General features: G+C 44.5%; 50 protein-coding genes (2 of these 50 only partly in view). 29 read left to right on the top strand and 21 right to left on the bottom strand.

Features of this window, described 5'->3' with window-relative positions; genetic code table 11:
* Positions 1 to 1,567, top strand: the 3' portion of a protein-coding gene (locus NDI42_RS01370) for a chloride channel protein (RefSeq protein WP_190454390.1). The gene continues 380 nt to the left of window position 1, outside the view; 1,567 of the gene's 1,947 nt are visible here — the last part of the coding sequence; the start codon falls outside the window, past its left edge; the stop codon is at positions 1,565 to 1,567.
* 177 nt (positions 1,568 to 1,744) lie between these two features.
* Here the strand turns inward: NDI42_RS01370 and NDI42_RS01365 are convergent, their stop codons facing one another.
* Positions 1,745 to 2,158: an AbrB family transcriptional regulator gene (locus tag NDI42_RS01365; RefSeq protein WP_190418925.1), complete on the bottom strand. Its 414-nt coding sequence runs from the start codon at positions 2,156 to 2,158 to the stop codon at positions 1,745 to 1,747.
* Positions 2,159 to 2,537: 379 nt separating this feature from the next.
* On the opposite strand from NDI42_RS01365, the gene NDI42_RS01360 reads away from it, so the two are divergent.
* From NDI42_RS01360 to NDI42_RS01330, 7 genes are all read left to right on the top strand, one after another.
* A complete protein-coding gene (locus NDI42_RS01360) occupies positions 2,538 to 2,981 on the top strand; it encodes an Rrf2 family transcriptional regulator (RefSeq protein WP_190443665.1) in 444 nt (147 codons plus the stop codon).
* Positions 2,982 to 3,034: 53 nt separating this feature from the next.
* The gene (gene cbiB / locus NDI42_RS01355; RefSeq protein ID WP_190454388.1) at positions 3,035 to 4,012 is read left to right on the top strand and encodes an adenosylcobinamide-phosphate synthase CbiB; all 978 of its coding nucleotides are present in this window, start codon (positions 3,035 to 3,037) and stop codon (positions 4,010 to 4,012) included.
* A 234-nt stretch (positions 4,013 to 4,246) separates the two neighbouring features.
* On the top strand, positions 4,247 to 4,864 hold the full coding sequence (locus NDI42_RS01350; RefSeq protein WP_190418931.1) for a peptidoglycan-binding domain-containing protein: 618 nt from the start codon (positions 4,247 to 4,249) through the stop codon (positions 4,862 to 4,864).
* 146 nt (positions 4,865 to 5,010) lie between these two features.
* Complete coding sequence (gene pyrR / locus NDI42_RS01345; RefSeq protein WP_190418933.1) at positions 5,011 to 5,547, top strand: bifunctional pyr operon transcriptional regulator/uracil phosphoribosyltransferase PyrR; 537 nt, start codon at positions 5,011 to 5,013, stop codon at positions 5,545 to 5,547.
* Between the two features lie 78 nt (positions 5,548 to 5,625).
* Entirely contained in the window at positions 5,626 to 6,654 is a 1,029-nt protein-coding gene (fni, locus tag NDI42_RS01340; RefSeq protein WP_190454385.1) for a type 2 isopentenyl-diphosphate Delta-isomerase, read from the top strand.
* A 163-nt stretch (positions 6,655 to 6,817) separates the two neighbouring features.
* The gene (sppA, locus tag NDI42_RS01335) at positions 6,818 to 8,632 is read left to right on the top strand and encodes a signal peptide peptidase SppA (RefSeq protein ID WP_190454439.1); all 1,815 of its coding nucleotides are present in this window, start codon (positions 6,818 to 6,820) and stop codon (positions 8,630 to 8,632) included.
* 261 nt (positions 8,633 to 8,893) lie between these two features.
* Positions 8,894 to 9,130 (top strand): hypothetical protein, encoded by a 237-nt coding sequence (locus NDI42_RS01330; protein WP_190418939.1) that lies wholly within the window; start codon positions 8,894 to 8,896, stop codon positions 9,128 to 9,130.
* A gap of 31 nt (positions 9,131 to 9,161) precedes the next feature.
* Here NDI42_RS01330 and NDI42_RS01325 read toward each other — a convergent pair whose 3' ends face one another.
* Both NDI42_RS01325 and NDI42_RS01320 read right to left on the bottom strand, forming a co-directional pair.
* Complete coding sequence (locus NDI42_RS01325; protein WP_190418941.1) at positions 9,162 to 9,854, bottom strand: GDYXXLXY domain-containing protein; 693 nt, start codon at positions 9,852 to 9,854, stop codon at positions 9,162 to 9,164.
* Positions 9,855 to 9,937: 83 nt separating this feature from the next.
* Entirely contained in the window at positions 9,938 to 11,395 is a 1,458-nt protein-coding gene (locus tag NDI42_RS01320; protein WP_190448152.1) for a DUF2157 domain-containing protein, read from the bottom strand.
* Between the two features lie 150 nt (positions 11,396 to 11,545).
* On the opposite strand from NDI42_RS01320, the gene NDI42_RS01315 reads away from it, so the two are divergent.
* Positions 11,546 to 12,490: an RsmB/NOP family class I SAM-dependent RNA methyltransferase gene (locus NDI42_RS01315; RefSeq protein ID WP_190454382.1), complete on the top strand. Its 945-nt coding sequence runs from the start codon at positions 11,546 to 11,548 to the stop codon at positions 12,488 to 12,490.
* 170 nt (positions 12,491 to 12,660) lie between these two features.
* Here the strand turns inward: NDI42_RS01315 and NDI42_RS01310 are convergent, their stop codons facing one another.
* On the bottom strand, positions 12,661 to 13,071 hold the full coding sequence (locus NDI42_RS01310; protein ID WP_190454380.1) for a PPC domain-containing DNA-binding protein: 411 nt from the start codon (positions 13,069 to 13,071) through the stop codon (positions 12,661 to 12,663).
* A gap of 123 nt (positions 13,072 to 13,194) precedes the next feature.
* Between NDI42_RS01310 and NDI42_RS01305 the strand changes: the two genes are divergently transcribed.
* Positions 13,195 to 15,651: a dynamin family protein gene (locus tag NDI42_RS01305; RefSeq protein ID WP_190454375.1), complete on the top strand. Its 2,457-nt coding sequence runs from the start codon at positions 13,195 to 13,197 to the stop codon at positions 15,649 to 15,651.
* Between the two features lie 151 nt (positions 15,652 to 15,802).
* Positions 15,803 to 16,195 (top strand): KGK domain-containing protein, encoded by a 393-nt coding sequence (locus NDI42_RS01300; RefSeq protein WP_190454372.1) that lies wholly within the window; start codon positions 15,803 to 15,805, stop codon positions 16,193 to 16,195.
* Between the two features lie 68 nt (positions 16,196 to 16,263).
* On the opposite strand, the gene NDI42_RS01295 is transcribed toward NDI42_RS01300, so the two are convergent.
* A complete protein-coding gene (locus tag NDI42_RS01295) occupies positions 16,264 to 16,545 on the bottom strand; it encodes a small RNA NsiR4-regulated ssr1528 family protein (RefSeq protein WP_190454366.1) in 282 nt (93 codons plus the stop codon).
* 33 nt (positions 16,546 to 16,578) lie between these two features.
* Between NDI42_RS01295 and NDI42_RS01290 the strand changes: the two genes are divergently transcribed.
* Positions 16,579 to 16,824, top strand: a complete 246-nt coding sequence (locus NDI42_RS01290) for an HNH endonuclease (protein WP_190454363.1) — start codon at positions 16,579 to 16,581, stop codon at positions 16,822 to 16,824.
* Between the two features lie 126 nt (positions 16,825 to 16,950).
* On the opposite strand, the gene NDI42_RS01285 is transcribed toward NDI42_RS01290, so the two are convergent.
* From NDI42_RS01285 to NDI42_RS01275, 3 genes are all read right to left on the bottom strand, one after another.
* Positions 16,951 to 17,916, bottom strand: coding sequence for an Npun_F2552 family protein (locus NDI42_RS01285; RefSeq protein WP_190454360.1), 966 nt, complete (start codon positions 17,914 to 17,916; stop codon positions 16,951 to 16,953).
* Positions 17,917 to 18,049: 133 nt separating this feature from the next.
* Positions 18,050 to 18,349 (bottom strand): hypothetical protein, encoded by a 300-nt coding sequence (locus tag NDI42_RS01280; RefSeq protein ID WP_190448141.1) that lies wholly within the window; start codon positions 18,347 to 18,349, stop codon positions 18,050 to 18,052.
* 79 nt (positions 18,350 to 18,428) lie between these two features.
* Positions 18,429 to 19,850 (bottom strand): aspartate ammonia-lyase, encoded by a 1,422-nt coding sequence (locus tag NDI42_RS01275; protein WP_190443679.1) that lies wholly within the window; start codon positions 19,848 to 19,850, stop codon positions 18,429 to 18,431.
* Between the two features lie 257 nt (positions 19,851 to 20,107).
* Between NDI42_RS01275 and NDI42_RS01270 the strand changes: the two genes are divergently transcribed.
* The 4 genes from NDI42_RS01270 to NDI42_RS01255 all read left to right on the top strand — a co-directional run bounded on the left by NDI42_RS01270 (position 20,108) and on the right by NDI42_RS01255 (position 25,814).
* Complete coding sequence (locus tag NDI42_RS01270; protein WP_190454357.1) at positions 20,108 to 21,049, top strand: tetratricopeptide repeat protein; 942 nt, start codon at positions 20,108 to 20,110, stop codon at positions 21,047 to 21,049.
* A 296-nt stretch (positions 21,050 to 21,345) separates the two neighbouring features.
* Positions 21,346 to 22,326 (top strand): protein-methionine-sulfoxide reductase catalytic subunit MsrP, encoded by a 981-nt coding sequence (msrP, locus tag NDI42_RS01265; RefSeq protein ID WP_190454354.1) that lies wholly within the window; start codon positions 21,346 to 21,348, stop codon positions 22,324 to 22,326.
* Positions 22,327 to 22,697: 371 nt separating this feature from the next.
* Positions 22,698 to 23,825, top strand: coding sequence for a tetratricopeptide repeat protein (locus NDI42_RS01260; RefSeq protein WP_190454351.1), 1,128 nt, complete (start codon positions 22,698 to 22,700; stop codon positions 23,823 to 23,825).
* A 471-nt stretch (positions 23,826 to 24,296) separates the two neighbouring features.
* A complete protein-coding gene (locus tag NDI42_RS01255) occupies positions 24,297 to 25,814 on the top strand; it encodes a carboxypeptidase M32 (protein WP_190454348.1) in 1,518 nt (505 codons plus the stop codon).
* A 163-nt stretch (positions 25,815 to 25,977) separates the two neighbouring features.
* Here NDI42_RS01255 and NDI42_RS01250 read toward each other — a convergent pair whose 3' ends face one another.
* On the bottom strand, positions 25,978 to 28,731 hold the full coding sequence (locus NDI42_RS01250) for a cation-translocating P-type ATPase (RefSeq protein WP_190454345.1): 2,754 nt from the start codon (positions 28,729 to 28,731) through the stop codon (positions 25,978 to 25,980).
* Between the two features lie 447 nt (positions 28,732 to 29,178).
* Here NDI42_RS01250 and NDI42_RS01245 point away from each other — a divergent pair, with 447 nt between their 5' ends.
* From NDI42_RS01245 to NDI42_RS01235, 3 genes are all read left to right on the top strand, one after another.
* Complete coding sequence (locus NDI42_RS01245; RefSeq protein ID WP_190454343.1) at positions 29,179 to 31,248, top strand: cation:proton antiporter domain-containing protein; 2,070 nt, start codon at positions 29,179 to 29,181, stop codon at positions 31,246 to 31,248.
* Positions 31,249 to 31,406: 158 nt separating this feature from the next.
* On the top strand, positions 31,407 to 32,006 hold the full coding sequence (locus NDI42_RS01240; RefSeq protein WP_190454339.1) for a CAP domain-containing protein: 600 nt from the start codon (positions 31,407 to 31,409) through the stop codon (positions 32,004 to 32,006).
* Between the two features lie 151 nt (positions 32,007 to 32,157).
* Positions 32,158 to 32,979, top strand: coding sequence for an SDR family NAD(P)-dependent oxidoreductase (locus NDI42_RS01235; protein ID WP_190454336.1), 822 nt, complete (start codon positions 32,158 to 32,160; stop codon positions 32,977 to 32,979).
* A gap of 117 nt (positions 32,980 to 33,096) precedes the next feature.
* Here the strand turns inward: NDI42_RS01235 and NDI42_RS01230 are convergent, their stop codons facing one another.
* Both NDI42_RS01230 and NDI42_RS01225 read right to left on the bottom strand, forming a co-directional pair.
* Positions 33,097 to 33,438, bottom strand: a complete 342-nt coding sequence (locus NDI42_RS01230) for a hypothetical protein (protein ID WP_190454333.1) — start codon at positions 33,436 to 33,438, stop codon at positions 33,097 to 33,099.
* A 578-nt stretch (positions 33,439 to 34,016) separates the two neighbouring features.
* Positions 34,017 to 34,238: a hypothetical protein gene (locus NDI42_RS01225; protein WP_190454329.1), complete on the bottom strand. Its 222-nt coding sequence runs from the start codon at positions 34,236 to 34,238 to the stop codon at positions 34,017 to 34,019.
* A 438-nt stretch (positions 34,239 to 34,676) separates the two neighbouring features.
* Between NDI42_RS01225 and NDI42_RS01220 the strand changes: the two genes are divergently transcribed.
* Together NDI42_RS01220 and NDI42_RS01215 are read left to right on the top strand one after the other, a co-directional pair.
* Positions 34,677 to 36,056: a glycoside hydrolase 100 family protein gene (locus NDI42_RS01220; RefSeq protein WP_190454325.1), complete on the top strand. Its 1,380-nt coding sequence runs from the start codon at positions 34,677 to 34,679 to the stop codon at positions 36,054 to 36,056.
* Positions 36,053 to 37,465, top strand: a complete 1,413-nt coding sequence (locus NDI42_RS01215) for a hypothetical protein (RefSeq protein WP_190454322.1) — start codon at positions 36,053 to 36,055, stop codon at positions 37,463 to 37,465. Before NDI42_RS01220 ends, NDI42_RS01215 begins: the two co-directional genes overlap by 4 nt.
* Before the next feature lie 226 nt (positions 37,466 to 37,691).
* Here the strand turns inward: NDI42_RS01215 and NDI42_RS01210 are convergent, their stop codons facing one another.
* On the bottom strand, positions 37,692 to 38,081 hold the full coding sequence (locus NDI42_RS01210; RefSeq protein WP_190454319.1) for a hypothetical protein: 390 nt from the start codon (positions 38,079 to 38,081) through the stop codon (positions 37,692 to 37,694).
* Positions 38,082 to 38,268: 187 nt separating this feature from the next.
* Between NDI42_RS01210 and rppA the strand changes: the two genes are divergently transcribed.
* Positions 38,269 to 38,952, top strand: a complete 684-nt coding sequence (rppA, locus tag NDI42_RS01205; protein ID WP_190454315.1) for a two-component system response regulator RppA — start codon at positions 38,269 to 38,271, stop codon at positions 38,950 to 38,952.
* A gap of 89 nt (positions 38,953 to 39,041) precedes the next feature.
* Here rppA and NDI42_RS01200 read toward each other — a convergent pair whose 3' ends face one another.
* Positions 39,042 to 39,188: a hypothetical protein gene (locus NDI42_RS01200; protein ID WP_190454313.1), complete on the bottom strand. Its 147-nt coding sequence runs from the start codon at positions 39,186 to 39,188 to the stop codon at positions 39,042 to 39,044.
* On the opposite strand from NDI42_RS01200, the gene NDI42_RS01195 reads away from it, so the two are divergent.
* From NDI42_RS01195 to NDI42_RS01180, 4 genes are all read left to right on the top strand, one after another.
* A complete protein-coding gene (locus tag NDI42_RS01195) occupies positions 39,187 to 40,470 on the top strand; it encodes a sensor histidine kinase (RefSeq protein WP_190454311.1) in 1,284 nt (427 codons plus the stop codon). The two genes, NDI42_RS01200 and NDI42_RS01195, sit on opposite strands and share 2 nt — an antisense overlap.
* Before the next feature lie 176 nt (positions 40,471 to 40,646).
* Positions 40,647 to 41,537, top strand: a complete 891-nt coding sequence (locus NDI42_RS01190; RefSeq protein ID WP_190454309.1) for a hypothetical protein — start codon at positions 40,647 to 40,649, stop codon at positions 41,535 to 41,537.
* Positions 41,538 to 41,589: 52 nt separating this feature from the next.
* Positions 41,590 to 42,948: an APC family permease gene (locus NDI42_RS01185; protein WP_190454308.1), complete on the top strand. Its 1,359-nt coding sequence runs from the start codon at positions 41,590 to 41,592 to the stop codon at positions 42,946 to 42,948.
* Between the two features lie 162 nt (positions 42,949 to 43,110).
* Positions 43,111 to 43,773 (top strand): class I SAM-dependent methyltransferase, encoded by a 663-nt coding sequence (locus NDI42_RS01180; RefSeq protein ID WP_190454306.1) that lies wholly within the window; start codon positions 43,111 to 43,113, stop codon positions 43,771 to 43,773.
* A gap of 167 nt (positions 43,774 to 43,940) precedes the next feature.
* On the opposite strand, the gene NDI42_RS01175 is transcribed toward NDI42_RS01180, so the two are convergent.
* The gene (locus NDI42_RS01175; RefSeq protein ID WP_190454304.1) at positions 43,941 to 44,711 is read right to left on the bottom strand and encodes an amino acid ABC transporter ATP-binding protein; all 771 of its coding nucleotides are present in this window, start codon (positions 44,709 to 44,711) and stop codon (positions 43,941 to 43,943) included.
* A gap of 114 nt (positions 44,712 to 44,825) precedes the next feature.
* Here NDI42_RS01175 and NDI42_RS01170 point away from each other — a divergent pair, with 114 nt between their 5' ends.
* A complete protein-coding gene (locus NDI42_RS01170; protein WP_190454301.1) occupies positions 44,826 to 46,328 on the top strand; it encodes an ABC transporter permease subunit in 1,503 nt (500 codons plus the stop codon).
* 904 nt (positions 46,329 to 47,232) lie between these two features.
* The gene (locus NDI42_RS01165) at positions 47,233 to 49,653 is read left to right on the top strand and encodes a sucrose synthase (protein ID WP_190454298.1); all 2,421 of its coding nucleotides are present in this window, start codon (positions 47,233 to 47,235) and stop codon (positions 49,651 to 49,653) included.
* Between the two features lie 181 nt (positions 49,654 to 49,834).
* Here the strand turns inward: NDI42_RS01165 and NDI42_RS01160 are convergent, their stop codons facing one another.
* The 4 genes from NDI42_RS01160 to NDI42_RS01145 all read right to left on the bottom strand — a co-directional run bounded on the left by NDI42_RS01160 (position 49,835) and on the right by NDI42_RS01145 (position 52,947).
* Positions 49,835 to 50,881: a WD40 repeat domain-containing protein gene (locus tag NDI42_RS01160; protein WP_190454296.1), complete on the bottom strand. Its 1,047-nt coding sequence runs from the start codon at positions 50,879 to 50,881 to the stop codon at positions 49,835 to 49,837.
* An 81-nt stretch (positions 50,882 to 50,962) separates the two neighbouring features.
* The gene (locus tag NDI42_RS01155; protein ID WP_190454293.1) at positions 50,963 to 51,163 is read right to left on the bottom strand and encodes a hypothetical protein; all 201 of its coding nucleotides are present in this window, start codon (positions 51,161 to 51,163) and stop codon (positions 50,963 to 50,965) included.
* A 16-nt stretch (positions 51,164 to 51,179) separates the two neighbouring features.
* A complete protein-coding gene (locus tag NDI42_RS01150) occupies positions 51,180 to 51,653 on the bottom strand; it encodes a peptidoglycan-binding domain-containing protein (protein ID WP_199311109.1) in 474 nt (157 codons plus the stop codon).
* A 424-nt stretch (positions 51,654 to 52,077) separates the two neighbouring features.
* Positions 52,078 to 52,947, bottom strand: coding sequence for a TIGR01548 family HAD-type hydrolase (locus NDI42_RS01145; RefSeq protein ID WP_190454289.1), 870 nt, complete (start codon positions 52,945 to 52,947; stop codon positions 52,078 to 52,080).
* 102 nt (positions 52,948 to 53,049) lie between these two features.
* Between NDI42_RS01145 and NDI42_RS01140 the strand changes: the two genes are divergently transcribed.
* A complete protein-coding gene (locus NDI42_RS01140; protein ID WP_190419009.1) occupies positions 53,050 to 53,349 on the top strand; it encodes a 30S ribosomal protein PSRP-3 in 300 nt (99 codons plus the stop codon).
* Positions 53,350 to 53,506: 157 nt separating this feature from the next.
* Here the strand turns inward: NDI42_RS01140 and NDI42_RS01135 are convergent, their stop codons facing one another.
* The 3 genes from NDI42_RS01135 to NDI42_RS01125 form a co-directional block, all read right to left on the bottom strand.
* Positions 53,507 to 56,809: a GAF domain-containing sensor histidine kinase gene (locus NDI42_RS01135; RefSeq protein WP_190454286.1), complete on the bottom strand. Its 3,303-nt coding sequence runs from the start codon at positions 56,807 to 56,809 to the stop codon at positions 53,507 to 53,509.
* A gap of 291 nt (positions 56,810 to 57,100) precedes the next feature.
* Positions 57,101 to 57,550 carry a riboflavin biosynthesis intermediates N-glycosidase gene (gene ybiA, locus NDI42_RS01130; RefSeq protein WP_190454283.1) on the bottom strand — a complete coding sequence of 150 codons (450 nt, stop codon included), beginning with the start codon at positions 57,548 to 57,550 and terminating at the stop codon, positions 57,101 to 57,103.
* A 113-nt stretch (positions 57,551 to 57,663) separates the two neighbouring features.
* Positions 57,664 to 57,671, bottom strand: the 3' end of a protein-coding gene (locus NDI42_RS01125) for a tetratricopeptide repeat protein (RefSeq protein WP_242017611.1). The gene runs 796 nt beyond the window's last position; only the last 8 of its 804 coding nucleotides appear in the window; the start codon falls outside the window, past its right edge — the gene reads right to left on this strand; its stop codon occupies positions 57,664 to 57,666.

The following is a 57,671-nucleotide window of genomic DNA, read 5'->3' as shown; positions in this document are numbered from 1 at the left end:
AGTTACGAAGATGGTCGCAGCTGCTGTTTCCTTGGGTACGGGAGCCTCGTTGGGGCCGGAAGGGCCTAGCGCGGAGATTGGTGCTAATTTTGGGATGCTGTTGGGTCAAGTGCTGCAAGTTTCCAGAGAGAGGCAGCAGTTACTCTTGGGTGCAGGGGCAGCTGCTGGTGTTGCGGCTGGATTTAATGCACCGATTGCTGGGGTATTTTTTGCCTTAGAAGTGGTGCTGGGAACGACTTTCGCCACTTCAGCAGTCAGCGTGGTGTTGCTAGCAGCAGTTGTGTCATCTTTGATTGCTCAGATTGGATTGGGCGGTCAAGCAGCTTTCACTTTGCCAGTATATGAAGTCCGCAGTCCCCTAGAATTACCTCTTTATATGGGACTGGGTATATTAGCGAGTTTGGTATCGCTAGCTTACACCCAGTCAATTCAACTGTCGCGGCGTTTCTTTCGCGGGCAAATTGTCGGTTTTGAATGGATGCAAAGGGTGCCGCGATCGCTTTGTCCGGTAATTGGCGGTGCAAGTCTCGGCTTAGTGGCTTTACATCTACCGCAAATTCTCGGCATCGGCTATGAAACCATTGCCGCCATGCTTCAGGATGTTGATTTTTCTTTGGGGTTACTGCTTACTCTGCTGGTATTTAAGCTAGTGCTGACAGCGATTAGCGTGGGTAGTGGTTTGGTGGGCGGCATCTTTGCCCCGGCGATGTTCCTGGGTGCCTCGGTGGGGGCAGCTTACGGCAAAATTTTGGCAGCAGTGTTAGCGCCTGCATCCGCCCACATTGCCGCCCCACCTGCTTATGCAATGGTGGGGATGGCAGCAGTCCTTGCAGGCAGTGTCAGAGCGCCCCTGACATCGATTCTGCTACTGTTTGAGCTAACGCGGGACTACCGGATTGTTTTGCCGCTGATGGCAGCAGTCGGCTTAAGTGTCTGGTTGGTGGATCGACTCAAGCCAGCGCCAACCAAAGGTCAAAACATCCAGCAGCTGGATATTAATGTGGAAAAAGACCTTTATCAACAGGAAATCTTAACTTCATTGCCAGTTGCAGAAGCAATGCAAACACCCTGTTTGATGCTGGCTGCTTCTTCTTCAGTTTTAGAGGCAGGTTTGGCTTTAACTAATAGTCGTTCTCGTAGTGCTTTAGTGATTGACGACACCCAGCAGTTAATTGGTATTGTCACTTTACAGGATATTAATCGAGCGATGTCTGTAGCGCGATCGCCTGTAATTTCCTCAGCTCAAACCAGCGTTTTAAGCAGCGTCTCTACCAATTTGACCGACGATTTGGCTTATCAGTCGATTGTTGATATCTGCACAACTGAAATTCTCTATGCAACTCCTGATGAACCTGTGGCTGATGCCTTAGACCGGATGGCGGCGCGGGGACTCCACCAGTTACCAGTTGTTGACCCGGATAATCCTCATCATGTATTAGGTGTCTTGGAAAAAGATGGAATTGCTTTGGCGTGCAGTGTCGCCGCTACTCGCAAAACATTGCGTCGCTATCTCCCTGTGACACTGCCGAAAGAGTTAAATTTACCGCCGCTCAAGAAAACTGCTTAAGTTAATTATTAGTCATGAAGTTGCGACTGATAACGAATAACTAGCTTTTGCAGGCCGCTCCCACCGCATCTCCTGCAAAAGCCAATTTACATATTGCCTTAACCGGGTATAGAGACGTTGCATACAACGTCTCTACATTCGTCAGGCGTTTTTACTAATGACTAACGACTCCGTGAATCAGGATGCCTCTTCTAATTCTTCGTCTAAGTCTCCTTCTTCCCGGTCAAGTTGTCGCAGATGAATATGTTTCCGTCCCAGAGATATTTCAAACTCATCCCCAGATTGGAGACCCATCTGTTTAGTGTAAGCAGAGCCTATCAGCAAATTACCGTTAGACTGGACGCTGATTCTATAGCTGGCACTGCGGCCTCCTCGTCCATTGCCGTTTTGTTTGCCGTCTAACTCAATCCCTTCCGCATCAATGAGGGCATTCAAGAACTTCATCATATTTACTCGCTCTACGCCGCTTTTTGTAACGGTGTAGTAGCCGCAGGCTCTTGCCTTTTCTTCTTTGCTGAGGTTTTCTAACTCTTTAACTTTCTTGACTAGCGTCTCACCAGTTAGAGTTTCGATTTTTTTCTTTTTATTCATCAACTTGCAACGAGAAGTAAGTAATAGAGGGCGGGCATGGTGCTTTAGCTTGACAGTAGCTAAGAATAAAAAACCTTAGCTTTATATCAGCTCATAAAACTATATCATACAGATATCGCTTTATTAATTCAATATATTTGTATTCCTTAAAGGAGAACTTTTTTTATCAGACTGTTGAATAAGTATAAATATCTGTACCTTGTGAACAACTCAGGTAAGTCCATGATGGTTGTTCCTTTGAAAGCATCAATGTGAAAAAAGATTAAAGAGTGTAGGATGTAGGGGAACCGGGAATGGGGGACGGGGAATGGGGAATGGCAAGTGTTAATTTCCAAGTCATTATCCCCAATCATTTTTTCCCAATACCCTTTTTACCAGTATGAAGCTGACAACTCGCGGACACTACAGTGTAAAGGCACTGCTGGATTTAAGTTTACAACCAGGGTATAGACCGACTTCAGTAAAAGCGATCGCGCATCGGCAAGACCTCCCCGCACCCTATCTGGAAAAATTGTTGATAGAATTGCGACGAGCTGGTTTAGTCAACTCAGTTCGAGGCGCTCATGGGGGATATCAACTGTCCCGCGAACCTGCAAAAATTTCTCTCGGACAAATATTAGAAGCAGTAGGCGAAACAATTGAACCGCTACCTCGTCACACTCCAGACGCAGAGCTTGCGGAAGATTGGGTAACATTTACTCTTTGGCACAGATTGCACCAAAAACTTAAAGAAGCGTTGTACAGTATTACATTGGCAGACTTATACTATGACGCTCGTAGCTGGCAAGCAGCCCAAGGGGAAGAAACCAGTTTTGTTGTTTAGTCATTAGTCATTAGTCATTCTTAAATAAATTGGAGACTAGAAACTAGGAACCAATGACTGCTGACCCATCGCTGTTTGTTGTTTTAGCGATCGCTGCCAGTATTGATTACATCATCGGCGATCCTTGGGGATGGCCTCATCCAGTACGAGTCATGGGCTGGATAATTTCTCGCTATACCCAAATAGTCTTCAAAATATGGCAGCATCCCCTCGCACTGCGATGGGCGGGAATTATTCTCGCAATCGGGCTAAATTTAGGCAGCTACTTTGTAGGGTGGTTAATTGTTCAAGCCGCGCACTCGCTACATCTTTTTATCGGAATTGCTCTAGAGAGTATTTTACTTGCCAGTTGTTTCGCTGGTCGCAGTTTGCGAGCCGCAGCTGAAGATGTATTGCAACCTCTAAATTCAGGCGATATTATCACTGCGCGTTCCAAATTGAGTCAATATGTAGGACGCGATACTGAAAATTTATCAGAATCAGAAATCCTCCGCGCTGTTTTGGAAACCATAACAGAAAACGCCACCGATGGAGTAATGGCACCACTTTTTTATGCCATTGTCGGAGCATTTTTACCCCATGTGGAAGCTGTTCCCCTGGCCCTTGCCTACAAAGCTGCCAGTACCCTTGATTCTATGGTTGGTTACAAGGAAGCACCCTACACAGATTTGGGCTGGTTTAGTGCCAAATTAGAAGATATTCTTACTTGGTTGCCTTGCCGATTAACTGTAATTACTTTAGCTTTAATATCCCGAAAGCCGGGGTATGTTTGGAGCGTGTGCCAGAGGGATGCTATTAAAGATCCTAGTCCTAATTCTGGTTGGAGTGAGTGCGCCTATGCCGCAGTTTTGGGAGTCCAAGTAGGAGGAACAAACTGGTATCGCGGCGTTGCTAAACACAAACCCCTACTGGGAGATGGGATTAACCCGATTACTTCAGTAGAAATTCATCGAGCATTGCAGCTAACGCGGTATTGCTTTCTGATTTGGCTAGGAATAGCGATCGCTACCCTAATAATACTGTCCGTATAAATCACCAGGCATCATCATTATTTTTATGCGATCGCCCGTTTGGGTGAATCCATCGGGCGATGGTACTTAAGTAGTCAACAGCATAGATTGGATATAGTTTCAAGCCCTGATATGGATTTAGATCGCCTTCCAGGTTCGTAAACCTAGAATTCCTTCTAGGGAAATGGAGCCTATTCAAAATCCAACTGGGTGTATTTACTTTTTAACTTTCTGTAAAAATTTTGCACTAAAACTATGGAAACTCTTGCATACCTTCATCTATCCACCGCCTACGAATATTCTCAATCACATCCTGCTGAAGTTAAATTATTCCCAGGACTGAATTGGAAAAACTTCCCTAAAAAAGCAAGTTTTCGCTTGCTATCCCTTGCCCTCACCTTAGCCGTTGTGGGTACAGCTGGTAATGCGCTGGCACTTGGGAGAGGCAATAGCGGCTCTCAAGTAGCCACCCTGCAAAGAAATCTCCAAATCGCAGGCTATTATAATGGCCCAGTCACTGGATATTATGGCGATCTGACTAAGGCAGCTGTGATAAGATTTCAGCGATCCAATGGACTAATAGCAGATGGCATAGCTGGCTCTAGAACTTTAGCCGCACTAGAAGGTCGTGGTGGTGAAAGTCCTATAACTGGTGGTGGTTTTGGTCGCAGCACCTTACGACGTGGAAGCAACGGTTCTGGTGTAACTACGCTTCAGCAAGTTTTGAGAAGCAGAGGCTACTACAACGGGCCGATTACTGGCTACTTTGGTTCGTTAACAGAATCCTCTGTGAAAAGATTTCAACAAGCCAATGGGCTATATGCTGACGGAGTGGTAGGACAGAGTACCAAATCAGCGCTTGCAGCTGACTAATTCTTCTGCTGTGCGGCGACCGCCGCACAGCTAGTTTTAAGAAAACGAGGCGACCGCTTCTAAACAAATAAGTTTAATAGAACGGCTTTTTCAATTAAACTACAACGATTATGATTCAGATGCCCTACTAAATCCGTAGATTTAATATGTCTTCCGAAGTTGTAGAAATTCTCTCTTGCGACGAAATCCGTCGTACCCTTAACCGCGTAGCCTCTCAGGTGGTGGAAAAGTCACGAGACTTGTCTGAGCTAGTGCTAGTAGGCATTTACACTAAAGGCGTAGCATTAGCCCAGATGTTGGCGCGTCAGATAGAAGCACTCGAACAAGTTGAAGTTCCGGTGGGGGCTTTGGATATTACGTTCTATCGGGATGACTTGGATCAAATTGGCATCCGAACGCCTGCGAAAACTGACATTCCTTTCGATCTATCGGGTAAGACGGTGGTGCTGGTAGATGATGTCATATATAAGGGGCGCACCGTCCGCGCTGCTTTGAATGCGGTTAATGATTATGGTAGACCAGCGGCGATTTGGTTAGCGGTTCTGGTGGATAGGGGACATCGGGAGTTGCCGATTCATCCGGATTTTACTGGTAAGAAACTGCCAACGTCAAAGGAAGAACAGGTTAAGGTTTACCTGCAAGATAGTGATGGACGGGATGCTGTGGAGTTAATAAAGTTTTGAGAGGTGTTTTGGGTGAGCGATCGCGTCGGTGCGACAATCGAGATTGTCGATAAACCTGCCAGTATAGATTTTTGAGCTATGAGAGAAACCCAGACGCGAAAGGCAGACCACCTGCGGATTTGTCTGGATGAAGATGTGCAATTTCATCAGACTAAAAATGGGCTTGAGGGCTACCGCTTCACCCATTGTTGTTTGCCAGAACTAGACCGCAGTGAAGTTGATCTATCAACTACGTTTCTGGGAAAACATCTGGGTGCGCCATTGCTGATTTCTTCAATGACTGGAGGAACCCAACAGGCAAGGACAATTAATTATCGTCTTGCTGAGGCGGCGCAACGCTACAAACTAGCGATGGGGGTGGGTTCCCAGCGGGTGGCGGTGGAGAATCCCCAAGTTGCCGATACTTTTGCGGTGCGATCGCTTGCTCCTGATATTCTCTTATTTGCTAACTTGGGCGCAGTACAACTTAACTATAAATATGGCATTGATGAATGTCTGCGCGTAGTTGACTTGCTCGAAGCCGACGCGCTGATTTTGCATCTCAATCCCCTGCAAGAGTGCATTCAACCCAGAGGCGATACTAATTTTCGCGGTTTACTTGACAGAATAGCTGGTTTATGCAGTAAATTATCTGTGCCAGTGATAGCAAAAGAGGTGGGCAATGGAATTTCAGCAGCAATGGCTGTGAAGTTAATCGAGGCGGGTGTGAGCGCCATTGACGTTGCTGGGGCTGGTGGGACATCATGGGCAAAGGTGGAGAGTGAACGAGCGGAAAATGCCCAGCAGCGACGGTTGGGATTAACATTTGCTGATTGGGGGTTGCCAACAGCAGAATGTATTACAAATATTCGAGCAGTTGCCCCCGATATTCCCTTAATTGCCTCCGGAGGATTGCGGACGGGTTTGGAAGTCGCCAAAGCGATCGCGCTGGGAGCAGATTTAGCTGGTCTAGCATGGCCTTTCCTACAAGCAGCCGTTGAATCCGAAGATGCCCTCGACGCTTTAGTTGAGGTGTTGTTCGCTGAAATCACCACTGTATTATTCTGCACTGGTAACGCCACCCTGCCCGATCTGAAACATTCAAATTCTCTACAACCATTACGATGAAATTGGGGATGGGAATTGGGAATTGGGAATTGGGAATTGGGAATTGGGAATTGGGAATTGGGAATTGGTAATCCCACTTTCCCCCAGCCCCCAGCCCCTAGCCCTCAGTCCCCAGTCCCCAGTCTCCAGTCCCCAGCCCCCATTCCCCCTTCCCCCTTCCCCAATGCGTAATTTTCTAAAACAAACCTTTGCCAGCACACTCGGAAGCCTATTTGGACTCCTCCTATTTTTTGGTTTGGGGACAACTGGGCTAATATTTTTGTTGGTTGCAGTTGCATCTAGAGATACAGGGCCGCAAGTTGATAATAAATCGGTGCTGGTTATTGACCAGTCTATAAATATTACCGATAGCGAACCGAGTTCCAGCACCTCAGAAGCTCTCAGCGAAGCGCTATCAGGTGATAGTCCTGACACACTAACTCTGCGAACAGTTTTGGATGCTATAGATCAGGCAACCAAGGATAAGCGAATTGTCGGCTTGTATTTAGATGGTAGCGAGTCGTCTAGTTCTGGAACCGGGTTGGCGACGCTCAAGGAAGTGCGTTCGGCGTTGGAAAAATTCCGAGCATCTGGCAAAAAGATTGTTGCCTACAACATGGATTTGGGTAAAAAGGAGTATTACTTAAGCTCCGTAGCAGACACCATTGTACTTAACCCATTGGGGATGATGGAAATGAACGGTCTGCGCTCGGAATCTATGTTCCTGACGGGAGCTTTTCAAAAGTACGGCGTTGGCGTTCAGGTCGTGCGAGTAGGAAAGTTTAAGTCAGCGGTAGAGCCGTATGTGTTAACAAAATTAAGTGCGGAAAATCGACTACAAACTCAAAATTTGCTGGGTGATTTGTGGGGAGAATTTCTGACGACGGTGAGCAAAAGCCGTAAATTAAACCCGAAACAGCTACAAGCGATCGCAGATACTCAAGGAGTTTTAGCAGCACCGGAAGCTAAAAAACGCGGCTTTGTCGATCGGGTTGCCTATCTGGATCAGGTGGTTGCAGAGCTGAAAAAGCTAAGTGGCAGTGATAAAGATGATAAATCGTTTCGGCAAATTAGCCTCAGTACCTACGCCAAGGTTGCCAAAAGAGAGGCAAAGGAGCGCGTTTCTGAGAATAAAGTTGCTGTAATTTATGCCGAAGGTGAGATAGTTGATGGGGAAGGCAGTTCTAGACAAGTTGGTGGCGATCGCTTCGCCAGACAATTGCGACGTTTGCGACTCGACAAAGATGTGAAAGCGGTAGTGCTGCGGGTGAATAGTCCCGGCGGTAGCGCTTCGGCATCAGAAGTGATTCAGCGGGAAGTGCGGCTCATTCGTCAGGTGAAACCAATTGTCGTCTCTATGGGCGATATGGCGGCATCCGGCGGCTACTGGATTGCTACCTATGCCAACCGAATTTATGCCCAGCCGAATACTATCACGGGTTCGATTGGTGTCTTTGGGTTGCTGCTAAATGTGCAAAAGCTTGCCAATAACAACGGCATCACCTGGGATGTGGTAAAAACCTCCAACCTGGCCGATTCTCAAACCATTTCTCGCCCGAAAACGCCGCAAGAACTGGCAATTTACCAGAAATTTGTGAACCAAATTTACGGTCAGTTTGTTACCAAAGTGGCAGAGTCCCGCAAGATACCAAGAACCAAAGTAGCAGAAATTGCCCAAGGACGGGTTTGGTCAGGTCAAGATGCCAAGCAGTTAGGTTTGGTTGATGATATTGGTGGTGTGGATAAAGCTATTGAGTATGCTGCTAAGCAAGCTAAGTTGGGGAATGATTGGCAACTGGAAGAGTATCCCAAAGCTCGCAGTTTTGAACAAAGGCTTCTCAAGCAGCTTGGTGGTGACGAAAGCACTCAAGCTAAGAAAGCGCCCGATCCGCTGACAGCAGAATTCCTAAAGTTACAAGAGGAGTTGGCGACTTTCAAGGCGATGAACGACCCCAGAGGCATTTATGCCCGTTTGCCCTATAGCCTGCGGATTGATTAAACTTTCTGCTTTCGGCTTGAGTGAATTCTCGTTCCCAGTCAGAGACTGGGAATGCCTATTGATGAGGCGACCGCCTTAGCCTGCTTTCGGCTATTCTTAAGGCGGTCGCCTCCCAGAGATATTTCTTAGGCTGAGCCTAAAAGGGAAAATTTTCCGGAGTACGGAAAAAAGATTCAGAATTGTGGAATTTACTGTAACACTCTGCCTAAGAGTAGAGTAGACTGAACAGTTAGTTCCTTACAAAAATTAAAACATCTATCTATGGTTATAAAAACCAACCGCTTTACCGTGCTGATTGTTTCCTGTAGTGCTGCTGGGGTACTGGTGGGAGGCGTCTCGAACTGGATAGAAAGTCATCAGTGTTTGCAAGCTAAAACACCTACCACAGAGTGCCTATTGCAAGATCCCACTCTTAAAACTATTCAGGGCATGAGTATGGGTTTGATAGCAGGAGCGGGAGCGGCGCTGGGTGCCACTTTCCAACTGAAGCGGCAATAATATTAAGGCAATTATACAGCATTTAGCTGTCTTAAAATCTATAGTTGCGATCGCTCACCCAGAAACTAATCGGTACGGCACGCCCAAGGGTATCCACCTTCACTTCCATTACTATAGGTTGTCGTTGTTTGCCCCCACGAGCTTGACTAATATCGTTGTTAATCTCATCCCGTCGATTCTCTGGCATATAGTACGTTTCTAAGCCGTACTCGATAGAGTTTCCTGTGGACTTGCCTTTTAAGGCTATCTGATTATCAGGTAAATACGCAGGGCGATCGCTACTTACTCTCACAGGTTTCCAAGGCTTGGGGGAGCTAGATTTATTGGAAGCAGGCGCTTCTAAAATTACATAGAAGCGAGTCCCGGAAACTAAATATTCTGATGAAGGCGCAGGCGGCGGCACATTTATCGACTTTCCACCTGCTTGTTGCTTAAGTAACTGTTTCCAGCCCGGAAGACGGCGCAGGGTGTCTAGACTGGAAATGTCATAACTCAAGGTCTGCGAGTATCCGCGTAGGAAGTCGTAAGGATCTACTGGCACAGTCTGTAAAACTATGGATTTACCAGTCATTACAGTATAAAATGGCACCGCAGGAGCTGCAAGAATTACGCTTGTCTGGAACAGCAGGGGAACCCAGAGTCTCCAAGATGGTATGCGTCCAGATAGCGATCGCTGTCCTACAAATGTAGGATTGGTTGATGAGGATTGAGAACTTTGTGTCATGTCGATTTTGGATTATGGATTCAAAGGCATTACATAATAATCACTAGCTTTGGTAAGCATTGCCCGCCGTACTACTGACATTTTCAATGTTTAATTGACAGAGTGCGGACATAACGCTCAAACCAAAGCCCGACAGCAATTACAACCACGCCGCATAAAATAAATAGCAGGGACTTTAAGACTAATCCCGTCTCAATTAGCACAAACCAAGTGACAATTCGCAGGGTTACTAACACCATACCACCCCAAAAAGGTTGGCGTTCTCCTTGTGCTAATCCTGCACGCATCAAGCCACCTGCAAAGAGAAACAACAGCACGTTAAAAATCAAGGTTGCCAGTTCGGGAATTGGGGTAAAGCTCAGATGCCAGATCGGTATCGCAGCTACTAAACTGATGAAGATTCCAATGGCGATTGTGGTGATAAGACTATCGGAGCGATCGCGTATTCTTCTGGAAAGCCATGCTAGACGCAACCACTCAAAGATGGCTAAGCCGCTTAAAATTAACGCATCCACTAGGGGAAGCCAGTTTAAATTCCTTGGTTGATCTCCAGAGTAGTCTGTGGATAAAATTCTCCAGAAGAAAAATGAGGACAAGAGATAAAGCACCACGCCCAAAAATGCCAGCGATAAACTGCGGGAGAGGGGCTGAAATGACCCTGTAGTTGCTAAGGGTTGGGGTTGTCGGTTTGAAGAGTAGAAGTCACCGTAAACCCACAATGAGTCATCATAAGCCCATAATAAAGCTGGTGGCAGGGCGAAGGCGATCGCCAACAGCAAACCTGTTGACCGAAAAGAAAACCATCCCCAGCTCAAAGGGTATAAATTGGCGAGTAGGGAAGATATGACTGCGATCGCAGCTAATCCAAAAATAGCGCGAGAGCGGCACCAGTACGCAAGCGGCACAAACATCAACCCAGAAATTAGCGGCATATGTTGCCCCATCTGGGATGACCAAGAAAATTCCTCTCCAGCCAGCGTTTCTGACCAGCCTTGTCCTACGTAATCCCCCCAAAAACCCCAGTAACCCAACCCGATAATAATAATCGCGACTACACTCAAAGACGTTAAACGCAGGCTGTAAGCCATTGCCAACACGCCTATTCCCCACGCGAGTAACAACTCGTAAAACTGACCGCTGATGTGGAACATCTGACCCATCAGCCCCATATTCGCGCCTAAAATCAGCGATCCTAACAGGAGTAAACCATGACCAAGGCGGTGTTGCGCCCCCTTAGGTTGTCGCCACAAATAAAAACCCGCCGTATTCACCCCGATAAACAAACTCAACAGTAGCGTCACCTTGCCATTGCGTGGCAACTCCTGCCAGTTCGCTGCTACAAAGGTAATTATCCCCAAACCGATGAGGACACTCCCCAAACCCAGCAAAATCATTACGAAGCGATCGCGTGCGGCAGTATCCAGAGTATTAAACTGATAACGCTCTGATAATTGTTCGTATAGGTCAGTATCAATTAGCCCCTCAGCTTGCCAAAGTTCTGCTTCTTGGCGTAACTGGCGGCGAAACTTATCTGAAACCATAATTTTATCCCAGTTTCGCTCTTATATTTTACTGGCTTCTCTTAAAATAAGTTTTAATCTGCTTACCTCATTTACTTCAAGCAGTTGTGACAGTTTAAATACTGGCAAATACAAAAGTCTTCAAAAGGTAAAAAAATAAATTGCATATATATGGAAAACGCTTCTAAACTACTGCTTAAACTCAGTCGGCGTTTGTTCGATGATACTTCCGAACAAGAAAAATTTGTAGAGGCATTAATTCATCCTAAATCTTTCCCTCCTTGCATCCTTTGGTGTAAAGAAGAACCTGAAACTTTGCCCTTTGTTGTCGAAACGCCTACTTCTTGGCAACCAAGCTTTGTTAACCGCTTAGCTTTGAGAGAAAAACCCGGTAAACATCCACTGCACGAACAAGGATATTATTACTGTCTCGACTTTTCCTCGGTTTTTGCAGCTTCCACTCTCTTAACCATTGGGTCGCCAGTAAATTTAATTTTTGATATGTGCGCTGCACCAGGTGGCAAAAGTGTCTTTGCGTGGCAAGCTTTGCAACCAAACTTACTGATTTGTAATGAAGTCATAGGTAAACGGCTGGGGATGCTCATTTCCAATTTGAAGCGGTGTAATATTCAATCTTCTGCGGTTATTAACAAAGACTCAGATATCTTAAAAACCACATTTGACCGCACCAGCAACCTTGTGATTGTTGATGCTCCTTGTACTGGACAATCTTTACTTGCCAAAGGTGAAAAAGTACCTGGATGCTTTCACCCAATTGCTATAAATAAATGTGCTAATAGGCAAAAGAGAATTGTAGCCAATTCTGCCCAAATTGTAGCGCCTCAAGGATATCTTGCTTATATGACTTGTACTTACTCACCTGAAGAAAATGAGCAGGTTTGTAAATGGGTTTTACAAAAATTTCCTCAATTTCAAGCGATAGAAGTTTCGGATTTATCAGCCTTTCAATCTCATATTACTACTATGCCTTGTTATCGGATGTTGCCTCAAGATGGTTTGGGTGCTGGCGCGTTTACTGCCTTATTTAAGAATACGGAAGAAGGTGAGGCGAAGCAGATAGATTTAGATGTTTTACCTATAATTGCTCGCTTCTAGGAAGTAGAAGTAGGTTGGGTTTCGTTACCTCAACCCAACTCAATATAAGCGTTTGTTAGGTTTTAATGTGGTTCAACCCAACAAACAATTATTCTTAACTAGGCTTTAGTTTGTGTCTTTTAGGTTAAAAATTTATTGAACCGCAAAGGTGCAGAGAACGCCGAGAAATTTCAAGAAGATTTGGAGGTATTTGGGAGGATTTCTAGTTCTTGATAGCCTGTCTGCTCGTCAAGTGTTCTTAAGAAGGTAAAATTTTCACTTTCGCCTATAACTATTTCAGCGGTTGTGTAAATAATGCAACCGTTATCAAGATGTCCGCCGATGGTTTTTCCTTGTTTATCGGAGATGGCAATATGCAGATGAATGCCAGTAGTTGCTAGGGTGCCATTCAGGGCAAGGATTTCAAATTTATCATTTAAAACTGTACTATCATTTTGATTGGCAAAGCGAATCGTTGCTTGTTTAAGGCTACCAATTGCAGTTAAAATAAACCCAGCTTTTATATCTTGCTGGACAGTAAATTCTTTTAAACTTCTTTTTAGGTCTTGATTTGGTTTTAGTCGGATAGCAAATACTTTCATAATTCAATTAAGTAGATACACTGGTATCAATTCTTAGATGGTTTTTTACTCAGTAATATTACTATACCTACCACTAGATAATATTTTTAGAATAGTGTTAATTTATATCCCCAGGATGAAACCGTGACAGATTTGCCGCCTCAATGTCAAAATCTGAAGGAACAGGTTGAGAAGATACTACAATTGTTGCATCAGGAGCCGTCGCTGCGATCGCAAGATGTTACACCTGTGCAGACATCTCTCGGTAAAGCTATTTCTCCGAAGTTTGAAATTGTGTTTGCGGGTGCTTTTAGTGCGGGTAAATCCATGCTAATTAATGCCCTGCTGGAACGAGAATTGCTTTACAGTGCAGAGGGACACGCTACAGGTACGGAATGTAAAATTGAGTACGCCGAACCAGATAAAGAACGAGTGGTGCTGACGTTTCTCTCGGAGGCGGAGATTCGAGAACAGGCGGGCGCTTTGTTACAAGGGTTGGAATTACCTCCTGCTGCTAATATTAATCAACCTGATTTTATTAACCAACTGTATCAGCAATGTCAGGGAATTATTAGGCAGGAGGGTGGTAAAGATAAGTCTGAACGGGCAAAACAGGCGAATGCGTTGATGTTGTTGCTGGAGGGATTTGTCGCTAATCGCGAGCGCATCAACACTGTTAATAATGCTACATATTCAATGGAGCAGTTTAACTTTTCTAATCTCAAGGAAGCTGCTGGTTATGCTCGTCGTGGCAGCAATAGCGCGGTTTTGAAGCGGATTGAGTATTACTGTTATCATCCTCTGTTGCAGGATGGCAATGTGATTATTGATACGCCGGGAATTGATGCGCCAGTGGAGAAAGACGCACAACTTACCTACGCTAAGATTGAACACCCGGATACTTCAGCGGTGGTGTGCGTTCTCAAACCCGCGTCTGCTGGGGACATGACTAAGGAAGAAACGGAACTGCTGGAGAAAATGCGCTCAAATTCAGGGATACGCGATCGCGTATTTTTTGCCTTCAACCGCATTGATGAAACTTGGTACAATAGCCAGTTAAGGCAACGTTTAGACGAGCTGATTAGCGCTCAGTTTCGGGATACTAGCAGAGTTTACAAAACTAGCGGTTTACTAGGATTTTACGGCAGTCAGATTAAACAGACAAGCGGACGTGATCGCTTTGGTTTAGATTCTGTCTTTGCTGAGAGTGTCAAAGGCTTGGACGGACGAGAAGAAACGCCACAGTTTGTTACATCCTTTAACAACTACTGCGCTAATTCAGGTAAACTACCCTCTAACAAATTTCGGATTTCTGTTAATAGCTACGAAACGCCAAATGAAAATTATGTGCGTATTCTCGCTGAACAAGGAACACCCGTAATTCAGCAGCTAATTCAAGATAGTGGTATTGAAGAATTTCGTGCTGCTATTACAGAGTATCTTACCAAAGAGAAACGTCCTCAACTGTTTAAAAGTTTGGCTGACGATCTCGAAGACGTTTGCATCAGCTTAAAGAAATATTATCAGTCCACGCTGCAAGGATTAGATAGTCAGCCTCGCGAAATTGAGGCGATGAAAGCGCAAGAATTACAACGGCTAAATCAGGAACTACAGCAAGTTGGCGAAGAATTTCTCGAACATATCACAGAAGAACTAAAGCAGATTGTCACAGGCAAATGCGATGCTTTCGAGGCAGATTTTCGCCAGTTGCAATCTCGGATGGTTCGTCGTTTAGATGAGTTGCTAGATACTTTCTCGGTTGCAGATGCTTATCGTCGCGCCATCGGGAGTCATCGCCGCAATTCTACTGCACCTTTGATTGCTGTTTTAGTCGAGGCACTTTATTACCTTGCTAATCAACTTGAAGATATCTTGGTAGAGTCTTCTGAACAAGTAGTTACCAGTTTGTTTAAACGCCTCACTGAACGAATCCGCAAGTCTGAATATTACCGTCAACTCTATCGTTTATTAGGTAATGATGGCGGAATTGAGCAACAATTGAAAGCTTTAGAGACACAGGTATCGAACGTTCTCAAAGCTGCGGCGAGTGACGAGTGTAATCGCTATGTACGGGAAAGTGCGCGATTTTACGATGAAGGCACGTTTTCAATTTATCAATTTCGTCAGACATTATTGCAAACTTCTCAAAGTTACGGTTGTGAAAGTATGGTGGAAGCAGAACCAGCAATTCGTCAGCTATTGAAGTTAGACTTTGAGCCAAAAGTTAAAGCTACAATCAGTCGCGATTTTCCTGCAACTGTCAATCAAGCACTTAATACCCATTTGGATCGAATGGCAACCCAGCAACGTAGTGAAATTTTGCAGCAATATACTCAGGCTCGTGCTTATTTAGAGCGAACTTTAGAACAAGAAGCTGAGGAAAAGATTGCTAATAATCGCCGTTTGCAAAGTGCAATTGAGCAAAAAGTAGCAGATTATAATTCAGCCGTGACTGGGATTAATAGTTGTTTGCAGGCGATGGGTTTGTACGATCATCAGTTACCTGTAGTTGGTCAAGTTGATGTTATTCCAATTGTTTCTGATTTAGAGGATTCCCATGTTAGTGCGATTGCTAATGGGGTTGTTCATTCAGAAGCATAGTTTATAGCCTTGGCGATTGGAAATCGCGGCTACACAGACGAAACCCGCCTGCGCGGGTTTCAAATCTATTAGTTCGTGTAGGCGAACTTTGCTGATATAGCCGCAAGCTCTATTCAGCGATTACTATAAAAATAAATAGTTGGAGATTAGCATGGAAAACTGGATAGACTTGAGGGATTTCAACGAGGATGATGTTTTTTCATTTCCTGAACTATTCAAAGTCGGTAAAGTCAGGAAAGCAGTGAATGAAGCCTCCCATAACAGCTCAGTAGCACAGGCACTAAGTTATTCATTATCATCTAAGGGAGTATCGATAAATAAGATTAATAACCTTCATCCTCAAAATATATTGCTTGACAAAGGTATAAATTGTGAAATACTCAGAATAGGTGCTAAAGGCTGGAAAAAAGGAAGACTTAGACTCAAACTCCAAGTTAGTGTAGAGTTTTGTCCTGATGAACCTGACGCTGAAGAAACACCAGAAATCAGCCAACCAGAATCGCCGCTTGACGAGCTTCGTAAAATGATTAACCAAGAAAATTAGAATAAAATTTTATAAAAAAAATCCCCTAAACTTTCATTCATCTAGGGGGAGAATTATTATTACTAAGGCTATTTTCCGCCGTAGTAAAAGGCAACTTCTTTGTCTTTCAGCGGTGCAAAGTCGGCATCTAAAAGCATTTGATTGAGTTCATCTTGGGAAATATGCTTAGCACCAATGCGAACAATTCTGGAACGCATGGTATTAGATACGCCGCTGCGCTGACGACCAGCTTCCAAACCCATCACTTTTTGATATAATTCAAGTTTGGCTGTGGGAATCGGGGAACCGTCAAAGTCAATTCCTTTAGCGATCGCTACATCAATAGCATCAGCGCCTGTAGTTTCAGTCATTTCAGCCGGGGATCGTGTTTACAGAAGTATTTTATGACTAAAACGCCCAGAATTCGCATCCCCCCACAAGTGAGGAAGTATGTGTTTGAACGCGATCGCTATCAATGTCAAAGCTGCGGCAAAACTACGCTAGAAACCAATCTGACCATCGATCACATCATACCCTTGGCGCGGGGCGGTTCTAACGATATCAGCAATCTACACACCCTCTGTCTTACCTGCAACCAGCGCAAAACAGACAATTTAGATCCTCGGTTCCGACGTTATTTCGATCTCTAAACAGAAAAAAACCGCCTCTAGCATGAGTAAGGGCGGTCTTCCTAAGCAATCGGAGGGTAATATTGATTATCCTGGTAATTTTGTATCCTACTGTAACAACTTTTACAGAATACGCCTCAACTTGACTTATCTACCAGCATAAGCGTTCATCGGTTCTTTGATAAACCGGATGTAGAGATGCCTGAAAGTAGATTTAATCACGCGCGGCATGGCGAAGTCGATAGGCATCATCTTAGTAGGCAGTTTCCAATCCAGCACCTTTAAATCTTCTGGGTGCAGTTGCACAAAGTCAATCGCCTCTAGATTTGAGCAAAGACCTAATCTCATCGAAGCCGCGACTGTGGGAACCTGAAGGGGATTTACATTGAGCATTTCGACAATGGCACGATCTAGAGCAAATACATCACTAGAAGCCGCTAGAATGCCTAGAGGACGGGGTTCGCCACCAGAAGGCCCGTTTCCTTCGTGACCGATAATTCCATCTAAAATGGTTAAATTGGGATTAATTGCTCTGGCGGTTTCTACCAACATTTCCCCAAAGCGATCGCTATCTTTCCCCGCCTCCATGTGCCACCACGCTTTCATTTTTCCGGGTACGCAACCAAAGAGATTTTTTACACCCATTGTCATTGTTAGTTGACAATGAGATTTTACTTTGGGCAAGTTAATTACTACATCTGCATCGAATGCTTCTTTGCACAATAGCAGATGATTGAATTCTTTGTTGGCTGTTTCGTAACGCTTGCCGTGAAATTCTACAATTGGCAGATTTAATTCTTCCATCAGGGGAAGATAACCATTAGCCTTTGCCACACCCATCGCACTACCAAAAGCGGGACTATCCCCAAAGAAAGGTTTACCGCCAGCTTCTTGCACCAGTTTGGTAACGCAGTGAACGATTTCTGGACGAGTGACGCACTCATTGCCTACACGACCACCTGTGAGTAGATTAGGCTTAAGTAGGACGCGATCGCCTGCCTTTACAAACGCTTCTATCCCTCCTAATGGTGCCAGTAAGCTTTGCAGAGATTCCCGCAATAATTGCTGTTCGTAGGAATTCGCCCGAATTAAACTAACAGAAGATTTTCTCATTTTCAATTTTGGATTGAGTTAGCCTGTATAACTTAAAAGAATGTGTAGTGCTGGGTTTCGTTCCAAAGGCCCAGCCTACTCAATTTCTGAATTTTAAATTTTGAATCAATAACTCAAAAATCAAAACTCAAAACTATTTTCGGTTGCCACGAGTTAAAGCAGTCACTCTTTCGGCATTGGAGAAAACATCTTCTCCGTGGAGGTGAGGCATAGAAGGCTTTACTTCAACTTTGATAATATTGGCTGTGTTGATAAAAACTGTTTCTTCAGCTAGATGAAGAATCCACCATGATTTATCTAAAAGACGGCGGACTTCTTGCCGCATTTCCTGCTGAGTTTCTATAGCCTCAGCAGGTTCATAGATAGTGAATGATTCTGTGTTACCGTCGATATAATGAAAGGTTAATTGTGTTGCACCTGATTGACTGTGCATTAAAAATACTCCTGGTTAGATAGTCATTAGTCATTAGTTATTATGGCAGCACTAAGGACTACTGACTAATGACTAAAAACTAATTAATCTTGGCTTCTGGCATGGCGCTCATTTCCTCTAAGTCTAAAACTTTGGCTAGTTCTTCAGAACTCATCAAACCTCGTTCTAGTACAATTTGTCTTAGAGATTTGCCAGTTTCGAGGGATTCTTTGGCAACCGCAGCGGCATTAAGATAGCCGATGTGAGGATTGAGGGCGGTGACGAGGGCGAGACTTCCTTCTGCGTAGGCGAGACAGCGATCGCGATTGGCGGTAATTCCCTCTAAGCATCGTGTAGTGAGTGCTGCTAGAGTATTTCCCAAAATTTCGATACTGTGAATTAGGTTATAAGCAATCAGCGGCATCATCACATTTAACTCTAATTGTCCGGCAGAGGCAGCAAGCGCGATCGCATTGTCATATCCCATCACCTGAAAACACACCATCGTCGTCATCTCTGCCATCACCGGGTTATACTTCCCTGGCATAATCGAAGATCCCGGTTGCACTGGCGGTAACTGAATTTCTTTTAAACCAGTTTTTGGCCCCGAATCCATCAGTCGTAAGTCGTGGGATATCTTGACGCAATCCTGCGCTAGGTTCCGCATCGCACCGGAAACGTTGACAAAAGGTGCCATACTCTGCATTGCCGCCATCAGATGCGGGGCGGGGCGCAAGGGTTGGTCGATTAATCTTGACAATAATTGGGCAACGCGATCGCAATACTGAGGATGGGTATTTAGTCCAGTTCCCGCCGCCGAGCCACCCAAACCGAGTATCATCAAATCTTCAGATGCTCGCTCTATGCGGATCAAGTGGTCTGAGAGAATTTGCGCCCAAGCGCGGAAGCTCTCGCCGAGTCGCACTGGAACCGCGTCTTGTAGGTGAGTTCTGCCAGATTTGACGATATCCTGAAATTCCTCAGCTTTGTTGTCTAAAGCAGCGATCGCATCCGACAATGCAGGGAAAAGCGTTTTTTCCAAAGCCACCAACGCCCCAATTCTAATCGCTGTAGGAATCACATCGTTAGTAGACTGACCATAGTTTACGTGGTCGTTGGGGCTGACGCGCTGGTAATTGCCTTTCTCATCGCCCAGCAGTTCTAGCGCCCGATTGCTTAGCACTTCATTGACATTCATATGGTGCGACGTTCCTGCACCCGCCTGATAGACATCCACAACAAACTGATCGCGGAACTTCCCAGCCAGGACTTCATCAGCTGCTTGGACAATTGCCTGACTGATCTCGGCGGGAATGCAGCCAAGTTCCCCGTTAGCGATCGCAGTTGCTTTCTTAATCAACACGCAAGCATCGACGTAGGTAGGCAAAGGCTTCAGCCCACTTATCGGAAAATTTTCCATCGCCCGCAGTGTCTGAATGCCATAGTAAGCAGTTTCAGGAATCTGCCGCTCTCCCATTGAATCTTTTTCAATCCGGTAGGTTGAACCTGTTGTTTGAGTCATATCCGTTCTCTATCCCTCTTTTAGATGAAATCATCCCATGTCTGACCGATATTGGATTGGGGATTGGGAATTGGGGATTGGGAATTGGGGATTGGGGATTGGGAAGAATTTTACTCAGCGCCTAGTCCCCAGCGCCTAGTCCCTAGTCCCTAGTCCTTAGTCCCCAGCCCCCAACCCCCAATCCAAAATTTTTTTCCGGAATGTTGAGTCAGGTTATTGTTTTGGGAATCATAAATATGAGATCATCCTAAAGAAAGATGCCAGATTCTATGACACAAACTATACAACTCGAAGCAGAATTCTTTTTCCAGCAGGGATTGCGCCAGCTCCAGGCAGAAAAATTTGAGGCAGCAATCTCTAGTTTAGACAACGCCCTGAAGTGTAAGCCCGATTATACCGATGCCTTGTCCCAGCGGGGCTTTGCTCTAGGAAACTTAGGTCGCCACGAAGAAGCGATCGCTTCTTTTGAAAACGCTCTGGCAATTCAGCCAGATGCCTCCTGGGTTTGGTTCAACCGGGGAATTGCCCTAGGAAAATTAGGCCGCTACTACGATGCGCTAAACAGCTTTGACCGAGCCATTGAGTTCAATCCGGACGCTTCCGCCGCTTGGCACAATCGCGGCATTACACTGGTTGACTGGGGTCAGTATGAAAAAGCAGTGAAGAGCTTCGACCGTACCCTGCAACTGCGACCAGATGCTTACTGGGCATGGTACAACCGAGGCAATGCCCTATCCAGCTTAGGAAAATACCTCGAAGCGCTCAACAGCTTTGATAGAGCGATTGAGTTTAAGCCGGATTCCGCCAATGCTTGGCACAACCGGGGCATTGCCCTGAGTGACTGGGGCAACTATGAAAAGGCAATTTCCAGCTTCGAGAGAACTATCGAAATTAAACCCGACTACTACAAAGCTTGGTTTAATAAAAGCGTTGCTCTAGGGAAATTAGGGCGCTACGTCGAAGCGATCGCCTGTTGCGATCGCGCTTTAGAACTTAAACCGGATTATCCCACTGCCTGGTATAACAAAGCTTGTTACAGCGCCAAGGTTAGCCAAATTGAGATAGCGATCGCTTCCTTAGAACAAGCCATAAGTCTATCTCCAGAAAAATACCGCCATCTGGCAAAACACGATTCAGATTTTGACAACATTCGGGCCTCAAAGCCGTTTGAAGCTCTCATACTCGCCGAAAGCGATTAAACCCTTGTTTTATTTATTATTTCCATCTGTGGCACGGTTGAGTCTCCCAGGCTTGACCCTGCCACAGATGGATCTATATCTGGCTTAAATCCCTATTCAAAATCTATTATTTAACTCAGTCGAGCTTCGCGTTGCACAATTGCGTAAGGATATACCTCTTTTTAACCAGCCCTTGTCTGCTGGCATGAGAAGTCAAGAGTGCTGATTAAAGCGTTAGGATTTAAGAGTTAGGAGTTCTTTATTCTTGAGCTCCTAACTCTTAACTTTAATCCTCACTACTAACTTTTACCTTTCAAATGGCAATAATTCGCATACCCGAATCCTGGGAAATTCCAGAACGAGAAGTAACATCAGAAGCCGCATTTTTTAATCGGCGTCGCTTTCTCAAATCGCTGATAGGTGCCAGCGTGGGAGCTACTATCCTGCCAATTCTCGGCTGCGATGATTCTTCTGAAAACATGGCACTAGAAAAAACATTAAATACAGCAAAATTAAAGGCAAATGTAAATCCCGCTTTTTCAGCAGTTGATCGTCCTGTCACTGACCAATCTCTAGCTGGACAATATAACAACTTTTATGAATTTGGCGGCACAAAATCGATTTGGCCCGCAGCGCAGGCATTACCAACCGATGACTGGAAAGTTGAAGTCAGCGGTTTGGTGAAAAACCCCCGCACCTACGACTTAGACGATATCAAGAAAACATTTCCTCTAGAGGAGCGCATTTACCGCTTTCGCTGCGTGGAAGCGTGGTCAATGGTGATTCCGTGGATTGGATTTGGGATGCGTGAGCTTATCGCCGCCGTCGAACCAACCAGCCAAGCCAAATTCGTTCGTTTTACCTCATATTACGACAAAAATATTACCACTGGCCCTAGCTTCCACTTAGGTAAATTACCTTGGCCTTATACTGAAGGTTTGCGCCTTGATGAAATGGCGAATGAATTAGCGTTTTTTGCAGTAGGCGTTTACGATCATATCCTGCCAAAACAGCACGGTGCGCCGCTAAGAGCCGTGTTGCCTTGGAAATATGGTTTTAAAGGCGCAAAATCTATCGCCAAAATCGAATTTCTTGACACTCAACCCGCCACATTTTGGAACACACTAGACTCGCATGAATATGATTTTGAGGCGAATGTAAATCCCACAAAACCTCATCCCCGCTGGTCGCAAGCAACCGAAAAATTTGTCAGTAAAGGGCCAAAGCTGACATGGGAAAAACGACCGACTCTCCCTTACAACGGTTATGGGGAATATGTAGCAAATTTGTATGTTTAAATTTTGCTTTCTCGTTTCTAGTCTCTGACTAGAAACCCATTATGGGAGGCTCTGCCTCCCATAAAATAATATCAGGTAGATCCTGATAGTAGGCATTCCCAGTCGCAGGCTGGGAACGAAAAACATTAGAAAAGGGAAGTTCTCTCTTTTTAGAAGAGGGGCTTTCGATGTCAACCCTAGGATACCAATTCAAGGGTTGGGTGCCATACATCTGTAGGGACATGGCAATGCCATGTCCCTACAGATGTGGACTGAACGTCAGAACCGTGAGATATTCCCCCCAACTGAGAAACGCTATACTGCGCTGCTCTTTTTTTAGAAGCAAACGATAGAATTTGAGATAAAAGCGTTGTGTGCGTAGGTGCCGCCAAATGACAAACTACATAGAAGAAGCTAAAAATCTTTTTAGTCAAGGTTTGGCTTATTTAGAGTCAAAAAACTTTGAAGTTGCGCTTACTTATTTTAACCAAGTAATTCAGCTAGTATCTTACCATGCAGATGCCTGGGCTTGTCGGGCGCTGGCACTGGGACATTTAAAACGTTATCAAGAATCGATTGATAGCTTTGACAGGGCGCTTGAGTTTAATCCAAATGATATTCGTATATGGCTAAACAGAGGTATTGCACTGGATGAATGGGGGCAGCATGAGAAAGCGATCGCTAACTATGACAAATTACTGGAGATTCAACCAGACAATTACGAAGCTTGGGCAAATAAAGGTAATGCTCTAGCCATGTTGGGGCGGAATCCAGAAGCGATCGCTTGCTATGACAGAGCTACAAAAATCAATCCTAATTATTACAAAGCTCACAGCAATCGCGGCAATGCGCTGGTTAATTTAGGCAAACATCAACGGGCAATCTCTAGTTATAAAAGAGCGTTAAAAATTAATCCTGATGACCCGGAAGTATGGTATAATTTGGGCTGCTGTTTTATGGTTTCGGGCGGCGATGAAGATGCGATCGCGGCTTATGACAAAGCCATAGAAATCAAGCCAAACCATACAAGTGCTTGGACTAACAAAGGTACGGTAGCGTCTAAGTTAGGTCGCCAGCAAGAAGCGATCGCCTGCTACGATAAAGCCCTAGAAATAGATCCAAACGAGACTCACACCTGGAACAATCGTGGTTTAGTGCTGCGGAGATTGGGGCGAATAAAGGAAGCGATCGCCTGTTACGACAAATCTGTACAATGCGACCCAAATAATTATGAAGCTTGGGATAATCGCGGTTATGCCCTGACAAAATTGGGTAAGTATAAAGATGCGATGACAAGTATCGAGAAATCTTTAGAAGTTAATCCCAATCATGCTAACGGGATTTACAACAAAGGCTACTGTTACGCTTTGCAGGGAAAAGTCACATTAGCTGTCGATTATTTGCAGCAAGCAATTCAATTAAATCGTGCTAAATATCTACCTGCGGCTAAAACCGATCCAGATTTAGATTGTCTGCGTAAAAATAAGCGATTTCAGCTTTTGATTGGGGACATTAAGTGATAATACAGGGCTTAGGGATATTAAGCCGCAAGAAATAGAATTTTTTGTTTTTCTTCCTAGGTTGGCTAAAAGATGCCTAGTATAATTAAAAATTAAAACGCAAAGCAAAAAAAGAAACAACCTACATTCTCTAGCTACACTACGTTTGTGGATGGTTAGTTATTGTCTAGTGTCAGCTATAAGAAAATCCAGGCTCTCTAAAACTTGTTGCTATAAAAAATTAGATAGGTTATTCGTTTTTCATAAAGATAGCTTAATTAAATTTATCATAATTTATAAAAGTTAGAAAATTAAACCTTTAATACTAAAAAATAATTTATTAAATACTGTTGCAGCAATAATAGTGCTGTCTAACTCAGGAAAATGTGTCAAAATAGCAGTCTACAGGATAGCAACAATCGAGACGGGGTGCTGGTCTGAGCTTGGCTCTTCTGCGTCACATTATACAAAACAAGCATACCTCAGCTAATCATGCAAACTCTCCAAAAGACTCACCCTAAACTTCAAGAACTAAAAACTCTCCTCACCGAAGTTGACGACATTTACTCAGCTGCTTCGTTACTTTACTGGGATCAAGCTACTTATATGCCTCCTGGTGGCGCAGCTGCAAGGGGTCGTCAAATGGCTACTCTGCAACAGATTGCCCATACTAAGTTTAGCGATGCAACTATAGGGCAACTGTTATCAGATTTGCTCTCTTACGAGGAGAGTTTGCCCTATGATTCTGATGAAGCCAGCCTGATTCGCATCACTAGGCGCAACTACGATCGCGCAGTGCGAGTGCCAGCTGATTTTATGGCAAAAATGTCTCTGCATCGAACCGCGTCTTATAACGCTTGGGCGATCGCTCGTAGCGAAAATAACTTTGCCGCCGTGCAGCCTTATCTAGAAAAGACGCTGGAAATATGTCAGGAATATGCTAACTTTTTCCCTGGCTACGACCATATCGCTGATCCGCTGATTGATGGTGCTGATTACGGGATGAAAGCAACGAGTGTGCGATCGCTTTTTTCCCAATTGCGCGACAAACTGGTTCCTATTGTCGAGGAGATTCTTTCCCAACCTGTAGCTGATGATACTTGCTTACGCCAGAGTTTCTCGGAAGCAGAACAGCTAGATTTTAGCCTCAAGTTAATCGAACAGCTAGGCTTTGACTTTAATCGAGGGCGACAAGATAAGACGCTGCACCCATTTATGACGAATTTCTCGATTGGAGATGTGCGAATTACTACCCGGATCAGAGAAAACGATCTGAATGAGGGACTTTTTAGCACCATCCACGAGATGGGACACGCATTATACGAGCAAGGTATCAACCCCAAGTATGAAGGGACACCCCTAGCTGGAGGAACCTCATCCGGTGTGCATGAGAGTCAATCTCGACTGTGGGAAAATCAGGTAGGACGCAGCCGCAACTTCTGGAAGTTCTTCTATCCGCAACTGCAAGAGGTTTTCCCCCATCAACTGGGTGATGTTTCCCTAGAGACATTTTACCGGGCGATTAATAAAGTTGCGCGATCGCTTATCCGCACCGATTCGGACGAAGTAACGTATAACTTGCACGTTATGATTCGCTTCGATTTAGAACTGGAACTCTTAGAAGGTAAACTCGCAGTGCGCGACCTTCCCGAAGCTTGGAACCAGCGTTACAAATCCGACCTCGGTGTTGTTCCGAAAAACGACAGCGAAGGCGTAATGCAGGATGTCCACTGGTATACTGGCACGATCGGGGGAATGTTCCAAGGATACACCCTTGGCAACATTATGAGCGCCCAATTTTTTGCAGCCGCACTCAAAGCTAATCCAGAAATTCCCACCCAAATTGAGCAAGGAAATTGCCATACTTTGCACAATTGGCTCAAAGAAAATATCTACCAGCACGGTAGCAAATATACAGCCGCTGAACTGGTTGAGCGCGTCACTGGCAAAGAGTTGAGCATTGAACCATTTATCCAGTATATTCAGCACAAATTTAGCGATTTTTCTTGAGGATTGTAGGTTAGACCCGTGCGATAGCGAAACCCAACAAACCTAATATTAGCGTTGGGTTTCGTTACCTCAATCAAACCTACTTGCTACTACAGTTATCCACCGTTCGGATAAAGTTCGGCGTAGGTTAGTTAAGGCGTAGCATTTGGGTATTCCATCTGACTTAGTTAGGAGGGTCAAAGCGATTAACTAAGGAGGCTACTGCAATCATTGGTAAACCCACCAACAGGCAAATTAACCATTGATTTAAGTTCAGTGGTGCTGTATAGAATAAGTTATTCATCAAGCTCCATTGACTGAAGATTATCTGCAAAATTACAGTGCAGACAATACCAATAAGAATAGCTGGAGCATCGCTAATTCGTTGAATTCTCCCACTGATTTTCTCAATGATAGAGCTTCCGAGTTTGCTAATGCTTAATAGATAAAAGATTCTACCAGCTACTAAAGCTTGGATTGCCATCGTGCGGGCTAAAGCGAGATTTCCTGTAGTTTGTCGTATCCATTCAAATACGCCAAAAATAACAATCCAGTTAAAGGCAGAAATTACCAGGATTCGCTGTAATAAACGACGCGAAAGCAAGGGTTCATTGGGGTGGCGCGGGGGTTGTTGCATCACCCGCCCAGATGGAGGCTCAAAAGCTAATGGAACAGTCATGGTGATGGAATTCACCATATTTAGCCAGAGAACTTGTAAAGATAAAATCGGCAATTCTCTAGCTAATAACACGCTGAGCAAAATCGTCATCGATTCCCCGCCATTTACTGGAAGAATGAAAGCGATCGCTTTCATTAGATTGCGGTAAACTGTACGACCTTCCTCAACAGCAGCTTCTATCGAGGCAAAGTTATCATCAGTCAAGATCATATCAGCGGCTTCTTTCGCCACCTCAGTACCAGCACCCCCCATTGCAATTCCAATATCTGCTTGTTTGAGTGCGGGTGCATCGTTGACACCATCCCCCGTCATGGCGACAACTTCACCTTTGGATTGTAAGGCTTCAACGAGACGAAGTTTCTGTTCTGGGGCGACACGGGCAAACACAGCTCCATGTTCTACCGCATTTGCCAATTCTTGTTCATTCATTTGGGTGAGTTCTTGCCCGGTGAAAGCCAAAACTTCCCCATCTTTGTTAAATCCCATGCGAGAAGCGATCGCTTGTGCGGTGACTGCATGATCGCCCGTAATCATCTTTACCTGAATACCCGCTTCTTGACAGGCTTGCACAGCTTTTATAGCTTCGCTTCGAGGCGGATCGATCATGCCTTGCAATCCGATAAAAATCAGATTATTTTCAATATCTGTATGCTCTAAAGAATTCTGATTAACATCGACATTTTTCTTAGCAAAAGCCAGCACCCGTAACCCCTCGGTTGCCATTGCATCAACTTCCTGATGCACAGCATTTTTATCAACAGGTGTAAGATTTCCTCGTGCATCCAACATCTGCCCAGAGCGATTAAGAATTGCTTCTACTGAACCTTTAACATAGACAATTTTTGATTTTTGATTTTGACTTTTGGATTGAGCAACCTCTCCAGCTTCCTTATGTAAGGTTGCCATGTACTGAAACTCTGACTCAAACGGGATAACATCCAATCTGGGCATTTCCCGTTCTACATTTTCCTCAGAAAATCCTACTTTCTTAGCGAGAGCAATTAATGCTCCCTCAGTTGGATCGCCAATAACACTCCATTGCCCATCCTTTGTTTCCAGCCGCGAATCATTGCATAAAATTCCAGCCTTTAAACATTCCTGAAGTACAGAGGAATCATTTAAATTAACTGGCTTTTCATGTAAGAAAATTTCCCCTTCTGGAACATACCCACCGCCGCTAACTGTATAATTCTCACCTCCTGCATAGATAGCTTGCACGGTCATTTGATTTTCAGTTAGAGTGCCAGTTTTATCAGAACAAATGACTGTAGCACCGCCCAAAGTTTCCACCGCAGGCAACTTGCGGACGATCGCATGACGGCGAGCCATGCGGGAAACGCCAATCGCCAGCGTCACTGTCACAACTGCTGGTAATCCTTCGGGAATCGCACTCACAGCCAAGGCTACGGCAGCTTCAAACATTGCCACCCACGAGTTGCCATACCCCAGCCCTATCACAAACGTTAATGTGGCTATCCCCAGAATGATATACAGTAATTTTCGACTGAATTTATCAAATTTGCGGGTTAACGGAGTTGTTAGATTCGTTCCTCGATCCATTAACTGGGAAATGCGCCCGGTTTCTGTCGCCTCTCCAATAGCAACCACAATACCGCGTCCGGTGCCAGATGTTACAAAGCTGCCAGCATAAGCCATGTTGGTTCGCTCTGCCAGAGGTGCGTCTTTCTGAATTGGTTGAGTGTCTTTTTCAACAGCAACTGACTCGCCTGTGAGGGCTGATTCATTGATTTGCAAGTTACGCGCTTGTACGAGACGCAAATCCGCTGGCACTTTGTCCCCAGAGGTGAGTAGTACAATATCGCCTGGTACTAACTCAGTAGAAGGAACTTGTACTTTTGATGAGTTGCGGATGATATTTGTGTCTGTTTTTACTGAGGAAGCTAAGGCAGCGATCGCGCTCTCGGCTTTGGATTCCTGAACAAAACCAATGATGGCGTTAATTAGCGTAACGCCCCAAATCACCCAAGCATTTACCCACTCTCCCAAGAATGCTTTAATCGCACCAGCAATTAGCAAAATGTACAGCAGCGGTTGATTAAACTGCAAAAGAAATCGCACCAAAGGGCTTTTCCCGGCTTTACCTTTGAGTTCGTTAGAGCCAAACTGCTCCTGTCTTTTTGCTACTTCAGCAGATGCTAAACCTGTTTTTAAATTACTGTTTAACTCACTACTAATTTCCGGCGCAGGCAAATGGTGCCACTGTTGTTCCAGCAGTTTTTCTTTGGCTATTGCTATCATATTGTTTGCTCCAAGATGCTTGCCCTAGCAGTTTAATGAAAAATTACACGGCTAGGGTTTATTGCCTACTTATGAATATCCCCAGATTTTTACATCTTGGCAAACAAATATGACAACAAGATGACAGCAATGCTGCAAATCCAATCTAAGCAAGTTAGGGTAGGGATTAGTTCAGGTAAGTAGATGTATCTAATTATTTGTAGGCATGGGTTTGTTGGGTGCGGTTCCAAGGGCCCAACATGGAGCAGATATTTAGTTTAATTATGTCTACCTATATAGTTAAGTTCTATGCAATCAATCAATCTAACCTCAGATGTAAATTTTGCGGTAAGACTTTTGGTAATCTAGACGTTTGTTGTTGCAAAAAAATAGTCCCAGAGAGATGCTTATACATCTGACTTTGTATAGATGACAAGTGTTTGTAAGTAAAAAGTAATTAGAAAAATTATGGGAAATATTTTGATAAACCTGGAAAACTGGCGGCGATCGCTTACTGAGTTTTTGACTCCCTCAGTGTTCTCTGGCCCGATCACCGATCCGGTTCCAGTTTTCCTGACCATTATGGCGATTATGCTAGTTGCACCGCTATTATTTGAGCGGATTAAACTACCTGGAATTGTCGGCTTAATCCTCGCCGGAGTGGTTGTAGGGCCGTATGGATTAGGTGTTTTAGAACGAGATAGCACCATCATTTTATTAGGCACAGTCGGATTGCTATTTCTGATGTTTATGGCTGGACTAGAAACCAGCCTGGACGATTTGAAATACAACGCAGATAAAGCAGCCATATTTGGAATAGCAACCTTTGCTTTACCGATGGTATTGGGTACAGCTGCGATGCTGCTTTTGGGATACAGTTTTTTAGCAGCAATATTGGTTGCTTCTTGTTTTGCTTCCCATACACTTTTGGCATTGCCAGTAGTTACAAAATTGGGAATTATGCGAACTCAGGTTGTGACTGCAACTTTGGGAGGAACTTTAATTACTAATGTGTTAGCGCTTCTGGTTCTAGCAGTTGTTGTTAAAGCTCACCAAGGCAGCCTCAACCTTAGTTTTTGGCTATTTCTGATTCCGGCTTTAACCATTTATACCTTTGCAACTTTATGGGGAGTTCCTAAAATTGGTCGTTGGTTTTTCCGGCGTTTTGGTCACGATGAAGGGGCAGAATTTACTTTTGTATTAGCAACTTTATTTGTGGTATCTTATGCGGCTGAATTAATTGATATTGAGCCGATTATTGGGGCATTTTTGGCGGGAATTGCGATTACTCAAATCATTCCCCAACTTAGTCCGCTGATGAATCGAATTCAGTTTGTTGGCAATACCTTGTTTGTGCCATTTTTTCTGATTTCGGTAGGGATGTTGATTAATCCAGGGATATTAGTGAGCGAACCGCGATCGCTATTAGTAGCCGCAGTAATGATTTTGGCGGAAATAGTTAGTAAATTTGCCGCAGCTTGGGGATCTGGTAAAATTTTTGGCTTCAAGTTTCCCGGAGTTATGGTAATGTTTGGTCTTTCCGTTGCCCAAGCTGCATCGACTTTAGCAGCGGTTACGGTAGCTTACCAAATTAAATTGGTGGATCAGGTCACTGTTAATGGCATTATTGCCATGATTTTGTTTACCTGTATTGCTTCGCCTTGGGTTACTGCCCGTTGGGGGCGAGATATGAAGCCAGAGGTAGCAAGTCCGGCTAGCGGAGGAAAACAGCAGTTAGGCGATCGCATTTTAGTTCCCGTAGCTAACCCCAACACTGAAGATAATCTATTGCAACTTGCTCTGATTTTGACTAAAAATGCTGGGGGAACTTTACTACCGCTTCACATTTTAACTGACAATTTGGGGCCAATTTCAGCTGATGCCAAGGCGCAGCAAATCCAGTTATTAGCGGCAGCAGAAACTATTGCTCATGCTTCTGTAACCTCAGTTGAGCCAATTGGTAGAGTGGATGACTCAGTTGATAAGGGAATTATACGAGCTGCCCAAGAGCGTAATGCTAATTTAATCGTTTGTGGTTGGAAAGGGTATTCTAACTATCGAGATAATTTCTTCGGCGGTGTAATTGATAATGTAGTGCGTCGAGCAACAGTGCCAGTGTTAGTCGCCCGATTTTCTCACCCAATTGAGAATACAAAACGGGTATTTTTAGCATTCACTGAAAGAGAAACATTATCCTCTAAATTTGGGCAAGCAGAGAAGCTGGCACGAACTCTTTCCGTGGAACTAAAGGCATCACTGCAATTGTTACAGGTAACGACAACTTTTGGGCGTTCCTCAAATTCAAATTTAGAAGTAACTGGATTTGGCCCAGAAGTTCCAATTGTGCGAGTGCAGGGAAACTTTGTGGGAAAGGTTTCTCGAATGCTGGAAACGGATGATTTATTAATATTAACTGGTGGGAGCCATCCGGATAGATTTGGCTTGCCAGCCGTAGGAATTGCGCCAGAAGCGATCGCGCGTAGTCGTGCAGATATTTCTATGTTAGTTATCCACTTTCCGCGCCAGCCAATAGGATAACTTTTAAGAAGGAGCATTTTGCCACTGATCGAGAATATCTAATAGTCCCAAAGCTGAAAAAATAAATGCGGTAGTTGCAAAATATTATTTACCATGTAATTAAGGAGGATGCTTTCCATAAGCGCGATCGCTTATTTCAACGGTAGTTAACAAAGAGTATGCCTACCAACAGTTTGAGTGTGAAAATAATTCGTCAGCGACTAGGTTTGATATCCGGTGCGTTCATCGCTTTAATTGTGGCAGGGTGCCAACCTGTCACGGATTTTTTACCGCGCTTACCTGGGCAGGACGTAACCGAAAAACCGCCATTACCCAACAGCGTAGCTCAATCACCTGCCACTGCACGGGATGAAGCGCAAGTCCGTCAGCGCATCAACGAAATTCGTCAGCAAAATGGCTTGAATCAACTTAAAAATAACGAAAAATTAGCACAGGTTGCACGCAACTACAGCCAGCAAATGGCTCGTGAAAACTTCTTCAGCCACGTTAGTCCGGGGGGGAGTACCCTGTCTCAACGGGTGCGTGCTGGGGGAATTTTTTACTGGGTAGTGGGCGAGAATCTGTTTAAGAGTACCAACGCTCCCCAACCAGTGCCGTTAGCCGTGAAAGGTTGGATGGACAGTCCCGGACATCGTGCGAATATTCTGCGGTCAGAATACGCTGAGACTGGTATTGGGGTTTGGCGGGAAGGTAACACTTATTACATTACGCAATTGTTTATGCGATCGCAGTTTTCCCCAAGAGATTTATTTAATTAGTCCTCAAGTACGTTCAAGCAAGTATTGTGCTTTTGAAAAAAAATTTCACATGAACCGCCAGATTTATGTTGAATAATTCCTAAGACAGTGGAGAGTGGGCAATGCCCAACCTACTGTATAGAGGAAGACAGCATTCTCTTTAAATAATAATATGGCTGACACGGTATTGATTACAGGTGCTTCTCAAGGCATCGGCAAAGCAACAACGCTTTTGTTTGCCCGTCAAGGGTATGACATTATACTGGCAGCTCGTCAAATTGACCGTTTAGAAGCTGTCGCTTCTGAGGTGCGATCGCTTGGTCGAGAAGCGATCGCCATTTCCACGGATGTTCGATATCCCGAACAGGTGAACAATTTGGTTGAGAAAGCGATCGCTAATTTTGGTCATATTGATGTGCTGATCAACAATGCAGGAATTTTTACATTAGGCCCTGTGGAGGAATTCCTGCTTAGTGATTGGCAGCAGGTCATAGACACGAATGTTTGGGGCTATATTCACACAATCCATGCACTCTTGCCCCATTTTCTGGAGCGGCATACCGGAACAATTATTAACGTCAGTTCTATCGGTGGGATCGTGCCGATTCCTTACCAAATACCTTACACGACTAGCAAATATGCTATTACTGGGCTGACTAAATCGCTGCACGCAGAATTATCACCCAAAGGTATTCAGGTTTGTGGAATTTATCCAAATTTTATCAGCACTCGTCTAACAGAGCGAGCAATCTTTCGCGGTAAAAATGAGGAGACTGCTAGCGCTCGTTATCAACTGGTGGATGAAGCGCTAAATAGTCCCGTGCTAGAGAATCCTGAAGATGTGGCACAGGCAATTTGGAAGGCACTCAAGCATCAACAGTCTGATGTACTTGTTGGCACAACTAAACTATCGAAAGCAGCTTATCAGTTGTTTCCTGGCTTGATGAAGTCGATATTCCGGCGCGTCTTTGGGATGAGAGAACGCCACTTTTGACCAGCCATTGCTGAATGAAGATTCTGAATGAAGATAAAGGAGTGACAAAAAACATAGGCAAATTTTTCATCGCCTATGTTTTCTGGTGATGCCGCTTTATGTTAGCTGAAAGGTTAGCTATTTTGGGGAATAATCAGAGCAACCGATCGCTTTTTCAGTGAGAACAGTAGAAGGGTGTATAGCACATTTTAGGTAATGGTTGTTTGAATAAAATTGGCATTTCTTACACGGAGCTTGATGTAAGCGCTTTATGTTAACAGCAATTTCATCTCGTGCAGCCATCCCAATTTTTGACAGCATAAAATAAAGAACTGCCCAGCCTACGACAAAGCCAATGGGACTCCAAAATATAAAATTCGGCGGGGAGACCACATCGGGTTGTGTCTCATTGGCTCTTTCTTCACTCAATGTTGCTTCATTAAGTGCTGCATATTCTTTTAAAAATTCATTATGATACATATCTTTTACCTCTGGTAAAAAGCACCTAACAAATGATTTATGTCCATTGAGATTTTGCCCACCCTATTCCCAGAAATCGACTTCAAATTGACGATGGGTGGAAGCTTTAGTTAGACAAAATTCCTGTGCCTTCCTCAAGATTGACTACTCAGAAGGTCACTATTAGAAGTTTACCCAAATATAATTAGTGCTATCTCTATCGATAGATTGACTTAAAATTCAGAGTTATGCGATTTTCGATTCTAGATGGGGTTCACCTAGAGACGCGATCGCGCTTGTCTATACCCTTTACCCGACATTGGGACTTATTGAAATGGGTTAGAAGTTAAATAATATCATAATTGTGCTGCCAAAAAAATCACCATTGTTTAAGAGTAGCGATGTCTTCTAAAAAAAGTTCTAAAAGCAGCCCAAGCTGCTGATTAATTGTGTTTTAGCAACCATTTAAACCAGCGACCAATTCGTAGCGACTCAGCACCCGATTACCGAGGTAAGTCTTATCCAGATAACCAGTAATGCAACCATACCCCTGATTCAAGGATTTTAAAGCTTGAAAAGCCCAATCAGCAGGTTGTAGGTCAGATAAGCTGGGAAACTGAGGGAATTGGGTCGTTAGCGTCCTGTTGCTCGTCAAATAACGGATTTTCTGGCTCATTGGGCGGCGTAGTTTCATCAACTTGGAGTTGAGCGATCGCGATCGCATCCGGAACTTCAATCACAATAACCGATGTAAAGACAGCTAAGTAGACACTTAGAATCGTTCCATTGATGACTAGGAAATCACCAAACAAGACAGACATCTTTCCATTTCTCCTCATAAGGATTTTCCCAGTTTATGAGGACTCTTAACTCTAACTATTGGCATAGTTACTCAGTAACATTCAAAGCGAGCGTTCCTCCATTAGCAAGATGCAATCGCATCTTGAATGCTTTACCGTAAACTCTGATATTACGCTTCAGTTGAAAGTAATAAAATTTGAACTTAAGCCTTTTTCAACAATAAAGAAAAGACGCATTAGAAAGATACCGTGAAAACAAGAACAAACCCAGCCGGGTTATTATTGGGATTCCTACTGGCTATAGTCCTCCCCGGCATAGCACAGCAGCCGGAGCAACAAAGGACAGAACGAATAGAGGGTTATCTAGCAACGCTGAAACACCTTAAATTTAGCTGTCAGGCATTTTTCCTGGGATGCTTACGGTATTGTTTTCCACGATAAAAAAAGGCTAAGTAATTGATGAATACCAAAAGCGAACTATTGAAAGAAGCTTGGGAAAGGCTTGAAAAGTCTATTGTTTATTATGATGGTCGCCCCATTGGCACGATAGCCGCTAACGATCCTGAGTCGGAGGCGCTAAATTACGATCAGTGTTTTGTTCGGGATTTTGTCTCCTCAGCGCTGGCTTTTTTGATTGCCGGGAAGCCGGAAATTGTCCGCAATTTTTTGCTGGCAACTTTAGCTTTGCAGAGTCACGAACCACAAATGGACTCTTTTAAGCCAGGTCCAGGATTGATGCCAGCCAGCTTCAAAGTTGAGACAAGACAAAATGGCGAATATTATTTAACTGCTGATTTTGGGGAAGATGCGATCGCTAGAGTTCCGCCTGTTGATTCCTGCTTGTGGTGGATTCTCTTATTACGTGCTTATGTGAAAGCCACAGGCGATATTTCTTTTGCTCATCAACCTGAATTTCAAGAAGGAATCAGATTGATTTTGGAACTCTGTTTAGTTCATCGATTTGCGATGTACCCAACGATGTTAGTTCCCGATGGAGCTTTTATGATTGACCGCCGTATGGGTGTCTACGAACATCCTTTAGAAATCCAGGTGCTGTTTTATGCAGCTTTACGTGCGGCTGGTGAACTGCTCGTACCAAATGATAGCACTAATTCCTGCATCCATAGTCTTAATCAACGGTTGCAAACCCTTACTTATCATGTTCGAGAATATTACTGGCTCGACCTCAAGCGCTTAAATGAAATTTATCGCTATAAAGGCGATGAGTTCGGTAAAAAAGTAGCAAATAGATTTAATATTTATGCCCAATCTATTCCTGGCTGGTTAACTGAATGGCTACCACAAAGTGGAGGTTATCTAGCAGGCAATCTTGGGCCTGGAAGGATGGATTTTCGTTTTTTTGCTCTGGGAAACTTGATGGCAATTGTCACCTCTCTAGCCAGCGAAAAGGAATCGCAAAGCATTATGAATTTAATCGAGCAACGTTGGGACGATCTGGTAGGATATATGCCAATGAAAATCTGTTTCCCCGCGATTGACGGTGAGGAGTGGCGAATCATCACGGGTTGCGATCCTAAAAATACACCTTGGTCATATCATAATGGCGGTAATTGGCCTGTTTTACTTTGTTTCCTAACTGCGGCGGCTCTGAAAACGGGTAGGATAGAACTTGCCCAGAAAGCCTTTGATATTGCCCAAAATCGCTTAAGCCAGGATCGGTGGCCGGAATACTACGATAGCAAGAATGCTCGATTGATTGGGAAGGAATCAAAGAATTATCAAACGTGGACTATTGCAGGTTTTTTAGTTGCGAATGACCTACTAGAAAACCCTACTCATTTAGCCTTACTTAGTTTTGATGAATCACTTAAATCATGACAACGAAATTGGCTATAACTAAGCCGGATAAAACTCAGAATCGCTGGCTGGGAAAATTAATCGCCATCATTGCCTTGGTAAACTTCTGCTTTGTCGTATTTGACCTAAGCTATGTATCCTGGCGCGATTTCTATCTTCACCACTGGACAAGTATTACCCAAATTTACGACCCGATCAAAGGTATTGAACCGCACCGAGAAACGCAAAACTATCTCAACAAGGTGGATGAACTTGAAACACAAGTTTTGCAAAATGGATTGCAGTCGTCTCCGGTAGAAAACTTATTACAGGAATTGCGTAGCCTCAGCAATGAAATGATTGAGGATAATCCGTTTGCGGTGGCGAATAAAAGTGGACTTTTGGAAAAAATTAAAAATCAGATACGCGATCGCGTTCACATAAACTCCTCCCATAAAGCCTTTGCCTTGTTTTGGAGTCAAGAATATCTATCCCAAGCAGGTTGGCAAGAAGAGCTGAATTTTTTCAATACCAAAACTCGTCCCCTAATTCAGACTAACTACTATCGCAATATTGGAACAAATGGGAAATTTATTGATAATTTCTGGCAGATTGACTTGCCGTTTGTTATTGTATTTGCTCTAGACTTCTTGATTCGGACTTTTTCTATCAGTCGCCGTTCTCCTGGGTTAAATTGGTTAAAAGGAATGCTGCGGCGATGGTATGATATTTTCTTGCTACTTCCCTTTTTGCGGTGGCTACGAGTAATTCCTGTAACACTTCGCCTTCAACAAGCTGATTTATTAAATTTAGAGCTTGTAAGAAGAGAAATTAATCATGATTTGGTTGCTAATTTTGCTGAGGAAATAACTGAAATTGTAGGCATCCGATTAATAGCTCAGATGCAAGAGTCAATTGGGCGGGGTGATGTGATACGCTGGCTATTGCATCCGGAAACTCGCCGCCCTTATATTCAGGTAAATAATACAGATGAGGTGAAAGCGATCGCTACCCGTCTAGTTAATCTCAGCGTCTATGACGTTCTACCCCAAATCCAGCCTGACATAGAAGCATTAGTGCATCACACTCTTAAAAGTACCCTAAATCAATCCCCAGTTTACCAACAACTTCAGAATATCCCTGGTCTGAATCAACTTCCTACTCAGTTTACTGAGAGATTGGCGAAAGATTTATCTCAGTCAACATACAGTAATCTGAAAAAAGCTCTTGAAGATCCAGTTGTGGGAGAACTATCCAGCCGTCTAATTAAAAATTTTCGAGATGCTTTAGAGAAGGAGTTACAGAAAAAGCATAACCTTCAAGAAATTCAATCATTACTTATAGATATGCTAGAAGAAATCAAAATTAACTACGTTAGAGGAATTGCCGAAGGTGGAGTTGAAAAAATCTTAGAAGAAGCAGATCAACTGCATCAAATTATTCATCATTAGGCGTGTTTAGCCCCAAATAAAAACAACTTGTGGGTGTATATAGCAATCCTAGCCTATAGCTAGGAACGAGTACCCTATTAGCTATTTTTGTCTCCCTGTCGGGAAAATCGCTCTTAATACAATACTTTTCGGTTAGGAAAAACTGTAGGTTGGTTTTCGCTATTGCTCAACCTAACCTACTAATATTAGTGTTAGGTAACGCTCACCTCAACCCAACCTAATTGACTTAGTATTTCACTTGATAACGCACCAGCTTCCTAACATCTTCACGAGATAATTTTAGTTCTTGAGCAATCATCGCTTCCACCCCGCTTAAATCTGTCACCGGAAACTCAAATTCCAACTTTTTGAGTGCAGAATCTGTGGTTTTAACCTGTACTCTGGTAAACCCTTCACTCTTTTTAATTTCAGCTTTGATTACTAGCACTGTTACCGAAAGCTGCACCTCTAGTTGTGTATCAGCTTGCAGCTTGTCTACTGTCCCGTAGGGACGACTCAATACCTTGTCTGTCAATATCCCACCTCCAACCCAAAAGGCAATTCCCAACAAGGGTAAAGGCAACCAAAATTCTAGCCCTAAAGAATGCAATTTTTGTAACCAGCGGGGCGAGGACATGGGGAGAGGGGATAGGGGGCGAGAGGTTAAAAAGTAAAAGAAAAAGAATATTCACCGAAAACAGTTTGTTTTCTGGTGCGGTTGCTTAAATTCTGACTGGTGGAAGACGTACTGAGGTCATGAATTTCTTTACCCTGAACAACATAGTAGGTGATTCTTTTGCACAGACTTTTCACTAAAGCTCTTTATGAAAATCTTATTGGTAGAAGACGACCCGGCACAATTAGAGCCACTGCACGCTGCTTTGTTGCAAGCTGGGCATATTGTTGATGGTATTGAAGATGGGGAAATTGCCCAATGGCTGCTGTCTCAAAAAGACTATGACTTGTTAATCTTAGACTGGATGTTACCGAAAGTTAGTGGGTTGAGCCTTTGTCGCCAGTATCGACGGTTAGGTAAAACCGCGCCTGTGTTAATGCTAACTGCCAAAGACACCACGCCAGATAAAGTTACGGGTTTGGATGCTGGTGCCGATGACTATCTAGTTAAACCCACAGATATTGTAGAACTGTTGGCGCGGGTGCGGGCATTGGGAAGGCGATCGCCACTTTGGCAAGGAGATATCCTTCGCATGGAAGATTTACAACTCCACCTAAATAGCCTGACAGTGGAACGAGAACAGACAACTGTCCAATTATCAGCCCGCGAGTTTCAGTTGCTAGAGTACCTGCTACGTCACCCTCATCAAGTCTTAACTCGCGACCAGATTGAACAAGCTTTATGGGAGTGGGGTACAGAACCGGAAAGCAACGCTGTAACCACTCTAGTCCGCAGGCTGCGGCAACGCTTGCAGTTACTTGGCGCAGCCGACTGGATTGAAACAGTATATGGTATGGGCTATCGTATCAATTCTTCCGGAAGTAAAAAATGAAGGGGCTGGGGGCTTGGGATTGGGGACTAGGTATTGGGGACTGGGGACTAGGGACTAGGAACTAGGGGCTGGGGACTGGGGAATAGGGACTAGGTAAGACTTTTTCCCAATACCCAATCCCCAATTCCCAACCCCAATCCCCAATTCCCAACCCCAATCCCCAATCCCCAATCCCCAATTCCCAATCCCCAATCCCCAATCCCCAATCCCCAATCCCCAATCCCCTCATTTTTCATGTTTGGTCGTAGCCGTCGCAATTTGGCTCGTTGGTTCACCCTATCAATGGGGAGTATTTTGGTTGTCTTTGCGGGAGTGGTTTACTATCTGGAAGTTACAGATACGCTCTTAACTCTGGATCAATTACTTTACAAACAAACTAAAGTGATGGCAGCCAGCGTGAATTATGAGCGTCGCGATGGTACGTGGGCGGTAGATTTAGAAAATGTGCCGCTGTTGGGAAATAACCTACAGCCGCAGGATAGTGAACTGGTGTATGCGCGTTGGTACGATGCTAAAGGGCAACTGGTGCAATTTTTTGGCATACCTCCGACAAAGCAGCTGTCAGTGTCAGCTGGATTTGAAACAATCAAAATCGCCAACGACAAGACGCTGGGAATAGCTACTAAACCTGGGCTGCGTCAGGTAACGCTACCCGTTTACGAGAAAGGTGTATTAATTGGTTATCTCCAGGTTGCAACTGGGCTATTGTCCAGTCAAGCTAAGCTGGATAATTTTCGGCTATTTTTAACGCTGGCGGTTCCTGTCACTTTGGGGATAATTAGCCTTGCTGGTTGGTTTTTGGGGGGACTGGCGATGCGACCGATTCGCCAGACTTATGACCAACTACAACGTTTCACAGCGAATGCTTCTCATGAGTTGCGGACACCTTTGGCGGCGATTTTGACTAATGCACAAGTTGGGTTGCTGTCTGATGATAATTCACAGCAACGTCTTCGGTTAGAGAAGGTTGTTGATGTTACTAAATCAATGAGTTCTCTGGTTAGTAATCTGCTGTTTTTGGCTCGTAATGATGGGTCATTGTCCCCGGAATGCGTGAAAGAGATTAATCTAACTATTTTGCTACAGGATCTAGCAGACAACTATGCAACGCAAGCCGCAGCACAAAATGTCAGTTTCGTTAGTAATTTGCTGACTAAAAGTGTGGAGGTGCAAGCGGATGCAGATTTATTACGTCAGGCGGTGATGAACCTGCTGAGTAATGCTTGTAAATATACTCCGGCTGGTGGTCAAGTTCAACTGCAACTGTTTACGCGATCGCGTCTGGCTATTATTCAAGTTTCCGACACTGGGATTGGAATTTCCCCTGCGGATTTGCCCCATATTTTTGAACGGTTTTATCGGGCGGATAGCGATCGTCGCGCTAAAGGCGGTTTTGGTTTGGGGTTAGCGATCGCTCAACAAATTGTCGCAGCACACAAGGGCAGGATCAATGTCTCCAGTGTAGTCGGGCAAGGGTCAACTTTTCAAATCGAACTGCCGCTCAAATTAAATTCCTAATCCTCTGTCACTTTCTAGTCACATTTGTTTTTAACACTTAAAAATAGCAGGAATTGGAGATTGCCTACCCAATAAGGAACGCGAGGGTGCTGGTTTCTCCAGCAATTTCCCCTCACGTTTCTGATTGGGTAAGGTCTTTTTAACACACTTTTGTTTCAGGATTCACTAAAAGTATTATGTATTTCAGACGCACTGCTTCCGTAATCAGTCTGGCAGCTCTAGCTGTTGTTGGTAGTGGTTTTGCAGCTTTAGCTGAAACTAGCGATTTCACCCCAAAGACGGATGCGATCGCTACCTCACCCGCTGAAAATCTAGAGGCGATCACACCGCTCAAATCTGACCAAGATCCGAATTTTGTTGAACAAAAAGTTGATTCTGTTGCCAACACTCAGACAGAATTGCCAGAGAATATGCAAGAATCTACTGCATCAGCAGAGTCTAACAAAGCTCAAGTTGACATTGCTCTGAATCCTGAACAAACAGCAATAAAGGCTGATAATGTTGTAAAACCAGAGCAAATTGTAGACAAAACGGTTCTCAATTCCGCATCAGCTCTTAGGGCTGAACCAACAAAGTCTCAACTCCCAGAAGCCACCAAGAATAATGAAACGGCTGCTCCTGAAGTCGCTCAAGTTAATGTAACACCGGGTAGAGCTACACGCTCTGGCCCTAGTTATATTGGGGTGGCTGGTAACATCGGTTTTGGCGGCGATACTACTTTAAGTGAAGGTGCCTTTGCTGTCATTAGCAAAATTGGAATTACCAGAACTTTGTCTTTGCGTCCCGCTGCTTTGATTGGCGATGATGTAATGTTTTTGATTCCCGTAACTGTCGATTTCCCGACTCAAGGAGTACAAGAAACTAGATTTAGTGTAGCCCCTTATGTCGGTGGCGGTGTGGCAATTTCTACTGGTGACGATAGCACCATTGGCGCACTAATTACTGGTGGTGTAGATGTTCCGCTATCATCACAATTTACCGCGACGGCTGCCGTGAATGTCGGTTTTGTTGATGAAACAGAGGTGGGACTTTTAGTAGGAGTTGGTTACACTTTCTCCGGATTTTAAAGCGAGTTTCATTTAAAACAACGATCGCTCTTTAAGGATGATAGTGCCATTTATGAGCAGACGTGCGAACTATAGCTCGACAAATCAAGCCTTAGTAATGAGCAATGCAGCTTCCCCCAAGCCAACGCTGGCATTTGTAGACGCGATCGCCCTGATTGTTGGCATCGTCATCGGTGCAGGAATTTTCGAGACACCAGCCCTTGTTGCTGCCAATGCAGGTAGTGCAGGATTCGCCCTTTTGCTTTGGTTATTGGGCGGCGGAATGTCCTTAGTCGGCGCTTTGTGCTATGCAGAGTTGGCGACGGCGTATCCGCACGCAGGTGGCAATTACTATTATCTGATGCGTGCCTTCGGCAAAAACCTTGCCTTCCTATTTGCTTGGGCGCGGATGACAGTGATTCAAACAGGTTCAATTGCGCTTTTAGCGTTCGTGTTTGGGGATTATGCTTCCCAGTTATTTCGACTAGGCGATTATTCCCCATCACTTTACGCCGCGATCGCAGTTGCCAGTTTGACAGGTTTAAACATCATCGGCGTTCAGCAAGGAAAGTGGGCGCAGAATTTGCTCTCAGTCGCCAAAATCCTCGGCTTACTCTTAGTTATAGTCGTCGGACTCACTTCTGCTGGAAATCCCGTTACTGAGGTTCCTGCTGCATCGACATCGCAAACAAATTGGGGCTTAGCGATGATTTTCGTGCTGTTGTCTTATGGCGGCTGGAACGAAGCAGCTTATATTTCGGCAGAGTTGCAGAATCTCAGACGAAACATGGTGCGATCGCTACTTTGGAGTATCGGCATCATCGCGGCGATATACTTAGCGATCAACTTCGCTTACATCAGAGGGCTAGGACTGGCGGGAATGGCAAATTCCGAAGCCGTAGCAGCAGATTTGATGCGTAATGCGGTTGGCGAAACTGGTGCTTGGTTTATCAGCTTACTAATTGCTGTTTCTACCTTGGGTGCAATCAACGCCACGATTTTTACAGGTGCGCGTACTAACTACGCACTAGGAAAGGACTTTGGGCTGTTCGCCTTCCTGGGAACCTGGAAAAGTCGCAGCAACACGCCAACTAATGCAATGTTAGTCCAGGGCGCGATCGCTTTAGCCTTAGTCTTACTTGGCACCCTGACACGCGAAGGCTTTAAGACAATGGTAGACTACACCGCCCCTGTATTCTGGTTCTTCTTCCTGCTGACAGGTGTCTCCCTATTAGTTTTACGGGCGCGGGAACCAGGTATAAATCGACCGTTTCACGTCCCTTTCTATCCCCTAACACCCCTACTTTTTTGCCTCATCTGCGGTTATTTACTTTATTCCAGTCTTGCCTACACAGGTATTGGGGCGCTTGTAGGCGTAGCCGTAGTGATAGCAGGTGTACCGATATTGCTGTGGAATCGGTGGCAGCATTAGAACGGCAAAATTCTATTTACCCCTGTAGAGACGAAACATTGAAGTTTCTCCTCTGTTTTCTCCCTTGCTCTATAGCATCTTTGCGGTTCATCCCTCCTCAAAATGCTTCCCTTACCCAAAATGCCAGCAGTTTTCCACATAACTTAAACGGAGAAAAATGCTATGCAAGTACAACAAATCACAAGGTTATTAATTGCAAGTGTGAGTATTGTCAGCTTGGGCATTGCAAGTTGTAGCCAACAACGAGAATTCGATGCACAAGCCCAACCCACTGTTCAAGCCCAACCCACTGTTCAAGCCCAAGCACCTGCTCCCAGCCCTCAAACCCAAGAACGTGCCGCAGATGTACCATTTGTACCCACGCCAAATGAAGTTGTAGCCGAAATGCTAAAAGTAGGACAAGTCAAAGGTGACGATGTACTCTACGATCTCGGCAGTGGCGATGGGAGAATTGTGATTACCGCAGCAAAACAATTCGGCACTCGTGGCACTGGCATAGACATTAATCCAGAGCTGGTTCAGCAAAGTAAAGACAATGCCCAAAAAGCGGGTGTAGCTGACCGCGTGCGATTTTTACAACAAGACCTTTTTCAAACTAATTTGAGCGACGCAACAGTAGTGACGCTCTATCTGCTTCCTGATATTAACGTGAAACTTCGGCCCAAGCTGTTAAAAGAACTCAAACCAGGCACCCGCATTGTTTCCCATGACTTCGACATGGGGGAATGGAAACCTGAGCGTGTGGTACAGGTGCAAGGGCCTGCTCGTCAGCACACAATTTACTACTGGACTGTACCTGAGAATATCCCGGAAAATTTGCGATGAGGCTGTTGCCCGCTTGGGTAACAATTTAACCATGTTTAGAAAGCCCACCATTGCTGAAATTAGTAGGCAATGGTGGGCAAAACATAATGATTTTAGATTAGGTAGAGCTAAATAGGGAAACCCAACACAACATGAGCATTTGTTAGTTTCTTAATTACGCTGGTATATTAATTTGATAAATTCTCAGCGAAATTCATGCGACTCAAGAAAGTACGCAAGCGATCGCTTTTTGGCTGAGTCAAAACTGCCCTTGCGGAACCTTGTTCCGCTACACAACCTCGATCCATAAAGAATACTCGATGCGCCACATCGCGAGCAAACTGCATCTCGTGCGTCACCACCACCATCGTCATTCCTTCTTCTGCAAGCTGCTGCATCACCACCAGCACTTCCCCGACCAATTCTGGATCGAGGGCGCTAGTCGGTTCATCAAATAGCATAATCTGGGGGTTCATACACAAACTGCGAGCGATCGCTACTCGTTGCTTTTGTCCTCCAGAGAGCTGTTCTGGATAAGCCTTTGCTTTCTCCACTAAACCAACTTTCTCTAAATAAAATCGCGCCTGCTCCTCAATCTGAGAGCCAGATTTACCTAACACCAAACGCGGAGCCAGCATTAAATTTTCCAACACGCTCAAATGAGGAAACAGATTAAACTGCTGAAAAACCATCCCCACCTGCGCCCGTAGCCTCCGCAATTGCTTTTGATTGAGTTGCGGACGCGACAAATCTATCCCATTGACAACTAAACGCCCGCCGTTAATCGTCTCCAGACGGTTGAAGCAGCGCAACAGCGTACTCTTACCACAACCACTTGACCCGATTATCGCCACCACTTCTCCCCGGTGGATTTCACCGCTAATTCCTTGTAAGACTTTGAGAGAACCAAAGCTTTTCTCAATGCCTTCAAAGACAATTGCCGGGGTGGAATCCTCCATAGTTTTTTCTGGTGTAATTGTAATTATTAAATTATATTAGGGTACGGAATTTTTGTAAGATTTAGCAAATCGGCTTCGCGTCATTAGTAGAAATTCCACTCTCAGGTAAGGCAAATGCACAGATTCATTCAGTCACGTTGGCGACGCCAAGGTTTAGTTTTTGGCTTGAGTTGTCTGCTGATTTTGGGCATTTTTCTGTTGAGTGCCAGTTTCGCCAAAGCAAAAACCACGCTTAAGGTAGCAGTAGAGCCTACATATCCGCCGTTTGAGTTGCTGGGGGAAAACAACGAGATAGACGGCTTTGATGTAGATTTGTTTAAAGCGATCGCGCAAGCGTCTGATTTCGAGATTGCATTTGTAACGATGCAATTTGACGGGATGATTCCAGCTTTGCAGGCGAAAACCGTCGATGCAGCGATCGCAGCCATGACGATCACCGCCGAACGTCAGAAAGTGGTAGATTTTTCCCGTCCTTATTTCAGATCCGGGTTAGCGATCGCCATCAAAGCTGACAACACAGAAATTACTTCCCTAGAAAGTCTCCAAAACAAGAAGGTAGCTGTACAAATCGGCACCACTGGCGCAGCCGAAGCAGCAAAAATACCTGGTGCCAAAATTAGCACCTTCGATTCTTCACCGCTAGTGCTTCAAGAACTAATCAACGGCAATGTAGATGCCGCCATTAATGATGCTGCCGTAACTCTCTACGCTATCAAAGAAAACAACCTCAAGTCAATCAAAATTATCAATCAACTGCTTACAGAAGAATACTATGGCATCCCCACCCCTAAAGGTTCTCCCTATTTAGATGACATCAACAAAGGGCTGGCAATTATCTTGGGAAATGGCACCTACAATCGCCTTTATCGGAAGTGGTTTAATGCCGAAGCCCCACCACTTCCAGAAACACTCAACTTTGATAAATCAACAACTCCCCTAAAAGCTACCAACGTCATCTTAAACGCAATGCCCTACTTATTGCAGGGAGTTTTCGTGACGCTATATCTAACAGCATTCTCCGTCTTTTTAGGAATGATTGGCGGTTCACTTTTAGGAATTGCCCGCCTCTCAACCATAGCGCCCCTGCGTTGGGCAACCAGAGCATATATTGACTTTTTCCGGGGAACGCCTTTGCTGGTGCAGATTTTCATGATTTACTTTGGCATACCTGCTCTCATGCAAAGCTTTGGCATCAATTTCAATTTGGGAAGACTAACAGCATCAGTGATAGCGTTGAGTCTCAATAGCAGCGCATATATTGCTGAAATCGTCCGCGCAGGTATCCAGTCTATTGACATCGGGCAATCAGAAGCTGCCCAGTCGCTGGGGTTGGGAAGAGTGGAAACAATGCGCTATGTCATCTTTCCCCAAGCCTTACGGCGGATGCTGCCCCCCTTGGGCAACGAGTTTATCACCTTACTCAAAGATACTAGCTTAGTAGCGGTGATTGGATTTGAGGAATTATTCCAACAAGGGCGATTAATTGTGGCAAATAACTATCGCGCCTTTGAAATTTACGCTGCTGTTGCTTTAATTTATTTGGCATTAACATTACTTTCCTCACGCACTTTTAGTTTCTTAGAGCGTTCGATGAATCCAGTTAAAGCTGCTAAATAGTTAAGCATACTTTGGGGTTCCAATCCCTTGATTCGGAACGCCCGAAGGGGAGGCTATTATCGCTATTTTGTTACTTTATTTAGATAAAAACCGCCTTCCCATTGTTTTGCAAAACCAATATTTTACGGATTTGCTACAAATTGATTGCCGCAATCCGAAAGCCCTTACAAAAGTGCGATATTTTGATAGATCCAACGTCAGAACCGCGATATATTTTACCTAACTGAGAAACGCTAAACTTTAGTAAAAGTAACCCAAAAACGCTAATTAGTTGGGTAAAATAATGCCTATTATAAAAAATAAATTTTGATTCCGCGAATTTTAAAAACCTAGCATTTTAGAGGATATTTTAAAAGTCTCACTGGCTGCATCAAGCCGTATAAAATACCCCTTGAAAAGAGGGACTTTGAGGCTGTTTCCCCTTAAAAAGGGGGATTGCTGAGTGCGAAATATTACAGACAATACCTTTTCAAACACGCTCTTAGCCTTTACGCCCTAGTAAGGGATGGTTGAACAAGGTGAAACTAAACAACACTTATGAATTCGTTGGGTTTCGTAATCACTTAACCATTCCTACGAACTAATCAGGTTTATAAAACCCCAACAGCATCCGTTGTTCAAACGCCATGCTCCCGCGTACAAGCGTGGTTTCCATTCCCTACGCTAACGTCGGTTTTTTGAGCTTCTAACCGAACCCTATGACCCAGAGTCCGTATGCGGAACTCTCCCCCTCACCCTATGCGAACAGTATTGGGACTGGTAGCAAAATTTACACCCTATGATAGGTGTTATAACTATATGGGTGCTGCCTACTTCCTTACTCTCCATCCTCCAGAGGGAGGATGACTACCAATGGGATTATGTAATTTAGTCTTGTAAAACTATTCATCAATTTGGAGTTTTCATGTCAGAGCTGATCCAGGCCGTTCTCGACAGTGATGAAAAAAGTGATATCCGTCAGTTTATCAGCGAGTTACGTCAACAGGAAAAGCGATACTTACTGCGTAACGATATCGTTAATGCGTTTGGGGAATATTGCACCAAGCACCAGAAGCCGGAACATTTTTACCACTCCTCCCATTTGGGAAAACTGATTTATTACACCCAGGAAATTATTCAGGAGGATGGAAATTTTTGCCTGATTGTTCGTCCTACGATTGCTTCTCAAGAAGTGTATCGGCTGTCGGAAGATTTGAGCGTAGACCAGATGACGGTGCAGGAATTGCTGGATGTGCGCGATCGCTTGGTTAACCGCTTCCATCCCAGCGAAGGCGATATCCTCGAACTAGATTTTCAACCGTTTTACGACTACACCCCGACAATCCGCGACCCCAAAAACATTGGGAAGGGGGTGGAGTATCTCAACCGATATTTATCTAGCAAACTCTTCCAAGACCCCAAACAATGGCTGGAGAGTTTGTATGAATTTCTTAGCGTCCACTCCTACAACGGACTGCAACTGCTGATCAACGGGCGGATTAAATCGCAGCAACAACTCTCAGATGGGATCAAGAAAGCGATCAGCTTTGTGAGCGATCGCCCATCCGAGCAACCTTACGAAGAATTTCGCTATGAGTTGCAAGTCCTGGGTTTTGAACCCGGATGGGGTAACACCGCCGGACGTGTGCGGGAAACTCTAGAAATCCTCGATGAACTCATCGACTCCCCCGATCACCAAACCCTAGAAGCCTTCGTTTCCCGCATCCCGATGGTCTTTCGGATCGTCCTGGTGTCTGCTCATGGTTGGTTTGGACAAGAAGGAGTTTTGGGGCGTCCGGACACTGGCGGACAAGTAGTTTACGTCCTCGACCAAGCTAAAAGCTTAGAACAGCAACTACAGGAAGATATCACGCTAGCTGGGTTGGATGTCCTGGGTGTAGAAGCAAAAGTAATTATTCTCAGCCGTCTGATTCCTAATAGTGATGGCACCCTGTGTAACCAACGGTTAGAAAAAGTTCACGGCACAGAAAATGCCTGGATTTTGCGGGTGCCTTTGCGGGAATTTAATCCCAAGTTGACTAATAACTGGATTTCCCGGTTTGAGTTTTGGCCTTATCTGGAAACCTACGCCGTTGATTCAGAAAAAGAACTGCTTGCAGAATTTCAAGGCAAACCAGATTTGATAGTTGGCAACTACACTGATGGCAACATAGTTGCATTTTTGTTAGCACGTCGCTTGAAAGTAACTCAGTGTAACATTGCCCACGCACTGGAAAAATCAAAATATCTTTTCAGTAACCTTTACTGGCAAGACTTAGATGATAAATATCATTTTTCCCTACAGTTTACCGCCGATTTGATTGCGATGAATGCGGCGAATTTTATCATCAGCAGTACCTATCAGGAAATTGTGGGAACGCCAGATAGTGTAGGACAGTATGAGTCTTACAAGTGTTTCACAATGCCAGATTTGTATCATGTGGTGAACGGGATTGAGCTATATAGTCCTAAGTTCAACGTGGTACCCCCTGGGGTAAACGAGAGTTACTATTTTCCATACTCGCGCGTGGAAGATCGGGTGATGAGCGATCGCGATCGCTTGGACGAATTGCTCTTTACCCTTGAAGACCCAGAGCAAGCCTTTGGTAAACTTGATGACCCCAGCAAACGCCCTCTTTTCTCAATAGCGCGTCTCGACCGCATCAAAAACCTCACAGGTTTAGCAGAATGTTTTGGTAAAAGTGAAGCATTGCAAGAACGTTGCAACCTAATTTTAGTTGCAGGTAAATTGCGCGTTGAAGATTCCAGCGACAACGAAGAACGCGACGAAATTGAAAAGCTTTACCAAATTATTGAAAAGTACAATTTGCAAGGTAAAATTCGCTGGTTAGCCGTCCGCCTATCGAAAACCGACTCTGGGGAAATTTACCGAGTAATTGCGGATCGTAAAGGTGTCTTTGTTCAACCAGCTTTGTTTGAAGCCTTTGGTTTGACAATTTTGGAAGCAATGATTTCCGGTTTACCAACTTTTGCCACGAAATTTGGTGGGCCGTTGGAAATTATTCAGAATAAGTTTAACGGTTTCTACATTAACCCGACGAACTTAGAAGAAATGGCAGAAATAATGCTGGAGTTTGTCTCCAAATGCGACCAGAATCCTAACTACTGGTATGAAGTTTCTACGCGGGCTATCGATCGAGTTTACAGCACCTATACGTGGAAAATTCACACCACCAAGCTGCTATCTCTAGCTCGAATCTATGGTTTCTGGAACTTTACCTCTAAGGAAAAACGGGAGGATTTGCTGCGTTATCTTGAGGCATTGTTCTATTTGATTTACAAGCCAAGAGCGCAAAAGTTGTTAGAAGCGCATATGGAACGATAAAAAGCTAGTAGGCTGGCCCCTTGGAACCTTACCCAACCTACTACTACAACGATTCAAGGGTTGGGTGCAATACATCTGTAGGGACATGGCAATGCCATGTCCCTACCAAGGGAGACCGAACGTCAGAACCGCGATATATTCCACCCAACTGAGAAACGCTGTAATTCTTCAGTTTTGCCTTTTAATTAATTCCCTGCGTCCGCCAAATTTTAATAGTTCTGTCATAACTACCACTGGCAAGAGACTTTCCATCCGGGCTGATAGCTACCGAATAAATCGAGCTTGTATCACCTGAGAGAGTGCTAATTTGTCTCCCTGTTTTCCAGTCCCAAATTCTGATTGTGTTGTCCTGAGAGCCACTAGCAAGCGTATCTCCATCGGGGCTGAAGGCAACAGAATAAATCATGTCTGTATGCCCTCTAACGGTGCGAATCAGCCGACGTCTGGAAAGATCCCAAATTCTGATCGTTTTGTCAAAAGCTCCACTGGCGATGGTCTGTCCATCTGGACTGAAGGCAACAGAATTAATTGTATTTGAATGACCGCTTAGGCTGCCAACTAATTGACCAGTAGCAAGATTCCAAATTTTAATGGTTTTATCTTGAGATCCACTAGCAAGGGTTTGTCCATCGGGACTAAAAGCAACAGCTTCAACCCAATTTCTATGCCCTGTGAGACTGTAAATTTGTTCGCCAGTAGCAACATTCCAAACTTTGATTGTATCGTCTTTACTGCCGCTGGCGATGGTTTGTCCATCGGGGCTGAAGGCAACTCCAAAAACTGAACTAGCATGACCCCTCAAGGTGCGAATTAACTCACCAGTGGCAAGATTCCAAATTTTAATTGTGTTGTCCTGAGAACCACTGGCAATTAATTGACCATTTGGGCTGATAGCGATCGCATAAACAGGTTTGGGATGTCCGCTAAATGTGCGAATTAACTGACCTGTGGAAAAATCCCACATCCTGATTGTGTTGTCAAAACTGCCACTGAGTACATTATTTCCATCAGGCGTGATGACGACGGAGTTTACCCAATCGGTATGTCCTCTGAGGGTGCGTTCTAGTTGAGCGTTTCGCCAGTAATCAGCAATTGTTGAAACAGCTGTATCAGTTGGGGCTGCTTGTGTCTTGATGTCACCAAGTTGGATCATAACGCCAGTAGCGATCGCTGTGGCAACCACACCCATAACACTAATAATCGTTTTTGTTTTTTGAGCAGAGAACATAAAAATTAATTACCGAGTAACGGGAAGAATTGTTAGACATCAATTCTCTGGTCGTTTCCTAATATACATGGGGAAACGCGGTCAGCAAAACTGTACTGGAAAAATTGTGCTGATTTTATGCCCAAAGATAGATACACAAAAAGCCGATTCATAAACAAATAAAAGCGCGATCGCCCTTATAGTTATAGAGCGATCGCTACCTGTAAAAGTTCCATATTCAGTTTTGGGTTGGGGGCGACGGGAAGACAGGGGAGAAACAATTCCGCTAATTCCCCCAGTCACCTCCTCCCTAATCCCCTTAGTGAGGCAACTTGCTCAACTCGAACCAGGTGCGAGAACCAACAATTCCGTCAGCTACCAAATTACGAGAAGTTTGGAAGGTTTTAATAGCATTCTGGGTAATCGGGCCAAAAATACCATCAGAATTCAACTGTAGGACTTTCTGAACAGTTTTGACAGCCTCACCACGGCTTCCCAACTGTAGAACAGGCATATCAACGGGCGCGCCGGAGAACAGACCTTGCCACGTCTTAGCACCAACAATGCCATCCTCTACTAAGAATACGCGGTGCTGGAAAGCTTTAACGGCATTTTCTACTGGCACATCGAAGACTTCATCAAAGGGAGTGGCGTAATATCCCCAGCGTGCTAATAGTTGTTGCAATTCAAGCACTGCGGAACCGCGAGAACCCCTGCGAAGAACTGGTTTTTGGATAGCACTAGCGGCAGCAGCTTGGGGAGTCATGGCTTCAAACTCTTTTGCAGATTGCATAATTGATGTTCCTTGAGGTGTGTTTCTACTCTTCCAATGTAGTTTTGAAAGCCAAGGTACACCTTCGCCCTGTTAGGTGTATTTAATCTCACCTTAACTACTCACCCATTAGGATGAGGTAAGAACCGTTACCTACAAGTAAGTGATTAATTGAAAATTGGAAATTTCAGTAATTTGTAGTAGCTTGTCCCGGCTAAAATGCTGGCTTAAACAAATGTGAAACTCAGAGGATGTCTGAAAAGTCATAATCGAGACGCTTAGAGGGTGAACCCCCTTGCATCCCACTAAAAAAGGGAGACTAAGACTTGATTCTTCCCCCTTGAAAAGTAGGGCTGGGCGGGCTCAAGCCAACTTTTGACACTTCTTAGACATCCTCTGACATTTCCAGTTTTTCAGCCCCAAGGATGCCCACTCAATTAGATGCTTAAACCCTACTACTACTTTCTGAATCTACAAGTTGCCGAATCTGCACAGGAGTTAATTGCTGCACATTGCTGAAAATTGCCGCAGCGCCAGCAGCCTTAAGAGCATCAGCATAGGCATCACTTTGTTCCTGGGTTTTTTGAACGTGTGGCGGCAAAATACCCACGCCAATCCAACACCGCTGTGATTTAAGCGATTTACTAGAAGCCGCTTCGCATTTACGTGCTTGTATTACTGTGTACAAATCAGCTACCGTATCCCCCACATAAATAACTGGCGTGTCGGGGTTAACGGAAAATTGCTGTTCTAACTGTTGTACAGCTGCCAACAGCCCTGTAGGATCGGGTTTTCCCGGAGCATCCTCCATCGCAATTAGTAATGGCGACTTCAAACCCAAGCGTTTGCTCAAAACATAAGTCGCTGAACCACGGGTAGCACCGCTAAAAAAGCCCCAAGGTATTCCTGCTGCTGTCAGTTCCTCTAGATAACTTGGCTGCATGAGTAGCGGTTCATCGCAGATATAACCTGTCCAATTTTCTGGATCTGTCCCTCGATACCGAGACTGGAAAAAGGCAACCAGCGTGTCGTAGTTGAGTTGGAGTTGCGATCGCGTTGCGGTATCGCTCTCTTGGGATGGCTTTGTCCCCTGAGCCTCAAAGTATCGACAAACTAGCTCTTGCGACGCTTCCCAATCATTATTCCAAATTCCTTCCAACTTCAGCTTGTCTATATCCTCTGGAGTCGGTCGGTAGGCACCGCCAGTAAAATGCTCCACCGTATCAGCAAGCGCTCTGCGGTAAGATCCTCCGACATCGCGCACTACACCGTCAATATCAAAAACAACTAAACTGGGACTGGATTGTTCCACCACTCTTACCGCACCTTATAATCTTTTGCTCATGCACTATATCCAGGGTGTAGAATAGTCGTTTGTACAGTATTCAACAAGGCTGGGACTTCCCTGGAGGTGTGATTGTCGAGGTTTATTTTAAAGGTTCTCTGGCTGGAAGAGAACGTTGCATTAGCCGTTGACCAAGTAGTAGGCAAAGGCACCAGCCCTCTAACATCTTACTTTTTCTGGCCTCGGAACGATGCTTGGGAACAGCTAAAAAATGAGCTGGAAGCCAAGCACTGGATTTCTGAGGTTGAGCGCGTCGAGGTTCTAAACAAAGCCACGGAAGTAATTAACTACTGGCAAGAGGAAGGCAAACGCCGTTCTATAGCTGACGCTCAGGCGAAATTTCCGGAAGTTGGCTTCACAGGTAGCGCCTAAGAGTTAGCTAAAGGCGAATTTGCCTCTTGTTTGATACTTTTGCCGGAAGTCGCCGAAGCGCGATAAGTTGAGGAATAGGGCTAATCGGTTCTGCACAAACAGAGTTTATAAAACCTAAGAGGGTAGCAGTTTATTAAAATGCTGACCCTCTAAATTTTTAATTTGCTTGTTGGATGGGAATCTCAATCCAAAACTGAGTACCTTTGCCTGGTAGGGAAGAACACTGGAAGACACCGCCGTGTTTTTCCACCACAATTTGATAGCTGATGGATAGTCCCAAACCTGTTCCCTTACCAACTGGCTTAGTGGTAAAAAAGGGATTGAAGATTTGCGATCGCACTCCTTCTGGCATTCCGGAACCATTATCGGAAATCTGAATGACTGCGCGATCGCCATTTCGCACTTTGGTACTAATCTGTATCGTAGGGATTGCTGATTGGGCAGACTCTTCTGCGAGTCCCAAATCATCAAGAGTCCCCATGTCCAGAGCGTCAATCGCATTGCTGATGACGTTCATAAACACTTGATTGAGCTGACCAGCATAGCACTCAACTAAGGGCAAATCACCATAGCTTTTCACAACCTCAATACTGGGAACGTTACCCTTCCCCTTAAGTCGATGTTGCAAGATTAACAGCGTACTGTCTAAACCCTCATGGATATCAACCAGCTTCATTTCAGCTTGGTCTAGGCGAGAGAAATTGCGTAGCGACAGCACCAGTTGCCGAATGCGATCCGCCCCAACCTTCATCGAGGAAAGCATTTTGGGTAAATCGTCAGCCAGAAATTCTAAATCAATTTCCTCTTGCAGCTTGAGAATCTCAGAGTCAGGATGGGGATAACGCCGCTGGTAGAGATGCAACAAATCTAGCAAATCTTGTGCGTACTCACCAACGTGAGCCAGATTCCCGTAAATGAAATTGACTGGATTGTTAACTTCGTGAGCTACACCCGCCACCAGCTGTCCCAAACTTGACATTTTTTCTGTCTGAATCAGCTGAGTTTGGGTTTGCTGTAGTTCTTTGATAGTACAAGAAAGTTGTTCTGTCTGCTGTTGGGTTTGAGTTAGGAGTTCAGCTTGCTGTATTGCTATGCCTAGTTGAGCAGCAATCTGATTGACAAAATCAATAGCGGAGGCATCCCAGTGCCGGGGTTGGGAGCATTGATGGATACATAGCAGTCCCCACAGTAAATCCCCTTTCAAGAGCGGCACTACCAAGTTAGCTCGGACTTGGAATTGCTCTAGAAGCTGGATATGACAATCATTTAAGCCTGCGTTGTAGATGTCATCAACTACCTGAATCCGACCTTGTTCATAGAGGTGAGCATAGTATTCGGAAAAATGACGATCGTAAACTTTTGTTCCTAAAACAGGCTTAAACTCTGGCAACACGTCTTCTGAAACAAATTCATCATCCTCCGAACCAGAGGCTGAATATAAGCAAAATACTGCTACTCGGTCGGCTTCTAGCAGTTGTCGAACTTCAGTAGTTGTTGCCTTGAAAATTGTCTCCAGGTCAAGGGATTCTCGAATTTTGGTAACAACCGCAAATAATGCTTCCTGTTGTTCGGCAGCTTGCTCTAGTTGTTGGGCTTTTTGGGTGGCAATGTCAGCAGCAGCACGACTTTGTTGGTAGAGTTCGGCTTGTTGAATAGCGATCGCTGCTTGATCCGCCAGCTGTTGCAGTAGCTCTATTTCAGCCTCCTGCCAAATCCTCGTTTTAAAGCACTCATGGGCAATGAGCAGTCCCCACAGCTGATCGCCCATCCTAATCGGCACGACTAAGTTAGCTTGAACTTGAATATTCTGTAAAAACTTTATATGACAGGGGTCTAAATCTGACTCCAATACGTTGTTAATAGCCCGAACTCTTCCCTTCTGGTACCGATAGGCGTAGTCTAAAGGAAAGCATTTATCGTCATATATATCTCCCAGAATTGAGGTGCCATTGTCTTTCACATCTTCTACAACCACTTGCCCTTGGTAGCCTCTGGTGAACTGGTAAATCACCACTCGATCTGTGGTTAGCAATTCTCGGACTTCTCGCACGATGCTTTTTAGAATGGTCTGTAAGTCGAGGGTGCTACGAATTTGATCTGTAACCTGCTTCAAGACTTTGGCAAAATCCAACGATTGTTGCAACTGTTGTGTGCGCTCCTGTACCTGACACTCCAGGTTGGTATTCAGAGTCTTTACCTGCCTGTACAGTTCATACTGCTCAATTGCCATTGCAAAGTGATTGGCTAAGGCAGCAGCCAGTTCAATGTCTTCTTTTGTCCACTCGCAAGCTTGACCTTTTTTCAGCTCTACCCAAGCTTCAAACGAGTTCCGGGGTTGCCACTGTCGCTCATCGGAATCAAAACGTCCCGCCCACAAAGTTTCTGTTTCAATTTCATCTCGAAATACGCTTAAGTAACCGAGAAACTCCTGACGATACTCCAGGGGTATAACGATCATGCCTCGAATCTTTGTTGGGCGGAATGCTGCTGCTAGCACTCGCAGCCCCGGTTCTTTATATATATCCCTAATTGCTACCGGGCTATTGCAGGTAGTATCTTGTAATTTAAAGTATTGCTGCCATACAAGACTCTCTTCGAGCAGGCAATCTTTCTTGAGTCCTACTAGCATCGGCTGAGCGCCGCAGGTAAACTGTTTACCTCCAAAGCTGGGGTTTTCTGGGGCTATGTAAAGTCTGCCACCGGAACCCTTAAAGGCGGCAACGGTCTCTATGAGAGCTTGTTGTACCTCAATCGATGGTAGTGTATGCAGCAGGGTTGCTACTCGGTTAATCTTAGCTTCGATAATTGCTTGTTCGCGAGCGCCTCTGAGGAGATTTGACTGCGCGATCGCAATTGAAACTTGATCCGCCACTAACTGCACAATTTGCAGTTCCCTTTCGGAAAAAGTACGTGTTTGGGCATTGTGAGACACTAATAATCCCCACAGTTGCGGCTGTACTTTGTGTGCTTGTACGTCGTACTGTAAAATCGGCACCACTAAGGAAGACTGCACCCCCATTGCTGTGAGATATTCAATATGGCAAGGGTCTACTTCACGATAGTAAAAACCTTGCGTCTCCAAAGGAATACCAGTTTGGGGACAATCCAGTTGACTGATCCCAATCTTCCCTGTGGCAAGATCCACAATTGAACGCCCTCTGGCTTTGATAAACATTTCGCGGGCGTGGGGAGGAATGTCATCCGCTGGAAAATTCAACCCCAGCAGGGACGGCAGGTGGTTGTTATAAATCGACTCAGCAATAACTTGCCCGCTACCATCAGCATGAAACTGATAAACTTTGACTCTATCGGTTTCTAGAAATGAACGTATCTCGGCGACTGTTGATATTAATATCTCTTGCAATTCTAGAGATTGCCGAATCCGGTTCGTGATTCGATGCAGTAACCCTTCTTGTTCTATTTTTGAGGGCATATTCTGCGTATTATTACTGAGTTCCATTCGCTTTATCCACCACGCCTATTATTTTTTAATGTTTTCTTTTGGTCGTATATGTCTATTTTGTGCATTAAAAGCGCCTTAGCACATTCGTAAAACTATTGAAATTATCAAAAATTTAAGATTAAACGGAACATTAATATATTTTAATAAAGTCCTGGTAAGATAGCTACATCTAAAGTAAAATACAATAATTACTGGCGAAGACAGGAAAATTATAGATAAAAATAAATAGTTAGTATTGTTCTAAAGAAAAATCTAGATTGCAATATTTATATTTTTAAAAAACCTTTTTTACAAACGTTGCCGAATTTCTTGGCGGACGCTCATCAGAATTTTGCCTAGATGATTGTGACCAGTTTTATCTTTACCGCAGCCCCAGTAATAATCAATTTGGGAATCTTCGACAAGTAAGCGATCGCCTGTAGAAAGCAAAATAGACTGAATATCTAAATGGGTGAGAAACTTAATAAGCACAGCTTCGTGCATAATCTCAGTTTTCAGGCTTTCCCAGTCAGGACGGATGTGGCGAGTGCGATCGCGTCCCAGTGTTGCAGCTTCCATTGGTGTCTTGGCGCTGGCAATATCTAAAATTAAAGCTTCATCCTTGGTGCCAACAAATTTTTGCGCTTGATAGTAATGCTCTACCGTCGCCCAGTCTTGCCCCAGCAGATGAATGCAATGAGGAGAAAAGTTGGAAAAACATCCATATGGATCGTCAACTTTGTAAAAGTAAATCGTCATTTGCTAATCGGGGATTGGGGATTGGGGAGACACGGACAAAGAAAGCAACCCTTTTTGTCCGTGTCTCCCAAGACTATCTTCCAGTTTTTATTACCTTTTATCTCACAGGCTTTTTACTTCT

Source organism: Funiculus sociatus GB2-C1, from assembly GCF_039962115.1.
In the GTDB taxonomy this organism is placed as follows: Bacteria; Cyanobacteriota; Cyanobacteriia; order Cyanobacteriales; family FACHB-T130; genus Funiculus; species Funiculus sociatus.
The sequence above is the reverse complement of the archived record's forward strand: the minus strand, read 5'-3'. Positions and strand labels throughout refer to the sequence as shown.

Coding starts and splice junctions, on each gene's coding strand:
- NDI42_RS01175 (WP_190454304.1), bottom strand. CDS start 44,711: ATGGAGGATTCCACCCCGGCAATTGTCTTTGAAGGCATTGAGAAAAGC.
- NDI42_RS01235 (WP_190454336.1), top strand. CDS start 32,158: ATGGCTGACACGGTATTGATTACAGGTGCTTCTCAAGGCATCGGCAAA.
- NDI42_RS01320 (WP_190448152.1), bottom strand. CDS start 11,395: ATGGTTTCAGATAAGTTTCGCCGCCAGTTACGCCAAGAAGCAGAACTT.
- NDI42_RS01250 (WP_190454345.1), bottom strand. CDS start 28,731: ATGATAGCAATAGCCAAAGAAAAACTGCTGGAACAACAGTGGCACCAT.
- NDI42_RS01255 (WP_190454348.1), top strand. CDS start 24,297: ATGCAAACTCTCCAAAAGACTCACCCTAAACTTCAAGAACTAAAAACT.
- NDI42_RS01325 (WP_190418941.1), bottom strand. CDS start 9,854: ATGACACAAAGTTCTCAATCCTCATCAACCAATCCTACATTTGTAGGA.
- NDI42_RS01330 (WP_190418939.1), top strand. CDS start 8,894: ATGGTTATAAAAACCAACCGCTTTACCGTGCTGATTGTTTCCTGTAGT.
- NDI42_RS01285 (WP_190454360.1), bottom strand. CDS start 17,916: ATGAGAAAATCTTCTGTTAGTTTAATTCGGGCGAATTCCTACGAACAG.
- NDI42_RS01185 (WP_190454308.1), top strand. CDS start 41,590: ATGAGCAGACGTGCGAACTATAGCTCGACAAATCAAGCCTTAGTAATG.
- NDI42_RS01260 (WP_190454351.1), top strand. CDS start 22,698: ATGACAAACTACATAGAAGAAGCTAAAAATCTTTTTAGTCAAGGTTTG.
- NDI42_RS01350 (WP_190418931.1), top strand. CDS start 4,247: ATGGAAACTCTTGCATACCTTCATCTATCCACCGCCTACGAATATTCT.
- NDI42_RS01275 (WP_190443679.1), bottom strand. CDS start 19,850: ATGACTCAAACAACAGGTTCAACCTACCGGATTGAAAAAGATTCAATG.
- NDI42_RS01365 (WP_190418925.1), bottom strand. CDS start 2,158: ATGAATAAAAAGAAAAAAATCGAAACTCTAACTGGTGAGACGCTAGTC.
- NDI42_RS01290 (WP_190454363.1), top strand. CDS start 16,579: ATGACTAAAACGCCCAGAATTCGCATCCCCCCACAAGTGAGGAAGTAT.
- NDI42_RS01215 (WP_190454322.1), top strand. CDS start 36,053: ATGACAACGAAATTGGCTATAACTAAGCCGGATAAAACTCAGAATCGC.
- NDI42_RS01360 (WP_190443665.1), top strand. CDS start 2,538: ATGAAGCTGACAACTCGCGGACACTACAGTGTAAAGGCACTGCTGGAT.
- fni (WP_190454385.1), top strand. CDS start 5,626: ATGAGAGAAACCCAGACGCGAAAGGCAGACCACCTGCGGATTTGTCTG.
- NDI42_RS01300 (WP_190454372.1), top strand. CDS start 15,803: ATGGAAAACTGGATAGACTTGAGGGATTTCAACGAGGATGATGTTTTT.
- NDI42_RS01245 (WP_190454343.1), top strand. CDS start 29,179: ATGGGAAATATTTTGATAAACCTGGAAAACTGGCGGCGATCGCTTACT.
- NDI42_RS01210 (WP_190454319.1), bottom strand. CDS start 38,081: ATGTCCTCGCCCCGCTGGTTACAAAAATTGCATTCTTTAGGGCTAGAA.
- NDI42_RS01310 (WP_190454380.1), bottom strand. CDS start 13,071: ATGAAAGTATTTGCTATCCGACTAAAACCAAATCAAGACCTAAAAAGA.
- pyrR (WP_190418933.1), top strand. CDS start 5,011: ATGTCTTCCGAAGTTGTAGAAATTCTCTCTTGCGACGAAATCCGTCGT.
- rppA (WP_190454315.1), top strand. CDS start 38,269: ATGAAAATCTTATTGGTAGAAGACGACCCGGCACAATTAGAGCCACTG.
- NDI42_RS01315 (WP_190454382.1), top strand. CDS start 11,546: ATGGAAAACGCTTCTAAACTACTGCTTAAACTCAGTCGGCGTTTGTTC.
- msrP (WP_190454354.1), top strand. CDS start 21,346: ATGGCAATAATTCGCATACCCGAATCCTGGGAAATTCCAGAACGAGAA.
- NDI42_RS01200 (WP_190454313.1), bottom strand. CDS start 39,188: ATGAAAAATGAGGGGATTGGGGATTGGGGATTGGGGATTGGGGATTGG.
- NDI42_RS01230 (WP_190454333.1), bottom strand. CDS start 33,438: ATGTATCATAATGAATTTTTAAAAGAATATGCAGCACTTAATGAAGCA.
- NDI42_RS01160 (WP_190454296.1), bottom strand. CDS start 50,881: ATGTTCTCTGCTCAAAAAACAAAAACGATTATTAGTGTTATGGGTGTG.
- NDI42_RS01150 (WP_199311109.1), bottom strand. CDS start 51,653: ATGCAATCTGCAAAAGAGTTTGAAGCCATGACTCCCCAAGCTGCTGCC.
- NDI42_RS01195 (WP_190454311.1), top strand. CDS start 39,187: ATGTTTGGTCGTAGCCGTCGCAATTTGGCTCGTTGGTTCACCCTATCA.
- NDI42_RS01170 (WP_190454301.1), top strand. CDS start 44,826: ATGCACAGATTCATTCAGTCACGTTGGCGACGCCAAGGTTTAGTTTTT.
- NDI42_RS01240 (WP_190454339.1), top strand. CDS start 31,407: ATGCCTACCAACAGTTTGAGTGTGAAAATAATTCGTCAGCGACTAGGT.
- sppA (WP_190454439.1), top strand. CDS start 6,818: ATGCGTAATTTTCTAAAACAAACCTTTGCCAGCACACTCGGAAGCCTA.
- NDI42_RS01280 (WP_190448141.1), bottom strand. CDS start 18,349: ATGCACAGTCAATCAGGTGCAACACAATTAACCTTTCATTATATCGAC.
- ybiA (WP_190454283.1), bottom strand. CDS start 57,550: ATGACGATTTACTTTTACAAAGTTGACGATCCATATGGATGTTTTTCC.
- NDI42_RS01270 (WP_190454357.1), top strand. CDS start 20,108: ATGCCAGATTCTATGACACAAACTATACAACTCGAAGCAGAATTCTTT.
- NDI42_RS01135 (WP_190454286.1), bottom strand. CDS start 56,809: ATGGAACTCAGTAATAATACGCAGAATATGCCCTCAAAAATAGAACAA.
- NDI42_RS01295 (WP_190454366.1), bottom strand. CDS start 16,545: ATGACTGAAACTACAGGCGCTGATGCTATTGATGTAGCGATCGCTAAA.
- NDI42_RS01225 (WP_190454329.1), bottom strand. CDS start 34,238: ATGTCTGTCTTGTTTGGTGATTTCCTAGTCATCAATGGAACGATTCTA.
- cbiB (WP_190454388.1), top strand. CDS start 3,035: ATGACTGCTGACCCATCGCTGTTTGTTGTTTTAGCGATCGCTGCCAGT.
- NDI42_RS01190 (WP_190454309.1), top strand. CDS start 40,647: ATGTATTTCAGACGCACTGCTTCCGTAATCAGTCTGGCAGCTCTAGCT.
- NDI42_RS01220 (WP_190454325.1), top strand. CDS start 34,677: ATGAATACCAAAAGCGAACTATTGAAAGAAGCTTGGGAAAGGCTTGAA.
- NDI42_RS01165 (WP_190454298.1), top strand. CDS start 47,233: ATGTCAGAGCTGATCCAGGCCGTTCTCGACAGTGATGAAAAAAGTGAT.
- NDI42_RS01180 (WP_190454306.1), top strand. CDS start 43,111: ATGCAAGTACAACAAATCACAAGGTTATTAATTGCAAGTGTGAGTATT.